This is a genomic window from Sphingobacterium sp. xlx-96 (assembly GCF_011007365.1).
Classification (GTDB): Bacteria; Bacteroidota; Bacteroidia; order Sphingobacteriales; family Sphingobacteriaceae; genus Sphingobacterium; species Sphingobacterium luzhongxinii.
In genome coordinates this window covers 57672-115342 of the sequence record NZ_WFKM01000010.1, presented here as the reverse complement: position 1 = coordinate 115342, position 57671 = coordinate 57672, and the positions used below count along the sequence as shown (strand labels likewise).

Annotated in this window: 49 protein-coding genes (2 of these 49 cut by a window edge); 43 read left to right on the top strand and 6 right to left on the bottom strand. The window is 37.8% G+C overall.

Features of this window, described 5'->3' with window-relative positions:
* The 30 genes from G7B20_RS13275 to G7B20_RS13130 form a co-directional block, all read left to right on the top strand.
* Positions 1-18, top strand: partial view of a DUF4843 domain-containing protein gene (locus G7B20_RS13275; RefSeq protein ID WP_164111898.1) — the 3' portion only. 687 nt of this gene lie to the left of the window's left edge; 18 of the gene's 705 nt are visible here — the last part of the coding sequence; the start codon falls outside the window, past its left edge; the stop codon is at positions 16-18.
* A gap of 11 nt (positions 19-29) precedes the next feature.
* Positions 30-1472 (top strand): PKD-like family lipoprotein, encoded by a 1443-nt coding sequence (locus G7B20_RS13270; protein WP_164111897.1) that lies wholly within the window; start codon positions 30-32, stop codon positions 1470-1472.
* Positions 1473-1492: 20 nt separating this feature from the next.
* Positions 1493-2692, top strand: coding sequence for a thioredoxin family protein (locus G7B20_RS13265; RefSeq protein WP_164111896.1), 1200 nt, complete (start codon positions 1493-1495; stop codon positions 2690-2692).
* A gap of 855 nt (positions 2693-3547) precedes the next feature.
* Entirely contained in the window at positions 3548-4090 is a 543-nt protein-coding gene (locus tag G7B20_RS13260) for an RNA polymerase sigma-70 factor (protein ID WP_164111895.1), read from the top strand.
* Positions 4091-4195: 105 nt separating this feature from the next.
* On the top strand, positions 4196-5413 hold the full coding sequence (locus tag G7B20_RS13255) for a FecR family protein (protein ID WP_164111894.1): 1218 nt from the start codon (positions 4196-4198) through the stop codon (positions 5411-5413).
* Positions 5414-5696: 283 nt separating this feature from the next.
* Positions 5697-9593: a SusC/RagA family TonB-linked outer membrane protein gene (locus tag G7B20_RS13250; protein ID WP_164111893.1), complete on the top strand. Its 3897-nt coding sequence runs from the start codon at positions 5697-5699 to the stop codon at positions 9591-9593.
* Positions 9594-9606: 13 nt separating this feature from the next.
* On the top strand, positions 9607-11040 hold the full coding sequence (locus G7B20_RS13245) for a RagB/SusD family nutrient uptake outer membrane protein (protein WP_164111892.1): 1434 nt from the start codon (positions 9607-9609) through the stop codon (positions 11038-11040).
* Between the two features lie 7 nt (positions 11041-11047).
* Positions 11048-12478 (top strand): BT_3987 domain-containing protein, encoded by a 1431-nt coding sequence (locus tag G7B20_RS13240; RefSeq protein WP_164111891.1) that lies wholly within the window; start codon positions 11048-11050, stop codon positions 12476-12478.
* A gap of 47 nt (positions 12479-12525) precedes the next feature.
* Positions 12526-13863: a TlpA family protein disulfide reductase gene (locus tag G7B20_RS13235; protein ID WP_164111890.1), complete on the top strand. Its 1338-nt coding sequence runs from the start codon at positions 12526-12528 to the stop codon at positions 13861-13863.
* A gap of 4 nt (positions 13864-13867) precedes the next feature.
* On the top strand, positions 13868-15214 hold the full coding sequence (locus G7B20_RS13230) for a TlpA family protein disulfide reductase (RefSeq protein ID WP_164111889.1): 1347 nt from the start codon (positions 13868-13870) through the stop codon (positions 15212-15214).
* Positions 15215-16225: 1011 nt separating this feature from the next.
* Positions 16226-16804, top strand: coding sequence for an RNA polymerase sigma factor (locus tag G7B20_RS13225; RefSeq protein WP_164111888.1), 579 nt, complete (start codon positions 16226-16228; stop codon positions 16802-16804).
* Between the two features lie 148 nt (positions 16805-16952).
* Positions 16953-18113 (top strand): FecR family protein, encoded by a 1161-nt coding sequence (locus tag G7B20_RS13220; protein WP_164111887.1) that lies wholly within the window; start codon positions 16953-16955, stop codon positions 18111-18113.
* Between the two features lie 232 nt (positions 18114-18345).
* On the top strand, positions 18346-21627 hold the full coding sequence (locus G7B20_RS13215) for a SusC/RagA family TonB-linked outer membrane protein (RefSeq protein ID WP_164111886.1): 3282 nt from the start codon (positions 18346-18348) through the stop codon (positions 21625-21627).
* A gap of 38 nt (positions 21628-21665) precedes the next feature.
* Entirely contained in the window at positions 21666-23066 is a 1401-nt protein-coding gene (locus tag G7B20_RS13210) for a RagB/SusD family nutrient uptake outer membrane protein (protein ID WP_164111885.1), read from the top strand.
* A gap of 30 nt (positions 23067-23096) precedes the next feature.
* Positions 23097-23831, top strand: a complete 735-nt coding sequence (locus tag G7B20_RS13205; RefSeq protein WP_164111884.1) for a DUF4843 domain-containing protein — start codon at positions 23097-23099, stop codon at positions 23829-23831.
* 27 nt (positions 23832-23858) lie between these two features.
* Positions 23859-25535 (top strand): PKD-like family lipoprotein, encoded by a 1677-nt coding sequence (locus G7B20_RS13200; protein ID WP_164111883.1) that lies wholly within the window; start codon positions 23859-23861, stop codon positions 25533-25535.
* A gap of 10 nt (positions 25536-25545) precedes the next feature.
* A complete protein-coding gene (locus G7B20_RS13195) occupies positions 25546-26742 on the top strand; it encodes an alpha/beta hydrolase family esterase (RefSeq protein ID WP_164111882.1) in 1197 nt (398 codons plus the stop codon).
* A gap of 148 nt (positions 26743-26890) precedes the next feature.
* Positions 26891-28087 (top strand): thioredoxin family protein, encoded by a 1197-nt coding sequence (locus G7B20_RS13190; protein WP_164111881.1) that lies wholly within the window; start codon positions 26891-26893, stop codon positions 28085-28087.
* 523 nt (positions 28088-28610) lie between these two features.
* Positions 28611-28949, top strand: coding sequence for a transposase family protein (locus G7B20_RS13185; protein WP_164111880.1), 339 nt, complete (start codon positions 28611-28613; stop codon positions 28947-28949).
* 10 nt (positions 28950-28959) lie between these two features.
* Positions 28960-29190 carry a transposase family protein gene (locus G7B20_RS13180; RefSeq protein ID WP_164111879.1) on the top strand — a complete coding sequence of 77 codons (231 nt, stop codon included), beginning with the start codon at positions 28960-28962 and terminating at the stop codon, positions 29188-29190.
* A gap of 545 nt (positions 29191-29735) precedes the next feature.
* Positions 29736-30773 carry a sensor histidine kinase gene (locus G7B20_RS13175; RefSeq protein WP_164111878.1) on the top strand — a complete coding sequence of 346 codons (1038 nt, stop codon included), beginning with the start codon at positions 29736-29738 and terminating at the stop codon, positions 30771-30773.
* 6 nt (positions 30774-30779) lie between these two features.
* Complete coding sequence (locus G7B20_RS13170; RefSeq protein WP_164111877.1) at positions 30780-31532, top strand: LytR/AlgR family response regulator transcription factor; 753 nt, start codon at positions 30780-30782, stop codon at positions 31530-31532.
* A 103-nt stretch (positions 31533-31635) separates the two neighbouring features.
* The gene (locus G7B20_RS13165; protein ID WP_164111876.1) at positions 31636-32142 is read left to right on the top strand and encodes a hypothetical protein; all 507 of its coding nucleotides are present in this window, start codon (positions 31636-31638) and stop codon (positions 32140-32142) included.
* A 10-nt stretch (positions 32143-32152) separates the two neighbouring features.
* Positions 32153-33238, top strand: a complete 1086-nt coding sequence (locus tag G7B20_RS13160; protein ID WP_164111875.1) for an alpha/beta hydrolase — start codon at positions 32153-32155, stop codon at positions 33236-33238.
* Positions 33239-33257: 19 nt separating this feature from the next.
* Positions 33258-33887, top strand: a complete 630-nt coding sequence (locus tag G7B20_RS13155) for a flavodoxin (protein WP_164111874.1) — start codon at positions 33258-33260, stop codon at positions 33885-33887.
* Positions 33888-33931: 44 nt separating this feature from the next.
* Positions 33932-34789: a DUF4440 domain-containing protein gene (locus tag G7B20_RS19510; RefSeq protein ID WP_164111873.1), complete on the top strand. Its 858-nt coding sequence runs from the start codon at positions 33932-33934 to the stop codon at positions 34787-34789.
* Positions 34782-35501: a carboxymuconolactone decarboxylase family protein gene (locus tag G7B20_RS13145; RefSeq protein WP_164111872.1), complete on the top strand. Its 720-nt coding sequence runs from the start codon at positions 34782-34784 to the stop codon at positions 35499-35501. Before G7B20_RS19510 ends, G7B20_RS13145 begins: the two co-directional genes overlap by 8 nt.
* Positions 35502-35540: 39 nt before the next feature.
* Complete coding sequence (locus G7B20_RS13140) at positions 35541-36392, top strand: aldo/keto reductase (protein WP_164111871.1); 852 nt, start codon at positions 35541-35543, stop codon at positions 36390-36392.
* Between the two features lie 64 nt (positions 36393-36456).
* On the top strand, positions 36457-37515 hold the full coding sequence (locus G7B20_RS13135; protein ID WP_164111870.1) for an alpha/beta hydrolase: 1059 nt from the start codon (positions 36457-36459) through the stop codon (positions 37513-37515).
* A gap of 2 nt (positions 37516-37517) precedes the next feature.
* Positions 37518-37994 (top strand): cupin domain-containing protein, encoded by a 477-nt coding sequence (locus G7B20_RS13130; protein WP_164111869.1) that lies wholly within the window; start codon positions 37518-37520, stop codon positions 37992-37994.
* 347 nt (positions 37995-38341) lie between these two features.
* On the opposite strand, the gene G7B20_RS13125 is transcribed toward G7B20_RS13130, so the two are convergent.
* Positions 38342-40468 (bottom strand): catalase, encoded by a 2127-nt coding sequence (locus tag G7B20_RS13125; protein ID WP_164111868.1) that lies wholly within the window; start codon positions 40466-40468, stop codon positions 38342-38344.
* Positions 40469-40966: 498 nt separating this feature from the next.
* On the opposite strand from G7B20_RS13125, the gene G7B20_RS13120 reads away from it, so the two are divergent.
* Both G7B20_RS13120 and G7B20_RS13115 read left to right on the top strand, forming a co-directional pair.
* Complete coding sequence (locus G7B20_RS13120; RefSeq protein ID WP_164111867.1) at positions 40967-41671, top strand: DUF1003 domain-containing protein; 705 nt, start codon at positions 40967-40969, stop codon at positions 41669-41671.
* A 97-nt stretch (positions 41672-41768) separates the two neighbouring features.
* Positions 41769-42317 (top strand): class I SAM-dependent methyltransferase, encoded by a 549-nt coding sequence (locus G7B20_RS13115; protein WP_205600220.1) that lies wholly within the window; start codon positions 41769-41771, stop codon positions 42315-42317.
* Positions 42318-42843: 526 nt separating this feature from the next.
* Here G7B20_RS13115 and G7B20_RS13110 read toward each other — a convergent pair.
* From G7B20_RS13110 to G7B20_RS13090, 5 genes are all read right to left on the bottom strand, one after another.
* Positions 42844-43830 carry an aldo/keto reductase gene (locus G7B20_RS13110; RefSeq protein ID WP_164111866.1) on the bottom strand — a complete coding sequence of 329 codons (987 nt, stop codon included), beginning with the start codon at positions 43828-43830 and terminating at the stop codon, positions 42844-42846.
* An 87-nt stretch (positions 43831-43917) separates the two neighbouring features.
* Entirely contained in the window at positions 43918-44532 is a 615-nt protein-coding gene (locus G7B20_RS13105; RefSeq protein ID WP_164111865.1) for a MarR family winged helix-turn-helix transcriptional regulator, read from the bottom strand.
* Between the two features lie 13 nt (positions 44533-44545).
* Entirely contained in the window at positions 44546-44809 is a 264-nt protein-coding gene (locus G7B20_RS13100; RefSeq protein WP_164111864.1) for a DUF2024 family protein, read from the bottom strand.
* A gap of 82 nt (positions 44810-44891) precedes the next feature.
* A complete protein-coding gene (locus G7B20_RS13095; protein WP_164111863.1) occupies positions 44892-45125 on the bottom strand; it encodes a thioredoxin family protein in 234 nt (77 codons plus the stop codon).
* A gap of 193 nt (positions 45126-45318) precedes the next feature.
* Positions 45319-46104: a DUF4382 domain-containing protein gene (locus G7B20_RS13090; protein ID WP_164111862.1), complete on the bottom strand. Its 786-nt coding sequence runs from the start codon at positions 46102-46104 to the stop codon at positions 45319-45321.
* A 738-nt stretch (positions 46105-46842) separates the two neighbouring features.
* On the opposite strand from G7B20_RS13090, the gene G7B20_RS13085 reads away from it, so the two are divergent.
* The 11 genes from G7B20_RS13085 to G7B20_RS13035 form a co-directional block, all read left to right on the top strand.
* Positions 46843-48135: a TolC family protein gene (locus G7B20_RS13085; RefSeq protein ID WP_164111861.1), complete on the top strand. Its 1293-nt coding sequence runs from the start codon at positions 46843-46845 to the stop codon at positions 48133-48135.
* A 16-nt stretch (positions 48136-48151) separates the two neighbouring features.
* Positions 48152-49051, top strand: coding sequence for an HlyD family secretion protein (locus tag G7B20_RS13080; protein WP_164111860.1), 900 nt, complete (start codon positions 48152-48154; stop codon positions 49049-49051).
* A gap of 5 nt (positions 49052-49056) precedes the next feature.
* On the top strand, positions 49057-49983 hold the full coding sequence (locus G7B20_RS13075) for an ABC transporter ATP-binding protein (RefSeq protein WP_164111859.1): 927 nt from the start codon (positions 49057-49059) through the stop codon (positions 49981-49983).
* A complete protein-coding gene (locus tag G7B20_RS13070; RefSeq protein WP_164111858.1) occupies positions 49973-50719 on the top strand; it encodes an ABC transporter ATP-binding protein in 747 nt (248 codons plus the stop codon). Before G7B20_RS13075 ends, G7B20_RS13070 begins: the two co-directional genes overlap by 11 nt.
* A 3-nt stretch (positions 50720-50722) precedes the next feature.
* Positions 50723-51829: an ABC transporter permease gene (locus tag G7B20_RS13065; protein WP_164111857.1), complete on the top strand. Its 1107-nt coding sequence runs from the start codon at positions 50723-50725 to the stop codon at positions 51827-51829.
* Entirely contained in the window at positions 51826-52947 is a 1122-nt protein-coding gene (locus G7B20_RS13060; protein WP_164111856.1) for an ABC-2 transporter permease, read from the top strand. The genes G7B20_RS13065 and G7B20_RS13060 overlap by 4 nt, the downstream gene beginning before the upstream one ends.
* A gap of 294 nt (positions 52948-53241) precedes the next feature.
* Positions 53242-53676 carry a c-type cytochrome gene (locus G7B20_RS13055; protein ID WP_164111855.1) on the top strand — a complete coding sequence of 145 codons (435 nt, stop codon included), beginning with the start codon at positions 53242-53244 and terminating at the stop codon, positions 53674-53676.
* Positions 53677-53691: 15 nt separating this feature from the next.
* Positions 53692-55029 (top strand): cbb3-type cytochrome c oxidase subunit I, encoded by a 1338-nt coding sequence (locus G7B20_RS13050; RefSeq protein ID WP_164111854.1) that lies wholly within the window; start codon positions 53692-53694, stop codon positions 55027-55029.
* Positions 55030-55052: 23 nt separating this feature from the next.
* Positions 55053-55841: a CbbQ/NirQ/NorQ/GpvN family protein gene (locus G7B20_RS13045; RefSeq protein ID WP_164111853.1), complete on the top strand. Its 789-nt coding sequence runs from the start codon at positions 55053-55055 to the stop codon at positions 55839-55841.
* A 6-nt stretch (positions 55842-55847) separates the two neighbouring features.
* Complete coding sequence (locus G7B20_RS13040; RefSeq protein ID WP_164111852.1) at positions 55848-57617, top strand: nitric oxide reductase activation protein NorD; 1770 nt, start codon at positions 55848-55850, stop codon at positions 57615-57617.
* Between the two features lie 13 nt (positions 57618-57630).
* On the top strand, positions 57631-57671 hold the 5' portion of the coding sequence (locus G7B20_RS13035) for a cytochrome c oxidase subunit 3 (RefSeq protein WP_164111851.1). The gene runs 538 nt beyond the window's last position; only the first 41 of its 579 coding nucleotides appear in the window; its start codon is at positions 57631-57633; the stop codon falls past the right edge of the window.

The window sequence follows — 57671 nt, the reverse complement described above, 5'->3', positions numbered from 1 at the left end:
CCTTGGGCAGCATTTTAAAAATAATATCCATGAAAAAAATAGTAATAATAGTTTTTGCATTTATTAGCCTTTGCGTCCTAGGTTGCATTAAAGATAATTCAGTCCTGAAAGATTATGAAATAGGAGATGTTGTAATTACAGGGTTGGAGAACGGCTATACAATAGGTGTAGGCGATCGGTTGAATATTAACCCGGAATTGCAACTTTCTTCTTTGAAGGAAAGCGATCTTAAATTTATATGGTATGTATACACTACTAGAAGTACTTATATTGCCGATACCATATCATACGAGAGGAATTTATCCACTAATATAGCGCTTATTCCGGGCGAATATACATTAGTCCTAAAAGTTCAAGATAACGCTACTAAAGTGTTTTTTCGGAAAGAAGCTGGATTGGTTGTTACAGACGATTTTACACCGGGTTTTTTAATACTCTCTGAAAAAAATAAAAATGCGAGCTTGCAGTTTTATAATACGAACAACAATAAATTTATTGAGGATATTTACGAAATCGCAAATAATGAACAACAGATCGGTAAAAACCCGATAGACATCGCATTTTATCCAAGAAAATCATCCATGCCTTCCGAAATACTAATACTTTGTAAAGATCAGCAAGGCGGCGTAGTTTTGGATCCCTTGACAATGCAGCGGGCTCGCTTCCTAAAAGAGTCTTTTCTTGTGCCTTGGTCAGGCACCGGAGAGATGTCGATGCAGGCATATATACCGCGGTCTACTCTGGGTCTTCAGGATTATTTAATAATAGATGGACGTGCATATAACCGAGCTGCCAATTCAGGAGAGACGCTGTTTAAACCAGATATGATTGGTGATTATTATTTGAGTCCCTATTATTTTTATCATACGAGTGGAAGAGCGGCATTTTATGATAATAAAAACAAACGGTTTATGTGCCATAATACTACTTCTGGATCTCTAAACTTATTTTTAAAAGATGCAGCAACATTAAATATTATTGATCCTACGAATGTGGGATTGAAAATGCTTTATGGTGGGCATGTGAATGCAGGTAATTTTTTTGGACTATTTGAAGACGATAATTCAAAGAAGTATATATTACGCTATTTGATAAGCGCTCAAAGCCAGATTTTTAGAGCTACGGAAAAATATGCAATTAATGCCCCTGGGATAAATGAAGCGACTGTATTTACATCGGGCTCAGGCCTGCCGAACTATCTCTTTTATTCGGTTCAAAGTAAGATATACGCTTATAACATTTTAACAAAAGTTGGCGGCGAATTATTTTCTCTAGGTTCTGATAAGCGTGTCGATAAATTGATGATGGAAGGTACGCAACTTTTAGTCGGGTATTCTAGCGTCAATAGTGGAGCAAATACCGGCAGCTTTGCACTCTACAATTTTTCTACGACCGGAGGGCTGGCTGTGAGTGAAGTGTTTAAGAAAGAAAATTTCAGTGATAAAGTAGTGGATTTTAGCTACAAGTTTTAAATAATAAATATATTCTAAAAATGAAAAATAGTGGTTTAGGAATAATCTTCCTGATTTTTACAACCCTCTCAAGCTATGCGCAGGGAATAGCTTTTAAAGATTTGGATTACGAGACGGCACTTACTCTTGCAAAAAAGGAAAATAAAAATATTTTCGTAGATGTATATACATCTTGGTGTGGGCCTTGTAAAAAAATGACAGCTGATGTTTTTCCTTTAAAGGAAGTAGGCGATTACTTTAACCCTAACTTTATAAGCCTCAAATTGGATGCAGAGAAGCAAGCTTCACATGGTGTTTTCCAAAAGTTTAAACCTTCAGCTTATCCAACTTATTTTTGGATTGATAGTAACGGCAATTTGTTAGGTGTCGAAACAGGCATGATGTCCCCTAAAGGTTTAATTCAATCCAGTGAGCGTGCTGTTTTATCAAATATTTCTAATGAGTTGGCTGAATATGAAAAGCAATGGAATGCGGGAGATCGGAGCTATGCTTTAACTACGAAATATACCAGGCTTTTGGGGAAAACCGCCCCAGAGAAAGTGATGCCTATAATGGAAGAGTATCTTAAATCTTTAAGCGAAGAGGAAATACAGAAAAAAGAGGTAACATCTATATTAAGTGGATTTATGCGTACCCCTAAAAAAGGTATAGCGCTTGATTATATATTAAAGTATCCAGAGGCAATGGAAAAAAATATGACCTCAGCAACGTATAATACTTCGATGTATAGAATGATAATCCGGACTGGCAATGTTGCATTGAGCCAAAAAAATTTAGAGAGGTATAACAATCATATTGCACTGATGAAGGCTTCAGAATTGCCCAATAAACAAATGTATTTGGATCTGTTGGATGCTGAATACCAACTTAATAATGGACTGTACAGTCAAGGGTTTGATAATGTGGTTCAGATTCTTAATACCTATGGCGAAAAATTTCCTTATTTATACCGGGAATTGTATTACTCATTATTACCATCCGGTTTTTTGAGCAAATACGAAATCACCAAGAAGCAATCTGACGAGTTGATTGCTATGGCTAAAAATGCATTTAAATATGCACCTACTAAAGAAGCGATTACTTTTTTAGCTTCTGCATATGCAAAAGCTGGTGATTATAAGTCGGCATACGAGGTCTCGTCAACCAGCCAGTTTTATGAGGATCCCATTCTTCCAGGGATATTATTTAAACATATGAATTTGAAAACAAGAGTTAAATAGATATTGTTGCCATACCCCTAATGCAGAAAACGTTAGGGGTATTCATTATTTTAATAAGCAACAGACTTGTTGATATCCAGCCATCATTTGATCCCAATATACACAGCCGTTATTAGTTTGGTTGTACTTTGATGAGATGAGAATCTAGAAGGGATGGTTAGAGCTACATTTGAGACAGGAACTTATCCAGAACTTATTATTTCACTAGGCAGAAGATGTTATCTAAGAGTTCAGGGAGAATAAAAGCTCCAAGGTATTGAAATAAGGGTTGTATCGCTAGAGAAAGTCATGAGTAAATCTGCGAAGCTTTCTTACAGTTTGTACGCTAGTGCACTACCTTCCTGGAATAAGATAACTGTCTACTTTCGAGTTTTTTGGTTTGTTCGTGCTGACCTATCCCTCCCTAATCAATAGTTGTGTTTTTTTCGTCTTTGCCTCAAGTTTCCCGATTCTGTAATAGTCGTCATTACCTTATAAAGTTTAGGCATCGTTTTTGGATTTCCTGTTGTCGCTATGTGGTGTCTTGCATGAGCTAAAAACAAAAAGTTTTAAAATTATCAAGATTGGATAAGGAAATGGAGGTGCAAAAAATATTAAACACCAATGAAAAATAGATATGCGTTGCCATTTTTTAATGCTGCGATCCAGAGATATGATATGAAGCAAAATGAGCGATAGAGGAGCGAGCAGTAACCACGGTCTTGGGATCTGATTTCCTAAATGGATCGAGTACAGTAGATGTGGTGATGTATTAAAATATGCGTAAAAATGGCTTGTTGTAAAGACTTATTCAAATAGCATAAATATTTTGTAGTTTTACTCCGAAAAGATTAAAGTACATCAATTGCTAACCGTGTGACCGACGAAAAATTCATACCTGATAACTTTGAAGAGCTTTTTCATAAAAACTATGAAAAGCTTTGTATGATCGCCGTACGGTACGTGCAGGATATAGATCTGGCTCGCGATTTGGTGCAGGAATTTTTTGTTTATGTCTGGAGCAGAAGAATGATTATTCAGCTTCAGTCTACATTTGAAGCTTATGCTGCCCGATCGATACGTAATATTTGTATCACCTATACGAAACGTCAAAAAAAACATGTCCTTTATTACGGTGATTCATTGCCTGATATTGGCTTTGATTTGCAGCAGAGCCAACAAGAACAGTCCGAGAGAGAAAAGATATACCAAGCACTCAACACGGCTATTCAGAAACTTCCAGAACAACGTCGAAAAATATTTCTGATGAGCAATCTAGAAGGATTGACCTACTTAGAAATAGCGCTGCGAAATAACATTTCCGTCAATACCGTTAAAGCGCAGATTAAAAAAGCATATGCTACTTTGCGGAGTGAATTGCCTAAAGGTATACTCGTTTTTATATTTTTAATGCGTTGATTTACTGTGTTTTTATTTTTATTTTATTTTTTTTTAATAAACCGATAACCCTATTTCCTGATTTGTGCTACTTAATAGTACATGACCAAGCATCATTCCCATAAAATGAATAGAGACAATAAATGGATTCAACAGCTTTTGGACGAACCAATGGCCGGAGGTGAGCCTTTAGATCTTAAGAAGACTGATGCGGAGATTGAAGCTGAAGAAGATGCACTATTAAGAGCGTCAGATGTGCGTGTGAAATATGGAGGGATATTTGATTCAATTACTGGATGGCAAGAGTTTAAGGACAAAGTGAATAGTCTTGAACCTCTAGAGACTAAGATTCTTCGCTGGAGAAGAACCTTTCGGTTGGCGGTGGCTTCAATTTTAGTAATTGGATTTACGACAAGTATCTATTTTTATTACTCTAAGTTAGCAACGGGGTGGGACGATAGACTAGTGAATACAGACGTATCTCCTGGAGGTAACCGTGCCACTCTTACATTAGCAAACGGGATAAGTATCGATTTAAGAGAGGGAAAGAATGGGATTGTGATAGGAGGAGATTCGATTTTATATAGTGATGGAAGTACTGTGACGGCGGATGAATCTTTTTCTGGTAAGCAGGCAAGTAGTCAAGTACTGGTGCTCACGACACCCAAGGGGGGGCAATATCAAGTCAGTCTATCCGATGGTACCAAAGTGTGGTTAAATGCCGGTTCGACCTTAAGGTACCCGACGCGCTTTGATGGCAAAAGTCGTAAAGTCCAGTTAGTTGGTGAAGCTTATTTTGAGGTTGCTAAAACTAGGTCAGAAAAGGGGAGTCAATCGTTAGTCCCTTTTGTGGTAGAGAGTGCGGGTCAGGAGGTTACCGTATTGGGGACACATTTTAACGTTAATGCCTATCCAGAGCCGGGAGAGATACGTACAACATTGATTGAGGGCTCTGTGCAAGTATCAGTGGTAGCCGAGGGTTCTAATCCTGGTACTGTTGTTAACAAAGTAATACTGAATCCTAATGAGCAGTCCATAGTTTCTGGTTCATTTTTGAAAGTAGAAGCTGTTGATGCGGAGTATAGCATGGCATGGAAAAATGGTGTTTTTATGTTTAATTATGAAAAAATCGAAGATATTATGACCGAAATTAGCCGTTGGTATGATATCGATGTGGTATACGAGGATAAGGAAATCAAACAAATTACCTTATTTGGGACTATCAGTAAGTTTGAAAATATTTCAAAAGTACTGGACATGTTTGAACGTACTGGCGTAGTGAAATTTCAACTAAAGGATAAGATACTAACCGTCCAATCTACTGTAAGTAAAACAAGAAAGTAGATAATTCCTTTAGTTATATATATACTTAATAAATGACCTAAATATGAAGCTATTAGAAGACGACTCTTGAGAAAGATTAGGATAAGATGAAAAAGGGCCTCGACGCCAATCGAAGCCCTCTAAGTCTGATTTTTTATGATTATAAACCAAAATTATTGAATAAAGCGCCTTGTCTAGTTCGACTAAAACGTACGTGGCGCTAAAAACCAGATAACAAATGTATAAAAAATTTATTGGATTTTTTTGTACGCCTTCAAGCTACATTTATAAATTTATTTTGCTTATGAAGCTCACGGCTATTTTGATTTGTCTTGCTCTTATGCAGGTGAGTGCCAGTACCTTTGGGCAAAAAGTTACCCTGAGAAAAAGTAATATCACATTAGAGAAACTTTTTTGGGAACTGCGAAAGCAAACCGGTTATGATATATTGCTTACAACGTCAAAAGCTAAAAACTCGCAAACGCTGACGGTAGATTTTAAGGATACTCCAATTGATCAAGTCATGGCACAAATTGCCGAGGACAGTTCTTTATCGTATACGATAGGAGAAAAAAACGTCGTTGTTAAAGAAAAGGTAGAGGCGGTTGCGAAGGATATTTTCAATAAGGAGCATATTGCTGTCGCGGCTATCGATGTTCGGGGAAAGATAACGGACAGTCATGGACATCCCATTAGGGGAGCCAGTATAAAACTAAAAGGATCAAAGCGTTCGACAGTAACACGCGAAGGTGGACTTTTCTTATTTAGACAGCTCAAAGAAGGAAGTATCTTGTTGATTTCCTGTATTGGTTTTGAGGAAAGAGAAGTTAAGGCTAAGTCGGATATGGGTACGATTATATTGCACGCTAGTCAGTCCAGCTTGGAGGAGGTTGATATTTTTTTTAAAAAGAAATTGGGAACTCAGGTGGATTTGAAACATAAATTTCATCTCAATCTAGGACAGGTGCTAGAGGGAGGTGTACCTGGACTGACTTTGAAACCAGCGATTACTACTAAGGAGGGGGAAGTAGAGTATTTATCTCCTTTGTGGGAAGGCTCAACGGCAAAGAATTTGCGTGAAGAGTATGAGCGTATAATTAATGGCCCCGGTGCACAAGAGTTTTTAAGTCGTTATCCTACCTATGAAGATTGGGAGAAAAGTACGAATTGGCTAAGTATGTCTAATGCCACAAAGGGAGCATCAAAGACTGTTGATGGTGGCTTGGTGCCAGAATTACAAGGGGCTAGTAACTTTGGTGCTGCAACATCTGGTATGTTGATTGTCATTGATGGATTTCCGCAAGAGAATTTTCCGAGTGACTATCCTATGAATAATGTGGAATCTGTCGAAGTGGTAAGTGATCCTGAAGAATGTCTAAAGTGGGGCCCAAAGGCTGCCGGAGGTATTGTTTTTATCACTACCAAACGGGGACAATCGGGTAAAATTCAGGTAAATTACACATCAAACTTGTATTTTTCTACACCTCCCGATAATAGTGCAGAGAAATTGCAATTGGCTTCTAGTGCTGATATATTAAGTTATTACAAAGAGGTGTATGATCGAGGTTTTGCGAAATATGATCCACGTACGATGCCTGAAAAACCTGGAACACTCCGTCCGGCCGAGTCATTGTTATTTGATTTAGGTAAAAAGAAGTTATCTCAAGAGGAGTTTCAATCAAAATGGGACTCACTCGGGAGAATTTCCAATCGAAGTCAGTTGCGTTCTTTGCAACAAAATATTTTCAACCAAAATCACTCTTTGCAATTATCAGGAGGTAGCTCGGCCTATCAGTTTTCTGTTAATGGATTGTATCGTAAAAATATGACTACAGATTTGGGGTCAAATAATCAAGAGTTTGGGTTAGGAATTCGTAATAACTTGCGGGTTTTGGAGGGTAAACTTAACGCTCGTTGGTTGATTAATCTCTCTAGAAGTTCTAATTATAGAGGTGATCTAAAGACGGCAGATTTAGATCCCTATCAGCTGTTGTTTGATGATGGTGGAGAGTATGTTTATTTTCAACGGGACGCCCAACTTAATGATCAAATGATGAATGTTGGCTATTATAATAACGGACTAAATCTATATGAAGACTTGATATCTAGTTATACAGAGCGAAAGGCTAATAGGATTGATGGTAATTTCGATGCCGATTATCAAGTGTTGAAGGGGTTAAAGTGGTCAACTGCAATAAAGTTTTCAAAGTCTAAATCAGTGGATGAAAGATTAACAGGAGCGCAATCTAGTACAGCTCGTCAATTGTTTAATGAGTATGGTGTGCCTAGCGTGGATGGCTCTGAAGTGACGTTTTATGTGCCGATAGGAGATTTGTATAAAAAAACACAATCAAGTGCATTAGAGTACCGTATCACTACAGGGCTGAAGTTCAATCATTCTTTTGACAATTACCATGATATTGCGGGTAGTTTAGATATGGGAATCGGAAGTGCCGAGTCAAAAAATAATCCGTTTGCTACGATATATGGATATAGTAGAGCCTTGGGAGTTGGTTTACCTTTGTTGGCAACACAGTCGACTGATTTGAAAAATTATAATGCTAATACGCTTGATTTTAATAAGCTTTTTGTACCAGGGATAAATGTAGAACGGTATGATCGTAATATAAATCTGAATGGTAATTTTTTGTATAGTTTCAAGAAAAAGTATGACTTAAACGTACAATACCTGTCCAGTTACATGCCAAAATATGGTTATGTGCCTGCATATGCTGCTACAGTCAGCAAATTAGCTGGAGTTTCATGGCATGTAGGTCGTGAGAATTTCTTCCGTGACCGATTATCTTTTATAGATGAAATGAAGCTTACGGTATCAGCAAATGAGGTCGGTATCCCAAAACTTTCAGCCAGTCAGGTGTCTGGAAATCGTTTTGAACAACCTGTTTGGGGCAATTCTATGATTTTTATCAGCAGCTTTAATTTTGCACAACAAAGTGGGCAAAAGAATAGAAGTATTTCGGGAGGTATTGATACGCGCTTGTTTGAAAATAAATTCGTGATGAGCTTGAAGTATAATAGGAATACATTGGGCAGTAGCGGATGGAACGGCAGAGTATCGTATGATATAGCTAGTTCGTCGTATTTTAACTCCTCTTGGATTAATATGCTTCGAGTCGGTATGGTATTTCAAAGTTTGAATCCATTTCAAGGAATGGGAATAATGTTGGGGGCGAATTCGGTGACAAATGGTGGAGGTGGAAGTGTACCTATTGGTGATGCACAAGGGTTGTTGCCGCCTAGTAAAATTAATAAAGAAGCGACTATGGATCTTGGTTTTATGGCCAATAGATATACTCTTTCGGTTAGGTATTATAATAATACTACAGAAGGTCTGGCTCAAGGACTTCTCCCAACTGATCCGTCAACAGGTTTGCAATCTAGACTCAATTACAGTAAAATATCTAACCAAGGTTTTAATATAGGTTTTAGCGCTGCTCTATTCCGAAATATTGATTTTGAGTGGCGTGTCATGATAAATGGAGCTTACAATGTTAATAAGGCATTGGAAGTTCCAAAAGAAGCTTTCTCTTTGAGACCTAGTTATTTGACAGCAGCTAGGAGTGGTTATACCACGGATAATCTTTGGAGCTTTAATTGGGCAGGTTTAGACACGTTGGGCAACCCGCAATATTTTAGAGAAGATGGTTCTGTGGTATCACGACCTGATGAGATGACTTTGGTTTACAGTGGAAAGACTAGAGCTCCTATTTCAGGAGGCGTTTTCAATAATTGGCAGTATAAGAGCGTATTTGTTGGAGCGAGACTCATGTTTAATTTTGGTCATATTATGAGACGATATACGCCTAGTATGACACCTGATATTGATAAGAGTATATGGATAGCCGACCGATGGAGAAAACCAGGAGACGAGAACCTTACGGATATACCTGCAATAGCCAAACATGATGCAACTCGTTCATTTGGACTTCAAAACGCTAGTCATACGATTATGTCTGCTGACAATATTCGTCTGCGAGAAATTCAACTAGGGTGGGAGGTTCCTCCGTCATTTTTACAATCCACCTTTTTGAAACGTTTGACGGTGTCTGGACAGGTAGAAAATGTGGCTCTGTGGACACGTAACAGCATGGATATAGACCCTGATGCGGTAAGTAACAATGGAACTGTCGGGCTTTCTCGACCAACTAACTTTGTTCTCAGCGTCAATATTGGTTTTTAAAAAAAAATGAATTATGAAGAATCTGTTTAAATTATTTTTTCTATTACCAATTGTTATCTTTTCGGGATGCGAAAAGTTTTTGGATGTTCGACCTAATAATACGGGGGCTATAAACCCGAGAACTGTAACTGACTTTGAGGAGATACTGAATAATGCTCAATTAGCCGAGGGTAATTATTTTCTTGCGGATTTAGTCAGTGATGATGTTCATCTGACTGATGGAATTCGTGATAAAGCGGGTAATAATTCTTATTATCTTAACACGTACATGTGGAATGATAAAGTGTGGGATGCTACGGACGAGGATTTGATGTATAATGATACGTATAAATATATTTTGCAAGTAAATATTGTTCTAGATAATATTATGGCTGCGATAGATGGATCTGAAGAACGTAAAGCAATAGCACAAGCACAAGCCTATATTCATAGAGCTTACTATTACAGTCAGTTGGCAGGTATATATGGGCGAGAATATAATCTGTCTACTGCCGATCAAGACTTATCCGTCCCGTTAATTTTACATCCAGATGCGAATGAATTACCTGAGAGGGCTACCGTTAAACAAGTATATAATCAGATTCTGTCGGACTTAAAAAATGCATTGGAAGCAAAAGAATTACCTGATTTTGGTGTGGATATTTTACATCCAGGAAAAGCGGCTGCATATGCACTATTAGCACGAATACATCTTATGATGGGGCATTTTGATGAAGCTTTATTACATGCCGAATCGGCTTTATCCATTAGAGATACGTTGCTAGATTACCGCTTGTTTTCGTTTGTAAATCCTTCAAAGCCGGCTTTGGGAGTGAAAGGGAAATTGACTACACTCGAAGAACAGAAAACCAATCCCGAGTTATTGTTCGGAAAAGTAACTATGGATACTGAATTTTACAATAAATTCACTGAAAATCTAGAGATAAGTAAAGGTTTGCTGGAACTCTATCAGCCTAAAGATCTTAGGTTGGCATATAACTTTGTATATACGGCAACGAATCAAAAAGCGGTTTATCCATTTTTCTCAAAATCCAATACGTGGTATACACCTTTTAACTACAGTATAGGTGTTCCAGAAATGATGCTCATAAAAGCCGAATGTTTAGCACGGACCGGACGGGAAGACGAAGCAATAGCAGTCATAAACCATCTTCGTAAATACCGTTTTAAAACAGTAGATTTTATGGAGATACAAGTTGGTGTTGAAGACCCCTTGAAGCTCGTTTTTGAAGAAAGAAGACGGGAGTTATACTTGAAAGGGGGACTACGTCTGTTCGATCTCAAAAGATTAAATAGGGAAGGAAAATACGTGACGACAATGGAGCGATTAGGAGGGACTCCCCAAACAGTAATCAAAACCTTACCGGCATTATCACCTCGTTATCTAATGCCATTTGCACCAAAATTGATTGCGAATAATAATTTAATTATCCAGAATAATAGATAAGATAGATATGAAAATAAATAAACTGAAATCATTACGATTATCTTTCTACATATTCGTTGGGGTTCTAATTCTGGGTTGCAAAAAAGAAGGAGATCCCAGTAGCCTGATAGAATATGTGAGTAAGAATATGTCTGCATATAAATATATCCCTACCAATAGTGGGGACAACGTTATTATCAATATGAATATTATTGATTTAGGTGCTCAGGAGGCAGGTTTTCGGGTACTTCTAAAAGAAAAGTATACTAGAGATGTTTTCGTTAGTGCTAGGATAGATAACAATCGGGATTTAATTGATGCCTACGATATGCTATATAATTATAAATCCCCTGTATTCGAGTCCGACTTGTTTGAGATTGTCGAACCAGAACTTATGATAAAAGCGGGCGAGGTTCAATCTTCCGATTCGGTTAAAGTTCGATTAAAAGATGTCTCAAGCTTGCCTGTCGGGCAGATGGTTTTTGTGATACCTATTAAACTGGAGAGTAAGGATAGTGGTGTGCAACTCAAAAGTGAACTCATGTTTATACGATTTAATGTTAGTGCTATAAATTTAACTGCATCATTATCGGGCATAAAGGGGGAGTCTGATATGCAGATTTTTGTGAGCAATGGCGATAGTGAAGTTCTTCCTTTACAGGTAAAGCTTAGCCAAGCCATTAATCGTCCGGCCGATGTGTTGGTAGATGATGAGGGGAGGGACGAGCTGGTCGCTGCTTATAATCTTCAACATAACACGAATTATCTCCCTTTTCCGGCAGAGTCTTACAAGCTGTATAACACGGCAACAGTCAAAGCCAATGAGACGGTATCCGCTACAGGTATTCGAGTTGAAATAGTTAACAGCGCACTGTTTAAGTCTCCCAATTTGTACATGGTACCGATAAAAGTGAATTCAAGCGACCCGAAAAATGTACTTGCCGATCCGGAGAAGGATAGGGTTAACATATTTCTGTTTGTTAGCAACATACTTAAAGGAGCTGTCCACGAATTGGTAGGAGATGTTGTCGATCGTAGTATATGGAAGATTAAAGCAGCTTATTCCGCATCGGCTACTTTCTCAATTGAAAAAATATTAGATGGCAAAAATAGCACCTACTGGCTAGGTGATACGAAGAAAGATTTGGGAGTATTTGAGATCGACATGGGAGGCACAGAAACCATTAAAGGATTCAAAATAACGCCGAGTTATGGACCATTCCAAACTTCCAATGTCTTAGAAATGGATATTTTTTCCAGTGAGGATGGCGTCAATTGGAAACAAGAAGGACGATATTTTGGAAGTCCTACCTCCCCTACAACTAATGTAAACAATCCCGATGTTAAGGTGGTAAAGTTTACTAATGCAGTGACAGCACGATACTTTAAGTGTAAAGTGCTAAAAACAACATTTTCAGCAGGACTAACCAGTATTGCAGAGTTTAATGCGATCAAATAGTTTTATTATTAATAATATACAATCATTTTAACAAAAGACAAATTTCTATGAAATACATACTCACCATACTAATGTCTATGATATTGATGGTCAATGCAAAAACACCCTATTCCACTGTAAAGGGGTCTTATAGGCATGAAACAGCCAAGCAGATAAAGTTATTTACTGTGCTCAACGGGGATATGGTTGAATATGCCTCTACGTCTCTTGGTCCAGATGGTTCGTTTGCATTTACACTTATTCCAAATGATTATGGGTTTTATTATATAGGCGATGAAAAGACTTATTTTAGGGTTTACTTGATACCGGATCAGATACTTTCTGTTAAGATCGATTCCGAATCAAATGATATAGCGTTAGTTGGGACGAGCAACCCTGAAAATATACTTGTCAATCAATGGTTTCATATTTTGAAAAAGATGGACAACATGGCAACCAAATCCAAAGGTATACTCACGACTTATATTGATTTTTATCCTGAATTAGAGAAAGTCGTTATTGATTATGGGAAGTATTTGGATCAGATAAAAACCGCAAATATCAAGTTCAATGAGGAAATGAATTACTTGGCTCAAAGTGATATTCGGTTTTTTGCATTAGCCTTCTTGGCATCCGGGCGGACAAAACATCCTGAGAAAGGAAATATTACTTCATTTCATAAAAAGGTCTTAGATGAAAAACCACTTAATTCCCAAATCTTACGACTTCCGTACGCTTGGGAATATTTAAAAGCTTATTCTTCTGTAAAGAGAACCCATATGTCAAAAAATATCGAAGGAAATTATACCGATTATCTTTTAGAACAAATAGATGGTGATGATTTAAAAAGTAGATATTTATTAAAAGAGTTAGCAAAGCAAAAAACGGCAGATAAATACAATGCATTTATGAAGATGTATGGTAGTTATTTTCAATCAGCAGATCAGAAAAACGCTGCTCAAAATTTTGGAGCTCCCTTGATGTCGACATCAAAAGGTAGCCCGGCGATTAATTTCATTTACCCCGATATTACAGGGAAAATGGTGTCGCTAAGTGATTTTGTGGGGAAGGTTGTGGTGGTAGATGTCTGGGCGACTTGGTGTGGGCCATGCATAGGAGAAATCCCTTCTCTTCAGAAATTAGAGCATGAGTTTGAAGGTAAAGATGTTGTTTTTATGAGTGTATCTGTTGATAATATGAAACATAAATGGGAAGAGTATCTTAAAAAGAACAAACTGACCGGCGTACAGCTGTTGGGTGATCAGGCTATCAGGGACAATTACAAGATTACAGGTATCCCCAGATTCATGCTGTTCGATAAGAAAGGCAATATAGTATCGGTCGATGCCCCCAGGCCTTCCAACCGCTTGCTAGGAATAATGATTAATGAAGAACTAAATAAATAAAAAAATGAAAAAAATATTGTGTATCCTAATTGTGATCTTTGCTTTTGCTAATACTTTCGCTCAAGTCAAGATCAGCGGACAATTACCGGGTAAAGGAGTTTTGGCTGTTATCTCTTTTAGCAAAAATAAGCCTTCCCTAGTAGCCAAATCAAACGTAGTCGAAGGTAAATTTGAATTCGATATAAAAAAGGAGATCGAAGCAGGTTTCTATTACATATATACAGATAATCCTCGTGTAAGATGGTATAATATACTTTACCTAAAGCCAGATGACCAGATAGTTTTAAAATTTGAAGATTACAATTCTTCTATGCGATTTGAGGGACTATTATCGAAAGAGAATAAAGCAATCGACGACTGGTATAAGTTGATTAATACGAGCAGAAGTGCAGTTTTGGATGCTACAAAGTCGTTGAATGAGATATTTCCTATACTTAGCGACACGTATCCAAAAATGCAGGAATACATCACACATTACAATAGGACAGGTAATCAATCGTTTGATGATTTCTTTAGCTATTTTATGGCTTTAGAATCCGAATATTACCTGCTACATGCCACCATTTCGGCACGTGCCAATAAAAAAGGAGAAACTATTAATTTTCCAGCGTTTTATGAGACACTTGGTAATGAAAAACTGTATAACGATATAAAACTGTTAGACATTCCTTGGGGGCTAAGATCTATTAACTCTTATTATGGTGCTATGGCTAGGTTGAAACGTAAAGACCTCCAGAATTCGTACAAAATGCCTATGTTATCATTTGTTAACAATAAAAGCATACAGAGTTATTTCCTGATTGACAGAATAATCGAATCCAAAAGTTATGATGAGGTTAATGGGTTTAAAGAAAGATTTAGTACGTTTCTTCTTCCCCAGCATCACGAACTTCTTGCTGAAAAGTTGCTGAAAATAAAAGGCTCAGGATTGTTTAAAGGTGCTGAAGCGAAAGAAATCGTTGGCGAATTAATAGATGGCAGCACAAAAAAACTATCCAATTACCTAGGTAAGCTTGTATTGGTAGATGTTTGGGCAACCTGGTGTGGACCTTGTAAACAGGAAATGCCTTATTTTGAAACATTGGCCCAAGAGATGAAAGGCAAAGATGTCGTGTTTTTATCTGTATCTATTGATAGAAATAAGTCCAAGTGGGAGGAGTACGTCCGAGATTACAAAGGGCTCAGCACCCAAGTGAGGGATGTGAAGAATCAAATTTCTACCGATTACCAGATCGAAGGTATCCCCCGTTTTATGCTTTTTGACAAACAAGGTAAAATAGTCTCTACATACGCACCTCGACCATCTGACCCAGCATTGAAACTGTTGTTGGAGAAGCAGTTGACAAAATGATGTAGAAAATAGCGGTATTTTTGAGAGCGGAGAATAAATGTATTATTCTCCGCTCTTTTATTGTAACAGTAGGCCGTTACATCTAGAAGATCTTTCCGAAGCATGGTCTTCGCTCGCTACTGAGATCTGAGTTTTTGTCAGTGAAAAAGTTGATATTATTCGTTTTAAACGTAACGTGTCAACAAAATACTTTTTTTAACAGTATGTTCATCTTTCCATAACAAACTATTTTTAGCTTTGGTCATTATTAATCCTAACTGGATGAATCGAAAATTAGATATTCAGTCTGCGGATTCGTCACGTTTAGTCAAGAGAGATTTTGATTCATTGTATGATCCACTTTAAAATATGTCAAAAATACATAGACATTCTGTGTCAGATTCGCTAAGATCAAGAATCCAACTCTATTATTGCCATAATAACATTGCGCCATAACACGATCGGATGTACCGCTCAAATAGCTGGACACGTATACGAGAAAGATTACAAAAAAAATAGAATAATGCCAGTTAATCTTAGGAATGTGTATTTCTTTGGCCTGTTATCCTGACATAATTTAGCAAAAGGAATCGTGGTCAATGCATCCAGTCCAATTAGATAGAGATACCAGCGGATATATTCGGGATGACCTTCAAGATTTAGAAAAGAGTTTAGAGGTCGTTTGGAACGGGATAAAAAGAAGACAAGGCCAATTATTCTAAAGCCATACCAAACGGTTTGACCGGCTAATTTTTGATCTGCTAATTGTTACCAAAAGAAGAGAAATTTCAAAGACGAATTTAAGTAATTAAAACGGACTTTATAAGTATCTTACGCGTATTGTCATCATAGATATAGCAGACAAGAGTATCTACATAGAGTTTTTTGATCATTTGAACAACGTTTTTTTTACAATTGACAAACTGTAAACCGCTAAATTACTAATTTGCAATAGCGTCAAAATTCGTGGTAAATACTTGTTTGTAAATCGATTTTTTAATTCTTAATTTTGATAACTCAATTATTTAACCAATGCCAGATTATTCAACACTTTCGGATATGGACCTAGTTGCCCTAGTCAAAGAAGGCAACCAATCGAGCTTTACCGAGATTTTTGAGCGGTACAAATTTGTATTACACTACCACGCTTGCAAAAAAATGGGTAATCGAGAAGATACAAAAGATATTATCCAAGAGGTTTTTGTGAATTTTTGGGAAAAGCGGAAGACCATAACCTGTAACAGTAATCTTTCTGGCTATCTGTATACCTCTTTAAGGAATAGTATACTAAATCATTTTGCACATCAAAAAGTACGGACTAAGTATGTAGATTCGATGATAGAATTTGCTGATGTAAGCACGGTTTTTACGGATCATCTGGTAAGAGAAAGACAATTTTCTGAAATCATAGAGGCTGAAATCGCTGCACTTCCCGATAAGATGAGACTCGTATTTGAGATGAGCAGAAAGTTAAATCTTAGTCATCAGGAAATTGCTGCAGAGTTGGGAATAACGGAGTCTACCGTAAATAGACAAATTTCCAATGCATTAAAGATCCTACGTACTAAACTGGGACTATTTACATATCTTCTATTTCTTATCCAAAGCTAGCTTTTAACCAAAGCCCTATACTTTCTTTTTTAATTTAAATAGCATATTTACAGCTTTTTATAATATTTTTTGTTTTTCATCTACATGTTAGGTCATTGCTTCTTGTCTTGTATACAGTATCGGGTACAAATACCGATCGCCAATAATTATGAAAAGAGAAGAAATAGACCTAATACTGGATAAATATAAGGAAGGTACATGTACGCCTGAAGAAATTGCCTTTATTGAAAGTTGGTACATGGCGTATCGGGATGGAGATTTGCAGGAGTCAATGTCTTTAGCAGAGAGTACGGAAGATCTCGATTTAGTATGGGCTGATATACAAGAGAAATTATTCATGGAGCAATCCGTAAGGCCCAATCGTCAGCTGCTCTCCTGGAGTAGGATTGCTGTAGCGGCATCTGTTTTTGTGTGCGTCAGTATAGGGCTTTACTTTTACCTAGCTGTTAAAAAAGAACTCTCATCTAGCAATGTCCAAGAAATAGTAGCAGATGATATTGCGCCTGTAGGTAATGGTGCATTACTAACACTAGCCGATGGAACTGTTATCAACTTAAATGAGAACCAAGAAGGAATTATCATCGGTTCAGATTCTATTGTTTATACCGATGGCACGGGAGTGCTAGCACATTCGGATGCGATCTCTTCAGCGCAACAAAAGGAACAAATACTCACGCTAAGCACACCAAGGGGGGGGCAATACCAAATTACATTGCCCGATGGTACTAAGGTGTGGCTTAATGCCGCAACGACTATTAAATACCCTTCCCGCTTTACGCAACAGGAACGACGTGTAGAATTGGATGGCGAAGCTTATTTTGAAGTAGCTAAAAAGGAAAAGCAAATGTTTGTGGTAAGTAGTCACGAGCAAGAGATCAAAGTCCTTGGGACACAATTCAATGTAAGCGCATATAGGGAGGATCAGCTCGTGAAGACTACTTTATTGGAAGGGTCGGTTCGGGTTCGCAATAATTATACAAATCAATCTATAAAGCTTTCTCCAGGACAACAAAGTGTAATTTTGTCAAATGATAGTAAGATTGATCTTGAAATTGCAGATGTGGAAGAGGTCACAGCTTGGAAGAATGGTTATTTCAAGTTTAATAATGAATCAATAGAAAGTATTATGCGCAAAGTTGCTCGTTGGTATGACATTGAAATACAATATCAAGATCTAATCGATGCCGAGCAAGTATTTAGTGGAAGAGTTTCAAAAGGTGAGACTTTATCTAGTGTGTTAGAATCATTAGAGTTAACTGGGGGTGTGCATTTTAAAATTGAAGGAAGGAGGATCACTGTTATGAGATAAGCTTACTTCTATGTGTAATAGACAGTCAAGTAAAAAATAACCGAAGATGCGGGAACATCTCCGGTTAAAGCTTTAACTGTTCTAATCTAACCAATATCGATAATCAATTATTTCACAACGATTAAACATTAACAAAAATATGAAATTAGATGATTTTATCAAGTGTGGGCATTTTGCTTATATACTTGGTGCATCATTATGTACTGATAGAGTACTTAAATGGAAAATTTTTATGCGTCTTAGTTTAACTGCGATTATAGTGACTTTTTTCTTTGCTCATGTAAGTGCTACAGGAATCGCGCAGCAGGTTACTTTTAGTAAGAAGAACACTTCTTTAAAGGAGGTATTCGACCAGATTGCTAAACAAACCGGTTACAATATTTTATACCAATCATCGAAATTAGAAGATTCTGAGAAATTAGATGCTAACTTCAAAATGGAGTCATTAGAAAGCGTCTTGAATCAGGTTCTTGCTAAGCAAAATCTAGCGTATACATTTAAAAATAAAACCATTGTAATAAAACCTCAAACAACTTCGTTGCCTGCAAATACGCGTATTATACAGGATGAAATTATTATTCGTGGAAAAGTTGTAGATGAACAGGGGAAGGGAATGTCCGGAGCGACTGTAGTTTTAAAAGGTCATAAACGTGTAGCCCGTACGGACACTAAAGGAAGCTTTATAATTAAAGTACCTAATGCAAATCAAATTTTGGAAATCTCTTATTTAGGTTATTTAAAGCAAGAAGTAAAGGCAAAAGCTGATTTGATAATTAAGTTAGAGCCCCAAACTTCAAACTTAGAAGATGTGGAAGTTACGGTTGGCTATTTTGCCAAAAAGAGAGAATCTTTTACAGGATCAGAATTGACTTTGAATGGTGATGAAATAAGACAGGTAGGTATGGGCAATATATTACAAACATTATCTGCATTGGATCCGGCTATCCATATGAAAGAAAGTTTGGAGTTCGGATCTGACCCAAATCGAATTCCAGATTTAACTATAAGAGGTGAAAATGGATTTGATCTAAGGGGGACAGCTGATGATGGAAAGTCTAATCCTAATGCCCCACTATTCATTTTAGATGGTGTTGATGTTAGTGCAGAGAGAATATACGATTTAGATTTGAATAGGATTGATAATGTAACTATTTTAAAGGATGCGGCAGCTACAGCTTTGTATGGTTCTCGGGGTGCAAATGGTGTAATTTTAATTAGAACGGTACGACCAAAACCAGGGGAAATCCGTACAACTTTTAACTCCAACTTTATTGTATCTACACCCGATTTGCGAGATTATAATCTAATGAACGCAAGTGAAAAACTTCATTATGAAAAATTAGCAGGAAAATGGACTGATAAATTGGGAAACTATGAAGGTCAAATGTTATTGGATATGCAATACAATGAGATCAATAAAGAAATATTGAGAGGAGTCGATACTTATTGGTTATCTAAGCCTCTTCGCACATCAATTAATCAACGTTACAATTTATACCTTGAAGGTGGAGATAAAAGTTTTCGGTATGGCATTAATCTAAGAAAGGAAAATGATCGTGGAGTAATGATCGGGTCAGGTCGTGGTAAAACAGGAATTGGTGTTGTATTTAATTATGATATTGGCAATAATTTCTTAATGCGGAATGATCTAGTCGTCGAAGAAGTTAAGGGCGATAACTCACCTTATGGTTCATTTTCTAATTTTACCAACCAAAATCCTTATGACCGGATTTATGATGGCAATGGCGATTATATTTTAATGTTGAGTAATGGTAATTATAATCCTATGATTAATGCTAGTTTACCTCAAAAAGATTATAATAAATACATTTCCATCCAAGATAATTTTAGTGTGGACTGGAGAATTATACCTTCATTACGTATGCAGGGCAGAATTAGTCTTTCTAAGCAATTGGACAAAAATGAATTTTATAGATCGCCTAATTCATCCGAATACGCAACGGAGACAGTGCCTGAAAAAAAAGGAAAGTATACCACTTTAAATAGCGAGTCGGTTGATATAGATGGGAACTTAACGATAGCTTATAACAAAGTCATTCATAAAAATGTATTTAATATAGGCATAGGAACAAATTTGCTGACCCATTCCAAAGAAGGTGAGGGATTTACAGCAACAGGCTTTTTGAATGACGATATGACTTTTGTAGAATTCGCCGCACAATATCAAGAAAATTCTAAACCTAAAGGTGTTTTTGATAAATCGACAATGGTTGGATTTTTTGGAAATGCAAACTATGGCTATGACAATCGCTATTTTTTAGATGCTTCTTATCGGACCGATGGTTCTAGTAAATTCGGTAGAGATTCTAGGTTTGCACCCTTTTGGGCTTTAGGATTTGCATGGAATGTACATAATGAGGAATTCTGGAAATCTGCGGAAAGTACTTTAAAAGTTAGAGGTTCAGCCGGAAGTACTGGCTCTTTAAATTTTTCTTCAAGCCAAGCATTAACTACCTATAGTTACGGACAGAATAGCGGTTACAATGGAAATTTAGGAGCTATCTTAATGGGGTTTGGTAATTCTTCATTAAAATGGCAAAATACACTATCTTATAACGTAGGGGTAGATTTAGGTTTATTCCAAAACTTCATGCAATTAAATCTTGATGGATATATGAAGTTAACAGAAAACTTATTGCTTCCTATCGATGTCGCACCTTCTACAGGGTTTAGTAGTTATATCGAAAATATGGGGCAAATGAAGAATATTGGGATCGATTTTCGTCTACGATTTAATTTGATTAGGGATCGAGCCAAAGACTTGAATTGGAATATTACGTTTGCTGCAATTAATAATAGAAATAGAATTCAAAAGTTGTCAAATGCATTAGAAGCTATGAATGCAGAAGCAAATAAACTTGCAAATACAACGAGTTCAAGTCCATTAAGAACTTATGAAGTTGGTCGTTCACAAAGTGCTTTGATGGTCGTTCGTTCTGCAGGAATAGATCCTGCAACAGGCAACGAGGTCTTTATCAAAAGATCGGGAGAATATACATTCGACTATGATTATAAAGATAAAGTAGTTGTAGGAGATACTAAACCGACAGTAGAAGGTAATTTTACTTCTAATTTGACCTACAAAGGGTGGAACCTTTTTACCTTGTTCCAATACCGAGTGGGCGGAAAAATTTTCAATTCAACGCTGAAAAGCAAAGTTGAAGGAGCCAACCCACTTTACAATGCCGATAGGAGAGTGTTATATGATCGATGGATTGAACCTGGCAATACGGCAAAATATAAGCGAATAGATGATACATCGGATTCCTACCAAACTACTCGTTTTGTACAAGAATATAATTCGTTCACCTTAGGAGCGCTTTCTTTGACGTATGATGTACAATCAGTATGGAAGACTAAGCTACGTGCAGAAAGAATTAAAATCATGTTCTCCACTACCGACTTATTCCGTATTTCTACAGTAAAGGCAGAACGAGGAACAGCCTATCCCTTCGCACAAACATATACTGCTGGAATTAATGTGACTTTCTAAAATTTATAGAAATGAGAATAATAATAAAAAATCTACAAATGAAATTTAAACTAGTTCTAATTGGTGTAATGATCTTTGTAATTTCCTCTTGTACTAAATTTTTGGAGGTAGATCTGATCAATCAAGTTGATGAACATAAATTGTTTTCAAAGGAGCAAGGTTATGTAGACGCCTTGTCAGGGGTTTATAGTCAAATTTCAGAACCAAATCTGTATGGACAAAAACTAAGTTTTGAGTTAATAGATGTTCTGGCTCAATATTATGATTATAATACAATTGCAGAAAATTACAAAGAACTTAGAGATTATAATTATAAAAACGCATCTGTAAAACGGGATATCGATGGAATCTGGTCTAAGATGTATGCGGCTATTGCTGCAACTAATAATATTTTAAGATGGGAGCAGAAAAATGGTGATGTCATGCGACCTCATATTCGGAAGCAGGTAGTTGGTGAGGCTTTAGCATTACGGGCATTCTTACATTTTGACTTGTTAAGAATGTTTACTGAAGATGTGAAATTCAATCATAATGCTGAGGGAATTCCTTATAACAAAGAATTTGGTGTCGCTTTGCCTCCTGTATATACGGCAGCAGAGTGTTTAAAATTAGTTCTTCTGGATTTAGAATTGGCAGGATCTCATTTAGAGGAAGATCCTATAAATGAAGTTGTTCCTTTTCAGATGTTGGATAAAAATGCTGCCGACAAATATGTTGCAAGAATAAATAAGTTTGCTGTTAAGGCCTTAATGGCGCGAGTTTATATGACTATTGGGGACAAGCTTAATGCCGTTAAATTTGCCAAAGAAGTAATTGAATCACAGAAATTCCGGTTGCTGGATTATGAAACAAGTATAGATGTACCTGATGCAGAAAGAGATTTTCTTTTTTCGGATGAACATATTTTCTCTTTAAGAAATAAAGACATACCAGAGATGTCCAAAGCTTTGCATTTTAATATTATTGGAGGAGGTGTTGTTAATCAAGCTAAACTCCCCTTTGGTGCGCCCGCCGTCATTTATTCGGCTAATAGTGATGATGCTCGTTATCAGTTTTGGTTTGATATATCCAATTTCGCTAAATATACCAGAGGAGATGCCAAACTGTTCTACCCCAAAATTCCCTTAATTAAACTTAGTGAGATGTACCTTATTGTTTCAGAAGCTTTGTATAGTACGGATCTGAACGCTTGCTTGAATTATATAAATACCCTACGTAGATCTAGAATTCGAAACGCATCCGATTGGCATTTTATAAGTAGAGATGTACTATTTGAAGAGTTGATTCGCGAATATCCAGGAGAGGGGCAGTTGTTTTATGCTTATAAACGCTTGAATAAAGATATTAAAAATAATTCCGGAATAACTGATATTCCAGCTAGTAAGCAAATCTTTGTTTTCCCGATTCCAGAAAAGGAAATCGAAACGGGGCATAGATAGATTATATCAATCATTAAATATAAAGATGTAATGAAAAAAATATTATTATATACTCTGACTCTCTTCCTGCTTGCATCATGTGCAAAAGAAGCAGGATTAAATTACAGTGATAAGGATCGTGTATATTTCGCATATAATTATAAATTCCTTAATCAGATTCGTGAATTTGATAAGACCATATTTTCTTTCGGAATGGCAGAAGAAGATGTTAAAGAAGACACGGTTAGTATAGCTGTGAAGTTATTGGGTCAACCAGCAGATCATGATCGGTTTTATAAGATTTCTGTTTTGGCAGACTCCACTACAGCAATAGAAGGAGTACATTATAAATCAATATCATCCACACAAAAGTTTAAGGCGAATCTTTTTGTGGATACCCTTAAAATAGTTGTTTTAAGAGAAGCATTAAGCAGTAGTCATATCACCCAAGAAAAAAAGATAATTTCTCTATATATTGAAGAAAGCGAAGATTTGGGTATAGGGGTTAACAAAGGAGCTCGTACGAAAGTGGAAATCAATAATTACCTTTCCGAGCCTAAATGGTGGAAGTCCTATGAAGGGATTGGTTTGTATTATTATCATCCCGAAAAATGGAAGGTATTAATGCGCTTTAATGAAGCTTTTAAGGTTGTTGATTCGGACAGACCCATGAGTCAAAATCTTACTGCTCCTTATTTTTCTGCATTAAGATCTTATTTGATGGCAAATCCCACTTACGATAAAGAGACCAAAGAACGAGTACTTATTGATAGGCTTGCTCCATAAAAATGTTCAATTAAAAGATAACAAATTATGAATAGAATATTATTTATTAGCTCCTTATTTTTATCCTTCTTTATTGTAGTTTCTTGCTACAAGGATCAGGGCAATTATGATTATGTTGAAATCAATGAGCTGAAAGTAGAAGGGTTATTAAATCATTATGAACGTGATCAAGACGACTCTTTATCAATCGTAATTGATTTAAAAGGAACGCAATATTCCGACACCAATCGGTTTACTTATGAATGGGAGATCGCTCGAAAAATAATAAGTGAAAATAAAGATTTACATACCAAAGTCGACATGAAAGTAGGGGATCACCTAGGCCGATTTATTGTAACGGATAAAAATAATGGATCCAAGGAACACTTTAGATTTAATCTACGCGTCAGCACTTCCACTGCAGGAGATATGTTGGTTGTATTAAGTAACTATAACGGAGAGGCTGAATTGTCTTATAAACGGTTAGATCAAGAAGGAGAATTTGTAGTTAATTATTATAAAAATCGCTTTGAGGAGTCTTTAGGAAAAGGTCCCAAAGGCATTGTTGTTAACTATAATTATTTTAAAGATAAGGAGCCCTTTTCGGACGTGGCAACCCTTGGGGGGATGCATATATTATCAGAAGATGGCCTAAAAGTTATCGATAAAAATACCTTAGGTCCCAAAGAAGGTTTGGATGTAATAACTGGCGCTTCCTTTGCATCCATATTGCCACCCTATCCTGTCCCAGATGTTTCTAATTTTAAACCAGAGTTCGTTCGCTACCAACCTGATTTATGGATCTATACACCTCATGGTGGCATTAACCAAGTTGGTAGTATGTTTTTAATTTCTGCTGGGAATTTATATTATAACAATACGACTAGTTATAGAAATACAGTTTATGTCAATCAGAAGGTTTCGGATGGATACCTTTCCCCAGCCATGTGTTATGCCTATGTTAAGAATTCTGTGTCCGATGTAAACAGGCCTTCCAATACTAAAGGATTTGATCTGTCGTCTTACATATTGTTTTTTGATAGTAAAAATGGGAAGTTTTTGTATTCAAATGCTGGTAGGACGCCCGTACCTATTTTAAATACTTCGAGAGAAGAGTATTTGGATAAGTTTCCAGGTTATTCCATGATCTATGCTACACATACTTCCACTCCGAATAAATGTGTTGCAGTTTTGCATAATGGTTCTCAAGCCAAACTTGTTTACTTAACTGTTCCGGGAGATGCAACTCAGGCTAATACCACTCCATTTTCGATCGATGGAGTCGTAGATGTATCAAACGATATTGTTAATAAAGATAGTAAGTTTCATAGTATGAGATATTCGCCATATATAATTTTTAGTTCAGGAAGTAAACTCTACCGTTACAATGTTCTCAGTATATTAAGTAAGGCTATCCCCACAGAAATTATAGCCAATTTGAGTACAATGGGATATGATGCAGATGCTACTATTCCGACCTTCACTGTTTCCAGAACAGAGAGGTATTTGATAATGGGAGTCTCGCGCTATAAAAACGACCAATCTGGAACAGGAGAGCCTAAGGGTGATGTCATCCAAATGAAGCTTAATAGCTCTATAATAGGATTGACTTTTGATAAGAAATTTGAATCAGTGAGTGGTAACCCAGTTGATATCCAGATAAAGTATCAAACATTCAACCGCGATGGACTTGATGCTAACGGTGATTTAGTTGATAAAATATAAGTTTAAGGAGATGAAAAGAAATATAATAGTTGCATTGGCATTGATGATTTCGCTATCCTCTTGCACTGCTGATAAGAGTATTTATGCACCACAGCAAAAAGAAGAGGTGACACCAATAATACCTTTCGAACCAGATGGAAATGATCAAAACACGGGATCAAATCTGAAGCCTGGAATAAATAAAGTAAATTTAGAGGTGATTCTAGATAATGGAGACACTACATGGCGGGAATTTAAATATTATTTACCCATTTCTATAAATCCAAGTAAGCCTATATCTTTAATTTTTAATTTTCATGGAAATATAAGCTATGCGACAGGTGCGGTACCGCCCGATCCTATTTTTAATGTATCAGCTTTACATCCTCTGAATGCTATGGCTAATACAAATAATGTAATTACAGTATGGCCAGCGGGTACAGCTGAGCCGGGATCTGTAGGCTGGCAAGTTTCAGATAAGCATATTCCATTTGTTAATTCAATGGTAGAATTTTTTAAAGTAGCAACGCCCAAGATTGACACAAATAGAATTTATGCATGTGGTCATTCCAGTGGTGCTATCTTTTCTTTTGTATTAGCTAGTCAAATGTCTGATGTTTTTGCAGCAGTTTGTCCAGTAGCGGGTCAATTGCGATTGGCTGCTAATACTCCATTGCCACCAAGGACGGTGCCTATACGAGCTTTTAATGGAGACAGAGATGCAACTGTACAATATCAAGCAGCATATGATAATTTCAGGTCATGGGTTACAAGGATGGGGGGGTATCAAGTTAGAGATATTGTGGTTGGACAAGCTATTACGGCAGGTGATTATATCTGTACGCCTCATAGCGCACTGGATGGAAATGGAGACTTAGAGCTTTATGCACTTAAGGGGGTGGATCATAATGTGAATTGGGCGAATATTATTCCGTTGATGTGGGAGTTTATGGATCAACATCCTTTAGATAAATCCGTGGGTTTATATATTGCGGCAGGAGTAGAAACAGTCAGGTATGAAATAGGTAAAAAAGTTTCTACTACATTATATACCTCTAGGGGTGTTACGGTACGTATAGTTTCTTCTCCAGCGGGTTTTACTTCGGAATTGGTGGATAACAAACTGGAAATTACTGCCGGTTCAAATGCTGTCGATGGTAAGATTGTACTGGAGGGTAGTCTAGATGGTAAGAAGAAAAATGTAGAAATTACGCTAACTAAAAAATAGAAGATAAATTAAGAGTGCCTGGAAATGAATGATTCAATAGGAGTTTGTTCTAGTTCAGGTACTTTTTATATAAAACGCATTTGAAACTATTGCGACTAATCACTATTCATGTTTTAAATGAATAATTTATTTTAAAAAGATTATACAAATGAAAAAGTTAAGCATCCTAATCCTCTTTTTTACAATTTTTAAAGTTAGCGCTCAAGAAGAGATTGAGTTTATTAGTACGGAGAATTGGAAGAAAATAACTGAAAGAGCGGCACTAGAAGATAAATTAATTTTTGTGGATTGTTATACATCTTGGTGTGCACCATGCAAATGGATGGAAAAAAATGTTTTTACAGATTCGTCTGTAGCAACCTTTTATAATGATAAATTTATAAATGTAAAGATCGATATGGAAAAAGGAGAAGGTGTTATACTTCGTAAACAATACAATGTTCAATCTTTTCCTACCTTCTTATTTGTAAATAGTAAAGGAGAGGTGATACATAGAACAGGTTCAAAGATGTCTGTTGAAGATTTCTTAAGAGAAGGAATGACAGCTGCAGACCCTAAGAAAAATGTTTCCTATCTCAAGCAGAAATATGAGAAAGGACAAAGAGATATAAACTTTTTATTAGACTTTTATTTAGCAGTACAAAAGTCGGATCGATCAATGGCACAAAAATTAGGCCTTGATATTATTAAGCACATTTCAGAACAAGAATTAAACACTGAATTAGGTTGGCGTGTCATAAAAAATCTTGCTTTAACAGAAAACGACAAGTTAGGCAAGCATTTTTTAGCTAATCAAGAAAAATACACTTTATGGAGTAGTAAAGAAGATCGTCATGGGGTTGAAGAACGTTTAATTACCAGTACAATGAATAATTATATTTCGTTACAGGATGAATCAGCTTTTTTTAACAAACTACCTTACTTCAAAAAATCTTCTTATGCTGAGACTAGGAAACAAGGGGTGATGCTTGAATCCGATTTCTATTTGAGTCTAGGTAAATTTCAGGAATTTAAAAAGCTAACCAGTTCGGCAATGAAAAATGAATTAAAAAATGATGCTGATAAGTTAAGTTTCCTGGCAAGAAGAATAGCTCGCGGATCATACCAAAAGATCGACACTAACCCCATGATAATGCAACAAGCTTATATAATGGCCAAGCAAGCTAGTTTATTAGAACCTGAAGAATATTCAATCCAAGGTACTTATGCGAATGTTTGTTTAGAACTTAAAAAGAAAGATGAAGGCCTAAAAGCGGCTAAGAAAGCAAGAGAATTAGCCAATGCAGAAACATCTAAAATTCAAAGAATTGCAGATGATCTAATAAGAGCTCTAGAAGCTTTGTAATTAATTTTTAGCCGATAATTTTGAAAGGATTTCGGTGGCCAATACCAAATGTTGATTTTCATGGTCAACTTCGGTTTTCTGTACCAGCCTGAATTCGTCATACGTAGTCTGAAGAATTTTAAGAACGTTTATACGACCAATTTTGAGTGTAGCTTTTATGCCCGAATCCAAATGTGGGTAAGCTGTGTAAAATAGCCTAAAAGCAAAGCTTCAGGTTAGTTTCCGAAAGGCCCTTAATTTTGACAGATTTTGCCAGTTCGGGCATCAATCGGTCACCATACTTAGCCTGGTCTTCACATTCTGTTCGAATTCTACAATTTATAGACCGATCAACCAGTTACGTAGGGTAAGCGACTGGTTTATTGCTTTTACAGCTGGTACGACCGTTATCTCGTAAAAGGCTATGAGGGTCTAGCGAAAAAAAAACGGGGATTCTGGACAACAATGGAACAGCATTCCCGAGCAGATTAAAGAATTCGTTGTCGAGGTTGCCCTGGATAAGATTGATTTATAGGCGCGTGAGTTGGCTTGTCACATTACAGACGAACATCAGTTTTTTATTTCTGAATCCTCTGTCTACAGAATCCTTAAAAACAAGGGGCTGATAAGCGCTCCATGCCATATTTTGATCAGTGCATCCGATGAATTCAAGGATAAGACCAGTTTTGTGCATGAAATGTCGCAGACAGATTTCACCTATTTCAGGATAAAAGGCTGGGGAGATTATTATTTAAGCAGCATATTGGACGACTACAGCCCCTACATTGTACATTGGGAGCTCTGTCCATCAATGAAACATAAGGACGTGATACGCAATGTAGACACAGCGATTGAAAAAGGCGAAGTTAAAGACAAAGGTTAAGCCTAAATTATTGTCAGATAATGGATCGTGCTATATCTCTAAGGATCTTGGCAGGTATCTGACCGAAGAACTGGAAATGAAGCAGATCCATGGCAGCCCCGCTCATCCACAGACCCAGGTAAAAATTGAAAGATACAACAGAACAATGAAAAATGTGGTCAAATTGAACAATTACTATTCACCAGAAGAGCTAAAAGAAGCCCTCCAAGAGTTTGGAACGTTATCACGAGGCCTTAAATAACCTAACTCCTGCTGACGTATATTATGGTCGTGGAGAACTGATATTAAAACAGAGAGAACGATTGAAAAAAATCGCCATTAGTAACAGATAAGCACAATATCTAAAACAAAAATTAATAGATTTATAAATAAGAAACACGCCTTAACAGTTTGTCCTGATTTGTTTGAAGAATCCATGTAAAGAAGTGAAATCTTAAAAGTTTTAACCTCATAACCTTCATAACTGCGACTCTGGCTGCATCGGGACAAGCAAGCGATAAGAAGGAACAGAGGGACGAGTACCTAGGTTTATCTAACTTATTTGAAAATAGAGTTCAGTTATAAGAAAAATAACTGAACTCTGTAGTTTTTATTTACATACTTAGTGGGACAATCCCCTGTAAAGATACATAGCCGTTACTAAATCACTTCGGAACGGCTTTTTAGTATCTGATATTTTTTGTTTGTTTTAGAAAGGTGAGAAAGCGTTTTTCGCTTTAAAGATGCATTTATTCGTTTTAATCCAGGATTTTTTATTTTGAGGACACAAATTTGTAATTTTATTACATGCGAGATACCTCAGTAGACAATACCTACAACGTATTGAGTAGATTCAAGACCTGGCAGTTACTAGCTTTAGGGCTATTGTCGGCACTTTTTGTAATCTATCCCGATATTACTTGGTTGCCCTATGAATTAAAAGAGCTAGTCGGATCAGCGAAGTCCGAGCGGATCATCTTATTGCTGATCCGGTACAGTTTACTTTCTACATTAATCTTTTTATTGGTGGGGTATAACTTAAAATCACTGCATAGCATATCACTTCGCAAACGATTCTTTATCAATTTAATGATTACTCTTATAACATTTGCCATTTACGGAGGCATTTGTTATCTGCTTCTGGTCAGAGTCCGTCATTATGGCAGCCTCGTACTTTTTCAGTTTTTCATTGTGGCCGTATTGAGTACGTTGGTTGGTCACATTGCTATGCTGTATCTGGACCAAAGGAAGAAAAACAAAGAAATCCAAGAATTGCGTGTTCAAAATTTGCAAAGCAGCTACGACGCATTGACCAATCAGATCAACCCCCATTTCTTCTTTAATTCGCTCAATGGTTTAGCGTCCCTCATTCGCAAGAAGGAGGATCGTGTGACATTGACCTATTTAGATAAGTTGTCTGATGTATTCCGCTACATTCTGCAAAGTCATAAGAAAGGTCTTGTTACACTAGCTGAAGAATTAGCCTTTGTCAGTTCTTTTCAATACATGATGGAAGTGCGCTTTTCGGACAAGCTACAGTATAGTATCGAAATTGAAAAGAGTAAACTTACGCTAAAGCTTCCTGTACTTTCCGTTCTCCCTTTGCTAGACAATATTGTAGTCCACAATGTGGTAGACAGCGATCACAAAATGTTGGTCAAGATATGGTTGAACGAACAAGATGAACTGTGTATTTCTAATCCCATCTATTCAAAGTTGGTCCGTCCTACGACCAATGGGACAGGACTCGACAATTTGGAGAGCCGTTTCAAGTTATTGTTAGGGCAATCGATACGTGTACAAGATGATGGACAGTTATTTACAGTCATATTACCTTTAAAATAAAAAGCTATGAAAATCCTGATTGTCGAAGACGAAACTGCAGCATATGAAACCCTGTTCGAGATACTAAAGGAAATAGATTCTACTATTGAGATAATCGGAAATACGGAAAGTGTATCGCAGACCATTAAATGGTTGAACGATAATCAGACACCTGATCTCATATTGATGGATATTCATCTTTCGGATGGTTCTTCCTTTTTGATATTCGATTATATTACCGTAGAGGTGCCTATTATATTTACAACTGCATATGATGAGTACGCTATCGAAGCATTCAAGGTCAATAGTATAGACTATCTATTAAAGCCTATAAAGAACCATGAGTTGCAACGTGCATTGGACAAGTTTAAGAAGTTTTCGCAACCCGATATTCTTGCCTATATATCACAAATAAGCAATTTGAGCCCTACAAAAAGTTATAGCGAACGGCTCCTGATTCCTGTAAAAGATAAATTGTTGCCAATTCTGCTAGCAGAAATTTCCTATTTCTATACCACAGACAAAAATACTGTAATACAGCTGCAAGGGGGGGCACAATATCCCTACAGCAAGACTTTGGATCAGATCTTTCAGACGCTCGACCCAGCACTATTCTACCGTGCTAATAAGCAGTTTATCATCTCGCGGTATGCGATCAAGGATATCACTATTTGGTTTGATAGTCGTCTATTGGTTACTTTGAGTACAGATGTACCTGAGCCTATCTATATCAGCAAAAATAAAGCGGCAGCCTTTAAGGACTGGATGATAACTGGTTAAGATTTTCGCCTTTAGCCACAAATTTTTCGCTTTGGTCGGCGTATATATAAATAGAGTTACTATTATTTCGAAGTTTGTCTTAGTTTAAAAAAGATAAATAGATATGAAAAAGTACATTTATACAGTAGCATCGATAGTCGTATTGACGATAATAGCTGGTTTTACAGGCCGTCACTTAAAGGATAGGCACTGTACAAAAGCCGCAATGTTTACTGATTTAGCAGAAGCTCCAATTGATTCCAAAAAGCTTCAAGGGCAAGGTGTATTTCAAGGACTGACAACAGATTCATTATATACAGACATTCGAGTGTCGAACTATCAATTAGCTGCAGGTAGTTATTTTAATTGGCAGTCATTACCAGGAGGTAGAGTTTTAATAGTAACGGAAGGGGAAGGATACTATCAATCTAAAGGCAAGGAAGCTATAGCCATACGCAAAGGCGATCGTATAGAGACTATCCCAGGACTATACCATTGGGTTGGAGCTGCGCCTGATTCCCAACTTACATTTATTAGTGTGACTTCGCAAAAGTCTAATGATTTGATTAACTGGCATGAAGCTGTTTCAGCGGAAGAATATAAACAAGTAGCATCTATTGTAAACAAATAATTTAATTTTCATGAAAAATCGGACAAGAAAATATCTTTTTTTATTGATCGGTATTTGTGGTTTCATTAAACCTCTTACAGCACAACAGAAAACAGGAATATTGCTTATTGCTGAACAAGGAAGCTTTATGGTTGGCGGCACGCAGATGGTTGTTCCTGGAAGATTTTCAGTAGAAAATGCGTTGGCTTCGACTGGACAGACCTTTCATGGCGACCATGCTTATGTGTTCTATCAAAAACCTGTAAAGGCTCGTAAACTTCCACTAGTTTTCCTGCATGGTGCGGGACAGTCCAAGAAGACATGGGAGACTACAGCAGATGGTCGAGAGGGTTTCCAAAATATATTTTTACGTCGCAACTATGCCGTTTATTTGCTGGATCAACCGAGACGAGGTGAAGCTGGTAAAAGTATGGTTGAAGGGACTGTAAAACCGACTGGCGATGAGCAGTTTTGGTTCACGCAGTTTAGACTAGGTAACTATCCAGACTATTTTCCAAATGTTCAATTTCCGAAAGAGTCGCAATCTCTCGAGCAGTTTTATAGACAGATGACTCCTAATACAGGAGCTTTTGATACAAAAGTCGTAAGCGATGCGATCTCTTCCTTATTTGATAAAATAGGCGAAGGGATATTGGTTACGCACTCGCAAGGTGGCGGTCCCGGTTGGATGACAACCATCCAAAACGATAAGGTAAAAGGTATTGTCGCTTATGAGCCTTACAGCGGTTTTGTGTTTCCAAAAGGGGAGCTTCCTGCTGCAATTCCGTCTAGTGGGTTGTTTGGAGAATTGAAAGGAGTAGAAATTTCGTTAGAAGATTTTAAAAAACTAACTAAGCTTCCAATTGTTGTTTATTACGGTGATAATATTGCTAAAGAGCCAAGTAAGGTTTGGAATATGGATCATTGGCGCTCAGGTTTAGAGATGGCTAGATTATGGGCTGCTACTATTAATAAACATGGTGGAGACGCTCAGGTGGTACACCTTCCCGAAGTCGGTATCAAAGGTAATACACACTTTCCTTTTTCAGATCTCAATAATATCCAAGTGGCCGATGAATTATCGAAATGGCTAAAGGAAAAAGGTTTAAGTAAGTAATCAAAAAATAAAGAGCAGGATGAAAATTATTCAAAACTATAGCCTTTGGATAGGCGTCATATTTTTGATGCTCACCTCTTGTTCCAGAGCTTCAGAGTTACCTGTAGGAAAAGGCGAGCTTATTAATGATAAGAAACTATTGATTGTATACTTGTCAAGAACAAAAAACACTAAAGCTGTCGCTGAGATGATCAATAAAAAGGTTGGTAGTGACCTAGTTGAGTTGGAGTTACAAACACCTTATCCAGTAGATTATAAAACGACGGTAGATCAGGTCGTAAGTGAAAATGCAAGAGGCTTTTTACCTCCTTTGAAAACGAAAATTGACAGTATTAAAAAATACGATATCATTTTCATTGGATTTCCGACCTGGGGCATGCAACTGCCCCCTCCGATGAAAAGCTTTTTGAATCAATATGATTTAAGCGGCAAAACAGTCATTCCATTTAATACCAATGCGGGGTATGGAATTGGGAGTAGTTTTGAAACGGTGAAGCAGTTGTGTTCAAATAGTAAAGTATTGAACGGTTTTTCTACTAAAGGAGGGATCGAACGAGACGGTGTTTTTTATGTGATGGAAGGTGATAGAGAAGTTCAGGTGAAGCAAGAAATAGACAAATGGTTGATTCGTATAGGGGTGGTCAAATAGGGTAGACAGCATTAATTGGAAAAATATTAAAAGCAGTAGATATCATGAAGAAATTAATCTATTTAACAGTATTGCTATTAACCGTTAGTACGGTAAATGTAATGGCGCAAGATCAGTCCATTTTTACATTGGGTGAAAAGGCTAAAAATGTAAATCATACAGGCGATGTATGGTTACGCGAATTAAATGCTGCCGATAAAGATATTAATTCGCAAATATCACTCGCTGTTTTTGCGCCCAATGCGAAGCTGAATTGGCATACGCATTCTGCTGGCCAAATATTATTAATTACAGATGGAGCAGGCTATTATCAGGAAAAAGGTAAAGCTGCACAATTGGTAAAGAAAGGTGATGTCGTTAAGTGTCTTCCAGGTGTGGAGCATTGGCATGGTTCTACACCGACTACAGGTGTTACTTATGTAGCTGTTTCTCCTAAGAGTAGCACGACTTGGTTACAGTCAGTAGATGAACAAACCTATTTAAACTTAGAAAGAACAAAAGATAATGCGATGAATGATGAAGAACAGCTAAAAGCCCTTTCAGCATCGAAATGGACTTGGATGGCCGATAAAAATACAGACGAACTGAATAAGCTATTTCATGAGAAATCTATGTTTGTTCATATGGGCGGATCATGGGGCAAGCAACGTGAGCTCGATGTAATTAAGAGCGGTGGGATATGGTATAAGAAAGCAGAGGTGTATTCGGTGACGCTCAATGTAATTGGTAATACGGCTATTTTGCTTAATGATATAGATCTAGAAGCAGTCGTCGGAGGCAATACCGTTATGAATCCTTTTATGGTGACAGAAGTATATGTCAAGGAAAATGGTGAATGGAAAATGGGATCACTTACATTTTCAAAGTTAGCAAGATCAGTTAAGATGAATAATAATGATTAAAGGAATACAATTATTACTGTTTACACTATTTATTACTACAACTCTAACAAATGCACAGGTACTGGATAGGTTGAGTAAACAGCAGCAGTCTATCGTGCAAATAGCTGCATTGACGGGTAAAGGTTCTTTGCCTAACTTAGCTATTCAATTGCATGCAGGCTTAGATGCCGGATTGACTATCAATCAGATCAAAGAAGTTATTATTCATACCTATGCTTATGCTGGTTTCCCGCGTAGTATCCGTGGATTACAAACCTTCATGACTGTTCTAGATGACCGAGAAGCTAGAGGAATAAAAGATAAGTTAGGAGCAGAGGCATCGCCTATATGTTATGATGCTAGTAAATACGACAGAGGTAAAGCAGTTTTAGACTCCCTATTAGGTGCAACTCAAAATGGACCACAGACAGGCTATTCGGCATTTGCTCCTACAATAGAGATTTTTCTCAAAGAGCATCTTTTTGCAGATATTTTTGAACGTGATGTACTGACCTATGCCGAAAGAGAATTGGTAACTATTGCAGTATTGAGCAGCATTGGCGGTGTTGAGCCAATGCTCCGATCGCATTTTGGTATCTGTTTGAATGTAGGTTTATCAGGCAAACAGTTGAAGCAATTTATAACAGTTATAGAATCTACAGTTGGCAAAAAGGAATCTGAAGATGCGAAGATAGTTTTGGACGAAGTGCTTAAGAGCCGTCAGAAGAAATAAGAAAAATATAATGTTCAACAGCATTAAATCATAAAAAAAATGGAGAAAGTAACATTAAATAACGGAGTAGAAATGCCGATTTTGGGTTTTGGCGTTTTTCAGATAACAAACCTGGAGGAGTGCGAGCAAAGCGTCTTAACAGCAATAGAATCAGGGTATCGTCTTGTAGACACGGCTACATCTTATCAAAACGAAACGGCAGTTGGTAAAGCAATCAAAAGAAGTGCAGTACCGAGGGAAGAGTTGTTTATTACGACCAAACTTTGGATTGAAGATACAGGCTACGAAAAAACAAAGGAAGCAATTGAAAGATCCCTCAATAAGTTACAATTAGATTATTTGGATCTGTATTTAATTCATCAACCTTATGGTGATATTCACGGCTCTTGGCGCGCGATGGAAGAACTATACAAAGCAGGGAAAATCCGAGCTATCGGTATTAGCAATTTTCATCCAGATCGAGTTGTAGATTTAATGGCTTTTAATGAAATTGTACCAGCGGTAAATCAGATCGAAACACACCCATTCTATCAGCAGATTGAAACGCAAAAATTCTTAACGGAAAACAATATCCAAATACAGTCTTGGGCTTCCTTTGCAGAAGGTAAGAACGACCTTTTTAATAACGAATTATTGACTTCCATTGGCAAGAAGTATAATAAGAGCGTAGCGCAGGTTGTACTGCGTTGGCTTACCCAAAGAGGGGTGGCTGTAATTCCAAAATCAGTAAATAGAGGAAGAATGATTGAAAATATAGACGTTTTTGATTTTGAATTGACTGCAGAGGATATGCTTACTATTCAATCGCTAGACACGAAAGAAAGTCTATTTTTCAGCCATCGCGATCCCGAAATTGTTAAATGGTTGACAAGCCGCAGACTTCCTAAATAGCATTTATAAGGAATATACCAAGCTCAGGTTTGACAAATACTATTCATCCTAAAATAATACAACAATGAACAAGTTAGCATCAATCATCGCATTGACAACACTTTCCTTTATGAATATAGTAAACGCACAAACTATACAAAAGCGATATGAACAAAATCCTTTCACATTGGTGTATGACGGTGCTATTACCAAAAATGAAAAAGGTAAAGTAAATATCCAACCCGTAACCTATAAATTAAACGGGAACGACATCGCTGCAAATGTATATTTGCCTGCCAACTATGCCCCACAAAAGAAGTATGTTGCTATAACTGTAGCGCACCCCAATGGCGGTATCAAAGAGCAGACAGCAGGTTTGTATGCGCAACGATTGGCAGAAGCTGGGTTCATCGCTATAGCAGCTGATGCTACTTTTCAAGGAGCAAGCGGAGGAGAACCTCGTCATACGGACAAACCTTTCTTCCGTGTTGAAGATATTCGTGGCATGGCCGATTATATCAGCCAATTTCCTGGCGTCGATACCGAGCGTATAGGAGCTTTGGGTATATGTGGTGGTGGCGGTTATACGTTAAAAGCTGCGCAGTCAGATAAAAGGTTAAAAGCCGTGGCGACATTGAGTATGTTTAACTCGGGCGAAGTACGTCGTAATGGTTTTCAGAACTCACAAATAAATACGGTGGCGCAACGAATGAAACAGGCTTCCGATGCGCGTAAACAAGAGGCTGCGGGCGGAGAAGTGCTTTTTTCTGGTGTCGCTAGTATCACGAACGAAGAGATCGCTAAGACCAGTACCGATCTGTATCGCGAGGGCTACGAATACTACTACAGATCACATGCACATCCGAATTCTACCTTTCTGTATACGACCAGTAGTCTCATGGAATTGATGACTTGGGACGCTACGGATCAAATAGAGCTTTTAGATCAACCTTTGTTAATGATATCTGGAAGTAAGTCAGATACCAAATACATGACCGACGAGGCATTTCCTAAAGCGATAAATGCGAAAAGTAAAGAGATGTTTCTAATCGATGGGGCTACCCATATACAAACATATTGGAAACCTGAGTATGTAGCGCAAGCGGTTGATAAACTAGTAGAATTTTACCATAAAAACTTATAATAATGAAGCTTCCTTTTAATTATTTATTCTTTGCTTTACCCGTTTTATTTACGGCTTGTTGTAATGTACAGACTTCAGCATTGAAAACGAATGAAGAGCCTGTTTTTGCTAGAGGAGAAAAAGTAGTGAGCGAAAATTTTGTGGGAACAGTTTGGCTTCACTATTTAGCGGAGAGTGATACGACCTTTAATGTCAATATCGGATCGGTGACTTTTGCTCCTGGTGCTAGAACCAATTGGCATTACCACAAAGGAGGGCAGATATTATTGGTTACCGAGGGTAAAGGTTTATACCAAGAGAAGGGGAAGCCTGTAGAGATTATTGAAAAAGGACAGGTTGTCAAGTGTCCTCCTCATATAGAACATTGGCACGGCGCTACGACTACCGACACCATGACGCATGTAGCTATAGGGACAAATACCAATATAGGTGGTGCTGTATGGTTGAAACAGGTTACTGATGAGGAGTATCTCCAATAGTTTAATTTTTGTATTTTTCTCCCGAATTGTCAATTGGAGAAGGATCCGAGTGGTTTAAAATCATCTTGGCAATTTCGTTTTTCCGTATAGATACGATACTTTTTTTCTCCCGTATTTTTGAGAAAATCTCACACTAGGGATAGGAGGGTATACCTAGTGATTATATATTGGATTTGACCTTTTGTAAGGGTGCAGGCAAAACTACTGCTAGCTATACCGTATTGCCCGAAATTTTTAATTGTGGATAGGAATTTTTAACGGCCATATTAATGAAAGTAGGAATAGTCATGTACACAAAAAATAAAGTAGCTATCTTCTAATGTACACAACCAAAGCTCCTAAAAAAATCAGACAGCTACTTTACGATCATCTTCACGTTCCCATACACGATGACCTTTCAAGATAGTTATGAAACGATCTGTAATTTCACCTTCTGATTCCAGTATAACTCCTTTGTCTATTTTTTTTGTAGTAATCAATGTCAATTTCATTAATTCTTCTGCTCGCTTTGCAAAAGCTATAGCTTTACAGTGTCTAAAACCTTCATTTATAAATTGTACATAATCCTGTTCTTGTGCCAACACGTTTATAGAGTCCCCCTCCGGTGTATAGAAAGCGTCAAAACATACCGAAGCGTCAGTGAGATAGGTATGTTGTATTTCTTCTTGGCCACCTTCTTTATAGGTCAGTGTACCGACGTTTGTACTCACCAATACCACTTCTGCCCCTTCTTTTTCCAGAGGTAATTTTAATTTATCTATACTTTTTTTACTGACGCCATCAGCCACTAAAAAAGCAATCTTCCTCGTGGCGATTGTTCCTTGGCCGGGCTTGGTGGCCATACTAAGTGCATTAGACGTAGTAACTTCTGGTTTTTGAGCTTTAACGGGGTATTCTGGATGGTTCGCTTTAGCAAATTGTAAGGTCAATTCGTCTAAAGTCTTAGAAGGCTCTAAGCCGATATTCCTACCCACGGCACTTGCTAGTTCCGGCTCTACTTGATATAGTATCGCTAGTTCCCTTTGTCTCACACCGACATCTTTCACCTTAGAAAGTTCAAAGCTAAATGCACTGACGATATGTTTCTGTTCAGGCGGAGTTTGAGAATTATAGAAAAGCCTAGCTTGCGTAAAGTGATCAGCAAACGAAGAGCTCCTTCCTCTGATTTTTTTCGCATCTATCTTCTCATTATGCGATTCAAATCCCTTATCACCTTTGAGCATTGCATGGTATGGACATCCTCCGCCAAGACTGTTTGGGAAATAGGATACTTTACCTTTTAGTATATCCTGTCTACCAAAACCATCTTTTTGGTTGTTGAATTTTCCTTCTACGGGTCTATTTATTGGTAACTCATGAAAGTTGGGGCCGCCCAATCGATAGTTTTGTGTATCTGCATACGAAAACACGCGCCCTTGCAATAACGGATCATTACTGAAATCTATTCCCGGTACCAGACGACCTGGATCAAAGGCAACCTGTTCTGTCTCGGCAAAGAAATTTTCAGGATTCCTGTTTAGTGTCATCGTACCGATTAGTTTTACCGGAACTAGTTCTTCAGGAATTAATTTGGTCGGATCCAGTATATCAAAAGAGTATTTTAATTCATCTTCTTCAGGGATAAGTTGTACACCTAAGTCCCATTGAGGGTAGTTTCCTTTTTCTACAGCTTCCCATAAATCTCTGCGATGGAAATCCGCATCATAACCCGATATCTTTTGAGCTTCCTGCCAGGCCACCTGATGGACGCCTAGCCTAGGTTTCCAGTGAAATTTTACGAACGTGGCTTTGCCTTTATCGTTCACGAATTTGAATGTATGTACCCCAAATCCCTCCATCATACGTAAAGAGCGGGGAATGGCCCTATCAGACATTACCCATAGGGACATGTGTGCGGCTTCAGGCATCAAGGATATAAAGTCCCAAAAAGTGTCGTGAGCAGAAGCCGCTTGTGGCATTTCATTGTTGGGTTCCGGCTTTACGGCGTGTACGACATCCGGAAAATTCATTGCATCTTGAATGAAAAATACGGGTATATTATTGCCAACAAGATCGTAATTACCTTCATCTGTGTAAAATTTGACCGAAAATCCCCTCACATCCCGCGCTAAATCTGTAGAACCTTTGAAACCAGCTACTGTCGAAAAACGCACAAATACAGGAGTTGTGGTCCCTTTTTTTAAAAACTGAGCCTTGGTATAAGCTGACATATCTGCTGTAGCTTCGAAAATTCCATGTGCACCTGATCCCCTTGCATGTACTACGCGTTCTGGAATTCGTTCTCTGTCAAAGTGGGCAAGTTTGTCCTGATAGATAAAATCTTCTAATAGCGACGGCCCCCTTTCTCCGGCTTTTAGGGTATTGTTGTTATCATGGATAAGGACCCCATCATTAGTTGTCATATGCTTGCCACTATTATCGATGACATTTCTAGCGATGATTTCCGTTTTTTTGTTTGAGTTTTTATTTTTCATATTACAACGTGTATATGTTGATAGATAGTTTGTTGAATATTATATTATTTGGTATTACAATTTATATCGCACACTAAGAAGCGTTCAGTTTATAACAGTTTATTGTTTTTTCGATTTGTTGCGTGTATTTTTGACTACAATCAGTGTTGTATAAATAACAAATATTAGAAGAAAAAGTTTTCGAGTGCTAATACGCTAATTGGCAGTATCACTAAGCCCTTTTTCTTAGTATATTTTAATCTTACTTATATAAACTTGTAGTCATTTTTCTGGCCAGTACTATGATATAATTAATGTTTTATAGCATCCTGAAGTCAATTTTTCGAAACCAGAGAAACAAGCAGGAAAAAGAACCCATTAAATCCTTGTTGTCTAAATCCTTGAAGATATGTGCTTATAATTTCTTATTTTTAGTAAAATTAGTTCACCCCATTTCGGGTACATGTTTTATTACTGGAAAGAAAATTAAGAATAAATCAGCCTAACAAAAAATAACCTATGGAAACTATCAGTTATATCAGCAAACAGGAAATCGGAAATGGCGAAGAAGTACAATGTAAAGATATAAGAGAAGGTGTGTTTAGCTTGTTATTATTGGACCACCCCGAATTATCCAAAGAAGATTATATATCTATTGACGAATTGAACCATTACAGACGACTTTATGTTACTTCACTTATTAGTCAGGAGAAAGGAGAACTTGCAGTCATAGATATTGATGTAATGAATGCGATCAGAAATAACTCTATTCTCTCAGAAGATATACAGGAGGAGCTGGAGTCACAGCTAACTATCGGTCAAAAACTAGCTGATCGAGTGGCTGGTTTCGGAGGCAGCTGGATATTTATCATTGCTTTTTTTTTATTTATCGTTTTATGGATGATTGTTAATATTGTCATTCTAAAAAGCCAACCTTTCGATCCTTTTCCTTTTATCCTCCTCAATCTACTTCTCTCATGTTTGGCGGCAATTCAAGCTCCGATCATCATGATGAGTCAAAATAGGCAAGAACAAAAAGATCGGGTAAGAGGCGAACACGATTATAAGATCAATTTGAAAGCAGAATTGGAAATAAAATTGCTGAGCGAAAAAATAGACCATCTGCTCATTCATCAAAACAAAAAGCTTTTGGAAATCCAAGAAGTGCAAACCGACTATTTGGAGGATCTGCTTAAAGAGCTGAAGAAAAACTTAAGTAAATAAGTAGAACTCAACAGATAGGCAACTGTGAAAATACCCGTATAACTCCATCTTTTCCATCTCTCCGATTGGATTCTCGTGATCATAAACGAGTACAGCTTTGCTTTTTTTATTATGTTTAATTAAGGTTTTGCGTATTTTAATCGTTTTATCAATTGTGTGCTGTGGTAACCATCAAGTGCTGAACCTGCAATGGTTCCAGCCTTTTCTAAAAAATAAGTTATCAGAAAGGCTGACTGGCATTGTAAATGCGCTTCCCATGAACGATGAAACAAGAATTTTGGAAATCGGATGTGGATCTGGAGCAATGGCGAGGGAAATATCCAGACAATTAAAGAATGGGCATATACTTGCTATCGATCGCTCTGCGAAAGCCATTAGCCAAGCCATTTCACTTTCAAGAAATGAACTAGAAAGTGGCAAACTCACGTTCAGGCAAATTGCCATGGAAGATTTTGATATGAATGCTGATGAACAGCCTTTTGATATTGCTATTGCTGTGAGGGTCGGAGCTTTAGATGGTAGGCATCCTAACATTGAAAAGCAGACGTTACGTAAAATTGCTGAATCCCTGACTAAATCGGGAAAGCTCTTCATCGACGGAGGAAATCCTTTAAAAGAAATTTTTCTCGATGAATACAGACTGTAAACTAAAATTAACCTTACCCACAATGAAAAGCATTAAACCCGTGGGTGATTATTTAACATAGGTTCCTTGGCTACTTTCTTTATTTACGACTTTATAACTAAAGCAAAGTAAAGAAACGATCCACTTTGGCAAAGGTTTTGAACTGCAAAAAAAATCATCGTTAGACCTAGTTTGCAGTACGATAACGGATCATTATTAAACTAGTTTAACAAACTGTATCAATTATGGTGTGGTGGTGTAATTATCTTAAACCATTGTTTGTATATCAATAGATCTATAAATATTAATTAGGCAATCCAGTCGAAATGAATATGATAGAGAATAGCGGCTTTAGAAGACTTATTGGTGTTTGGGTGAGCACTGGCGATATAAAATCAGATCAGGACAACCAAATATTAATCGGCATTGACAGTTACGAATTGATACTTGACCTAAATTATATTGTGCATAACGCAGAAGTAAAATACGCAGACGTGTTTGAATTATTTCCGATATCTCAGCCGTCAATATGTGTGAGAAGGTTCGCTTATTCTGTTTTTAAAATATCATCGATTTTCGTTAGTAGCTCCCCATCAAAATGGGTGTTTTGAAGGCTTTTTAAAGAGTCTAACAACTGTTCTCTATTTCGAGCGCCTACTAATACGGACGTAACTCTTTCATCTTTTAAAATCCAGGAAAGCGCCATTTGACCCAGCGATTGTCCACGGGAGGCTGCTATTTCATTTAGCTTCTTAAGCTTCTCAATTAAATCAGGTGTAATATTTGATGATTTGAGAAAATGTTCGCGTGAAGCTCTGGAATTATTGGGTATCCCATTAAGGTATTTATTGGTCAGAAGACCCTGTGCAAGTGGCGAAAATGCGATGCAGCCAACGCCTTCATCCTGTAATACATCAAGTAGACCTTCTTCTGGTGTCCGTACTAACATGGAGTATTTGGGTTGGTGTATTAGACACGGGGTACCGAAAGAATTCAACAAGTCTATTGCTTTTTTTGCTAGATCGGGAGGGTAGTTGGATAGACCAACATATAAAGCTTTTCCTTGCCGCACTATGAGATCAAGGGCAGCCATTGTTTCTTCTAACGGTGTTAATGGATCGGGTCTATGGTGATAAAATATGTCTACATACTCTAAATCCAGTCGTTTAAGACTTTGGTCTAAACTAGAAACTAAATATTTTTTACTTCCCCAATCGCCGTAAGGACCGCCCCACATAGTATACCCTGCTTTAGTAGAAATCAGAAGTTCGTCCCGATAGCCGCTGAAATTGTCTTTTAATATTCTTCCGAAATTACGTTCCGCAGAACCCGGAGGGGGGCCATAATTGTTGGCTAAGTCAAAGTGGGTTATTCCGTTATCAAAGGCAGTTATCAAAGTCTCTTTAAAGATCGAACTGTCATCTACATCTCCAAAATTTTGCCATAGCCCCAATGACAGTGCCGGTAAGAAAAGACCACTGTGCCCACAGCGGCGATAGGGGGTTGTTGAATATCTTTCTGTGCTAAATTCCATTTTATGTATGTTTACTACCGCAAGATACAAAAAGAAGGATCGTAAATTTATTTTTTTAAGGAGTGAGTTAGCCAGCATTTTAATTTCTTAGCCGGCTTTTGCTTGATGTTCGGGACAATCGATGCGCAGTTCAGTTGTATGAAGTACTTGATTTAATAAATTACAGAAATGGATGGCGCCATCTGCTCTCGACTCGTAGTGCGAACAGTTTATACACATGCGTTGTACACTAATTACTCCTGTCTGATTGAGGTGCGTTATAATGCCCAGGAGACTAGCGAGCAAGTTCTCTTTGTCAATAGCGCTAAGTTTGTCGATGGGAGTTCGAATCTCTTTCGTGAACAGGGAAGTGTTCTCGGCGATATTTTTACCTTTCTCGGTGAGATTGATGGAATAAGTCCTGCTGTCCTGTCCCTTGAAATCTTTTATGATGAGTTGCTTTTGCTCCAGTGTTTTGACCGTATCGCTTATGGTCGCTTTGGTCAGGTTGAATTCTTCGGCTAGATAACTTACTTTTCTTTTTTCACTACTGTGATGGAGGAGGAAAATCAATAGCTGTATCTGTATAGGGGACAAAGGAAATTCTTTGCTTTGCTGCCACAATAAAACACGAAAAGATTGGGCTATTCTTTCTAGTGAAGCTATAATTTTGCCCTCTACATTATTATTCTGTTCTTCCGGATCAAAATCAGATCTACCCATAGATTGTATATGTCTAATTACAGTTTTCCATCTCATGGATGAAAAAGCCTTTATTGTTTATTTCATTTTCCCATTCCGGTTGTACACGCTCTATGTGACAAAATTGGCATTCATGTGAGGTCAAAGGTTGGCCTCCCTGATTTTTGTATTTTAAATATGTCTTCCCATAGGTATAAATTACGGAAGCGTCATTGATATGTGACGGTACTATAATATCAAAGTGCATAATTGTTCCATCTTTTTTTGTGACATAGGTATCCCAAACTGCTACTTGCATTGTTTATTTGTTTATTATGATTGATTCTGTTTAATAATTAATGCCCCACAAAGGTAGTTATACTACCTAAATGGGGCAAATTTTAACCTTTTACATCGGCAAGGGAAGCGCCAAAGTTGATATGCAGTACATTTCCTTGGGACGTAACTAAAGCAGGAACGGATTTTACACCGGCTTGCTCGGCCTCCTCAATGCGATTCCTAGTCTCGCCTAAATGCACGACCTCTACGTTGTCTGCTCCAATAAGATTGATAATGTCATGCTCTGCGCTAACGCATATGGGGCATCCAGCGTGATAGAAAATTGATTTTGACATGTTCGTATAGTTTATTTATCCTACGGTAATATTACCTTCAACAAATATAGTTAGGATACCTAACTTTATCAATGGAAGGATGTGATAAAATGGACTGGTATACTGTTGTTTTTAGATTCTGGACTGGTTGAAAAAAGGCTACCTGTATTACGGTAGCCTTATAAGATAGGGGGGTATTCTAAAAATTACGAAGTTATTTAGCGACTAAATTGATTGTACCAAGGTCTTTAACCACCCCTTTCTCGATTACCACACTTTCGATGGTATATGGGGCGTACGTAGGCACAGTAGGTTCTATAAGTATTTTATAGTTTCCTTGTGGAATACCCGGAAAGAAAAAGTTGCCAACTTCATTTGGAATAGTTCCTATGGTATCTGTACCTGTTATTGCATAGATTTTTGGATAAGCGGCCACAGGTAGTACGATTCCTTTGGCTGTGCCTGATACAGCTACAGGGATGGCTCTGATTACCGGTTTTAGAAGGTATTTTCCATTACCTGTTTCGACAATAGATTTTGATGCGTCAAAGTCAAGTAGGAGGGTATAGGCGACATCTGGAAGGAGCTCTTCCTGTATTTTTATTTTTACGCCTGAAGATTGCCCGCTCGGTGTGGTTAACGGATACGTTTTGCCATCGACAACGATGGTGTTGCCGGTATCTTCTAATTTTAGTCTAATTTCTTGAATAAACCCCGATGGTACATCGTGACTCGCCAGTACTGTGTCTTTGCCAAGTCGATACTGAAGAATGTCGAAAGGAAGACCATCAATATCGATTTCCTCTTTTCCACCACTGGTTCTTATTTCAATCTCATCGATATTAAGATGTATTGCATCGTAATTTGCAGGAGCATCTGTTATCTTGACTGTTAGAGGAGTTCTACCTGTTGAAGGGCCGTTCTCAGAGCTGCAAGCAGACAAGAAACCTAACGCTAGGATGCCAAGGCCTAATTTGTAAATGTTAAAAGCAGTTTTCATATGTATTTAATTTTATTTTCTTGATTTTCATTTGTCATCCGCCAGCTGGTAGTTCCGAACCGATAGTAACGAGCTTATGATATAATTTTCTAGTAGTGGGCATGCTTTGCGGACATTCGTATTTGGATAGTTCTGCTATGCGGCTATTTTTTATTTTAATCTTTTAATTGTTCAAACAAAACTAATGCCACACATATGTTACTTAAGCTAATTCTGCAAAATTAGATGTGTTCGGAACAAGGCTCTGCAGTTGATAGTGGCATGTATAATTTCAACTTAGAATGAGAAAGAAACTTAACAAACGTGTTGCAGAATATTTCCAGTTGTCAATAATGATAGACTTAAATGAATGAAAATCTTACAACGATTGCTGAAAATTATATCAACCTGTTGATATAAAATCCTGATTTGCCTATTTTTATAAGGAGCTAGAGCAAGAGCAGAGCCGAAGGTTTTAAAGCAAATGCATTTACAAAAGATGTAAGAGAACTTTTCCCTCGTCCGTAAGATAAAGAGAAAAGAGTTGAATTAGAGCCTGTAGACCTTTTAATTTACCTTTTAGACATGACCTTTTTTTGTAAGGGGCTTAGCCTAGCCTGTTTTCGGACCCGGTAAATTTCAATGTCCTAATGGAGTAAAGAAAGCCTTGATTGCAATATGGGCAATAGGTATTTTGGATACATAGTGTGTTTTTTGCCTGTCAATTAATCAAAAGGTTAAAACAAAACAATTAATGCGATGATTAAAAAGAGAAAAAAAGCAATATTTCGAAATGCGTTGACAGCTATCAGTTGCTTCTTATTAACAAACAGTTTTGGCATTGCTCAAAATGCGAAGTCGCTTACTTTGAATGGCTGTTATCAACTTGCGCAAAGCAACTATCCGTTGGTTCGGCAATATGCCCTTATTGCTAAGACAAAAGAGTATTCGATTACCAATGCTTCAAAAGGATTGTTACCACAAATTCAAATTTTAGGACAAGGTAGTTATCAATCAGACGTTACTCAAATCCCCATTTCACTGCCCGGTATTGATATTCCTATGATTAGTAAAGACCAGTACAAACTGTATGGAGAGATTTCTCAACCCATTACAGACTTCTTTACAGTCCAGCACCAAAGGGAATTTATAAATGCTAATACGGTTGCGGAACAACAAAAAGTCGAAGTTGAGCTCTACAAGTTGAAAGAACGTATCAACCAATTGTATTTCGGTATTCTTCTGATTGACGCACAGTTGGTCCAAACCGAAATCCTTAAAAAGGACATTGTTTCTGGTGTAGAAAAAAGCAAAGTTGCGATAGCAAATGGTATAGCTTTAAAAAGTAGTGCCGATATACTGAAAGCGGAATTGCTGAAAGCCGAGCAACGCTGTATCGAACAGAAAGCTACACGCAAAGGTTACACAGATATGCTTTCACTTTTCATAAACCAGACCGTCGATGAAAATATTGTGCTGGAAAAGCCTTACCCGCCTTCGTTGGTTACAGAAATCAATCGTCCCGAACTAAAATTATTTGACGTACAAAAGAAAATTTTTGATGTTCAGAACAAGCTTATCGATGATCGAACTCTGCCACGTTTCGGTGTTTTCGTAAACGGTGGTTATGGTAGGCCTGGATTGAATATGCTGAACAATGATTTTGATTTGTATTATATTGGCGGTGTACGCCTCTCGTGGAATGTAACTAATTTTTATACACAAAAACAAGATAAGAAATTGATTTCGCTCAATCAAAATTCATTGGATGTACAAAAGGAAACATTCTTGTTCAATACGAACTTAACTCTCAAACAGCAGAATAATGAAATCGCAAAACTGCAAGAGTTGATACAGACCGACTACGATATCATCCGTTTGAGAGAAAATGTAAAACTATCTGCTCAAAAACAATTGGAGTACGGTACGTCAACGACTAACGATTACCTCACGTATATCAACGCAGAAGACCAGGCAAAGCAAAATTTGATTTTACATGAAATACAGCTTTTAATGGCCCGGTACAATTTCAAAACAACAGCAGGCAATTAACAAAACAATAGATACAATGAAACATCTTCTAATATCAATCATCATAGCAGGTAATTTATTAACAACGGTTTCCTGTAATAATAAGCAGGAAACGTTTGATGCTTCTGGTTCCTTTGAAGCAGAGGAAACCATTATATCAGCTGAAGCACAGGGTGTATTGAAAACTTTTGATATACAGGAAGGGCAAGCCTTGCAAGCCGGACAAAACATAGGATATATAGACAGTATTCAGTTGTATCTGAAGAAAAAGCAACTGGAAACACAGGTCACAGCATTGTTGGGTAAAAAGCCAAATATTCCGGTACAACTATCCGCGTTGCAGGAACAATTACGGACCGCCGAAAGAGAAAAAAACCGGATAGAAAATCTGGTAAAGGGGGATGCCGCAACGCCAAAACAATTGGATGACATCAAAGCACAAGTAGAGGTATTGAAGAAACAAATCGAAGCCCAAAAATCATCGTTGAGCATATTAAGTGATGGTATTAGCAAAGACGTTGTTCCTTTGCAGGTACAGATTGAACAATTGGAAGATCAATTGAGCAAATGCAAACTTATCAATCCGATCAATGGAACCGTGCTGACAAAGTATGCTGAAGCTAATGAGATGGCAAGCATAGGTAAGCCGTTGTACAAAATTGCCGACCTCTCCAATGTTATGCTTAGGGCATATGTTACCGGAAATCAGTTGCCGCAAATCAAGCTCAATCAGCAAGTAAACGTGTTGACTGATGACGGAAAAGCTGGATATCGCCAAGTCGAAGGAATTGTAACCTGGATTAGTGACAAAGCTGAGTTTACACCAAAAACCATTCAAACCAAAGACGAACGCGCAAATATGGTTTATGCCATTAAAGTGAAAGTAAAGAATGATGGTTTATTCAAAATCGGAATGTATGGCGAAATTAAGTTCTAATAATTATGACAGACGTTGTTCTTAATGGTATTTCTAAGTCCTACAACAAAGGAGCGGTCCAAGCTGTAAAAGGTATTTCTTTTGAAGTTGGAAAAGGCGAACTGTTTGGTTTGATTGGTCCTGACGGAGCCGGCAAGACCAGTATTTTCCGCATACTCACCACTTTGCTGTTACCTGATGCGGGAACAGCTTCCATAAGCGGTTTAGATGTGGTTAATGATTATAAAATCATCCGTAAGAGAGTAGGATATATGCCAGGAAAATTCTCTTTGTACCAAGATTTGTCTGTTGAAGAAAACCTCAACTTTTTTGCAACGGTATTCAACACCCGAATCGAGGAAAACTATCATCTTATCAAAGATATTTACGCGCAGTTAGAACCTTTCAAAAACCGCAGAGCCGGAAAATTATCCGGAGGAATGAAACAGAAATTGGCTTTGTGCTGTGCTTTAATCCATCGTCCTACCGTATTGTTTCTAGACGAACCTACCACAGGAGTTGATGTGGTTTCGAGAAAGGAATTTTGGGAAATGCTGAAACAGCTCAAAAAACAAGATATTACCATTTTGGTTTCCACACCCTATATGGATGAAGCTATACTCTGTGAACGCATTGCCCTGATACAGAACGGTAGCATCTTGTCCATTGATAAGCCTGAAAACGTTATCCAACAATATGCCGAAAAGTTATTTGCCGTAAGGTCGGACAATATGGGAAAATTGTTGGATGATTTAAGGAAAATTGAAATTATTAAAAGCTGTAACGCTTTTGGAGCTTATCATCACATAACTTTTTCAAACGATGAAAATGAGCAACAACATGAACTTGTCTATCTTTTGAAGGATCGACAACATACTAGTATTGAGCTAAAGCCAATCAAACCAACTATTGAAGATTGCTTTATTAAACTGATGAATGGAAATGACCGATGAAATTGTAATCCATACCGACAAGCTTACAAAATGTTTTGGCGATTTCATCGCTGCAAACGAAATAACTTTTGATGTGTGCAGAGGAGAAATATTCGGTTTTCTCGGCGCGAATGGAGCAGGAAAAACAACTGCCATGCGGATGCTGTGCGGATTGTCAAAACCCACTTCGGGAACGGCTACCATTGCAGGGTTTGATATTTATAAACAGACCGAAGCAATCAAAAAGAACATTGGTTATATGAGCCAAAAGTTTTCTTTGTACGAAGATTTGACGGTCCTTGAAAATATCCACTTTTTTGGGGGTATTTACGGATTATCTGATAGACAACTGAAAGTCAAAAGTGAGGAACTTATTACAAAATTAGGAATGGGAGGTGAAGCAAAAAAAATGGTAGGCTCATTGCCTTTAGGGTGGAAGCAAAAGCTATCTTTTTCAGTAGCTATTCTCCATGAACCCAAGATTGTTTTTTTGGACGAACCTACCGGAGGCGTGGACCCGGTTACAAGACGGCAGTTTTGGGATTTGATCTATCAGGCAGCTGATAATGACATTACTGTATTTGTAACAACGCATTATATGGATGAAGCTGAATACTGCAACCGTATTTCGATGATGGTAGACGGCGAAATCAAAGCGCTGGATACACCTGCTAATCTGAAACAACAATATACTGTAGCTTCAATGGATGAGGTATTTTATGAACTGGCAAGAGGAGCTAAAAGAAAATCAGACTAAATAATGAAACAGTTCATCACATTCGTAAAAAAGGAATTTCTACATGTTTTTCGCGACCGGAAGACTCTGTTGATGCTGTTTGGTCTGCCCATTGTGCAGATTATACTTTTTGGTTTTGCCCTTACCAATGAAATCAAAAATGCAAAAATCGCTATCTGCGATTATGCAAAAGATAATGCTTCTCAACAAATTATTGGAAAATTTGAAGTAAGTCGGCAATTTGAAATTGAGCAATCGCTGTTAAGCCATCAACAAATCGAAAAAGCTTTCAAACAAGGGGAAATAAAAATGGCAATTGTTTTCCCCGCCAATTTCAACAAGGATTTACTGCACCAAAACAAAGCACAGGTACAATTGATTACCGATGCTTCCGATCCGAATACAGCTACTACATTAAGTAGTTACGCCTCTCAAGTTATTATGGATTATCAGAATGAAATCTTACAATTGCAACAACTGCCCTACCATATAAATACAGAAGTGCGAATGATTTACAACCCCGAACTAAGGGCATCGGTAAATTTTGTTCCCGGTATTATGGCCCTCATTTTACTGTTAATTTGTGTGTTGATGACCTCCGTTTCCATCGTGAAGGAAAAGGAAACAGGAACGATGGAAGTTTTATTGGTATCGCCGTTTAATCCCTTTTTGGTCATTATTTCGAAAGCCATACCGTATTTTGTTTTATCTCTTATAAACCTGACAGTCATATTGTTATTGAGTGTTTTTGTGTTGGGAATGCCGGTGAACGGCAGTATAATATTGCTATACGGAGTGAGTATGCTTTTTATCATTACTGCACTTTGTTTAGGTTTACTGATTTCCAATGTAACCGCTTCTCAACAATCTGCAATGTTGATTTCGCTTATGGGCATGTTAGTGCCGTCTATACTGTTTACAGGGTTCATGTTTCCGTTAGAGAATATGCCTTATCCTTTACAGCTTGTATCACATATTATTCCTGCAAAATGGTATTACATCATTATCAAATCCATTATGGTAAAAGGGCTGGGATTTGCGGCTATATGGAAAGAGACACTTATCCTGTCGGGAATGACCTTTGTTTTGCTTTTAATTAATATCAAAAAATTTAAAATCAGATTGGTATGAGAACACTACGATTTTTATTGCAGAAAGAGTTTCGGCAGATATTCCGTAACAAAGGATTATTGCCGTTACTGTTCGTAGTACCCATAATACAACTGTTGATACTTCCCTTGGCGGCCGATTACGAAGTAAAGAACATTAATATTGCCATCGTTGATCACGATCATTCCACATATTCACACCAACTAGTAGCTAAAATTGGCGCATCCAGTTATTTCAAATTAACAGATTATACCAACGGGTTCGCTGAGGCATTTAAGCAAATGGAAAATGACGAAGCTGATCTGATTTTGGAAATACCGCAGGATTTTGAACGTAATCTGATACGGCAAGACGAACAACAATTGTTTTTAGCGGTCAATGCCATTAATGGTGTGAAAGCCAATCTTGGTGGTACCTACCTCAATCGGATTATTGCCGATTATAATATAGATATTCGTTTGAAATGGATCCAGTTACCAAGATTGACTCCCGTACCAACTATTGCAGTGACGACTTCAAATTGGTTTAACTCCTCAATGAATTACCACTTTTATATGGTTCCGGGGATTTTGGTCTTGTTGGTTACAATGATTGGCGCTTATATGTGTGCCTTGAATATCGTAAAGGAAAAAGAAGTCGGTACAATCGAACAAATCAATGTAGCACCTATCAAAAAATATCAGTTTATTTTGGGCAAACTTATCCCATTTTGGGTTATCGGTTTAGTCGTGTTTAGTGGTGGACTTTTCGGTGTCGGTTGGCTGATTTACGGTATAGTTCCGGCGGGCAATCTACTGTTGTTATATACCTATTTAGCCATTTACCTGATTGCGGTATTGGGCTTGGGTTTGCTGATTTCTACCTATTCCGAAACACAGCAACAGGCTATGTCCGTAGCGTTTTTCTTTATGATGATTTTTATCCTTATGAGTGGACTATTTACACCCATTGATAGTATGCCACGTTGGGCCTATAACATCGCACAAATCAGCCCGATAACATACTTCATAGAAGTTATGCGGATGATTGTACTAAAGGGAAGCGGTTTTGCTAACATTCAATACCATTTCTTGATAATGATTGGATTTGCGGTTTTCCTTAATGGTTGGGCGATTTTGAACCATAAAAAGACCAGTTAAACTTAACATATACCATTGAACATTTTTTTGTATAGACGATCGTTACGAAAAATAATGTGGGGGATTTGTTGGTCTTTCTTTTTAGTACCGTAGTCTCTGCTATTTTATAGATTATATAAGCATCCAGACCAGAACCGGCAAAAGGCAAATAGTTTGCATACGCTTTACATATTTCGTAACAAAAAATTAAAAATATTGCAGGATATGAGTAAGGTCATAAAGAAGGAAATCCTTTGTCTTTACTTTTGTTGGACGAAACAAACAGATTTTCTACGTTTTCCAAACTTATGACTCATGTTATCTAAATCACAAGCAAGAACATTTTTTCTAGGAGGTACTGTCGTGACATTTTTGGTCTTTATCGGGCTATCAATTTATTCGCTTCAACCTTCCAATGACCAAACCCATCACGAGAATATAACACCTCAAGTGGTAAAAGGCAAAGAGCTCTGGGAAGCCAATAATTGCATGGGATGCCATACTATATTGGGAGAAGGGGGCTACTACGCTCCTGAGTTGACGAAGGTGATAGACCGCCGCGGCGAAGAATATGTAAAGGCTGTACTCAATTCGCCTATACCATGGGGGCCGCGTGGCCGCAAGATGGTCAAATATGATATGAGCCCCGAAGAGGTGCAAGCCATGGTGGAATACCTCAAATGGATCGGTAATATTGATCTCAATGGTTTCGATCGCGTGGTATCACCACTTGCAAAAGATAAAAAATAATCTAAAAATAATATTATGAAGTATAAGTCTCAAAAAGTTGCATACTGGTTTTTTGGATTATGTATGCTGTTATTTGCCCTTCAGATCGTCTATGGTTTTATTATGGGTTTTGCCCGCATTGGCATGGATGGATTGCACGATTTTATTCCTTTTAATACAGCGCGCGCAGTCCATACTAATTTGTTAGTAGTCTGGTTACTCACAGGTTTTATGGGGGCAGCATATTATATTATTCCAGAAGAAGCACAACGTGAGCTCGTGAGTGTCAAGCTAGCTTATGTACAGCTTATTTCATTGGCTTTGGTGGGGGTTTTAGCCGTGGTCGGATATCACTTTAACCACTGGGAAGGACGTAAGTTTCTGGAGATACCGCGTGAGCTGGATTACCTTGTCGTTGTAAATGTACTGCTGTTTTTAGGGCTCATCTTGACCACACTTTACAAAGGTAAACGTAGGACTACAACGGCCGTTGTATTGACCATGGGCCTCGTGTTTGCTGCGTTGCTCTACCTGCCTGGGATGATTTGGTTTGATAGCCAGGTGACAGACTCTTTTTTCAGATGGTGGGTAGTGCATCTTTGGGTTGAAGGTGTATGGGAGCTTATTATGGGCGGTATTCTATCGTATTTACTTATCAAACTTACTGGTGTAGATCGCGAGGTTATCGAAAAATGGTTGTATGTTATAGTCGGGTTAACCTTCTTGTCGGGATTACTGGGTACGGGACACCACTACTATTATATTGGGGTAAACAAGATTTGGCTGGTTGTTGGTGGTGTCTTCTCTGCCTTGGAGCCGTTGGCATTTTTGGGGATGGCTCTCTTTGCGGTGTACATGTATCGCAAGGGAGAACGATCACATCCTAATAAAGTAGCGTTGTTTTGGACCATAGGGGCATCCATTGTTTCTTTTATTGGAGCAGGATTGTTAGGATTTGCGCATACACTGCCGCAGACTAATATTTATACTCATGGGACATTGGTTACTGCTATGCATGGACATTATGCTTTCTGGGGTGCTTATGCTATGATCGTATTGGCAATCATCAGTTATGCGCTTCCAAATATCACAGGTAGAAAGCGGTATGACACCACTAGGGGGCATATGGCCTTTTGGTTGTCGAATATCGGTATGTTGGGGATGACCGTTGCTTTTGGTGTGGCCGGTGTCGCTCAGGTATATATGGAGCGCAAGCTGAAAATGGAATTCATGGAGGTACAGAATGAGATCAGTATACACTTTGTTGTCCTTTTACTTTGCGCCACGTTGTTTGCCACTGGGATAATACTGTATATCATTGAATTTTTAAAATTCGGACGACCTACGGATGAAGCACTTGAAGTGGAAGAGTAACGTGAAGATTTGATTTTTTTGATATGATAATAGCTGAAGATAAAATAGTATACTATAAACCTATAGGCCAAGAGGTCGCGGTATTTAATCAGATCAGTGAGCTTAAGCTTCCGTTACTGATCAAAGGGCCTACTGGTTCAGGTAAATCTCGATTTGTCGAGTATATGGCTAGTGAGATGGACAGACAGCTCATTACAGTGAGCTGCCATGAGGAGACTTCGTCAACGGATCTAATAGGTAGGTTTATTATCAAAGGCGCCGAAACCATATGGGTAGATGGGCCTCTATCTGTTGCGGTAAAAAATGGTTGTATCCTATATCTGGACGAGATAGCTGAGGCTCGTCCAGATGTTATTGTGGCTATACACTCGCTAACAGATCATCGGCGTGAGCTTTTTATTGACAAGCTCGGTCAGACGATAAAGGCACATTCCGATTTTCTGTTGATCGCTTCATTTAACCCCGGCTATCAACAGGGATTTAAGGAACTGAAGCCCTCTACTCGACAGCGCTTCGTAGCCTTATCGTTCGGTTATGCCCAGCCTAGGGTAGAAGCGGAAATACTCATTACCGAATCGGGGGTACAGCTCGAGATAGCTCAAAAGCTAATAGCTATCGGAAACAAAATCCGTAATCTTACAGAATTGGGATTGACCGAGACGGTGTCTACACGGTTATTGGTAGATGCTGCCAAGCTTATTCATAATGGACTGCCCAAGCGATTGGCAGTACATGTTGCTGTAATAGAACCGCTCACAGACGAGGCGGATACATTGACCGCACTCAAAGATCTCTGTGATCTAATGATATAGTAGGATATGGGATTGGAGCTGGACGAAATTTTATATTCTTGGATGTTGAGGGTGGTGAAAAGACGACGACTCAATGATAAGGAAATCCTAAGCCGACAGGTGAAGCTTGTCGATATTAAGCCCCGTCTTACGTTACTGGCGAGAGCAATCTGTGGGGAGCCGATAGATATTTTTCCAGCCGAACGGGAAGGAGGATACAAGAATCAAAATTTTTTTTTACCGATCGAATGTGCGTTATTCCCATCGAAAACGTTAAACCTACAGTTTTACTTGTTTAGGGTAGTCTATCTTGGATTGCAACGAAAGCTGGGATATAATTGGAAAGATAATAAGGCTACCGACAACCAGTTGTCTATTTTAACAGCACGTGAGACAGCGAGCAAGGTATTACAAATGTTATTTACAGATTATCCAGGTTTGCGTTCGTGGTATGATGAGGCTGTGGTAATCCTCCAAAATAACACAAAAAAAGGAGAAGCAGACTTGTCTTGGCTGTATGGACGATGGATGACAGACACTGCGGAAATATCGGCTATTGACAAATTGACAAATTTTGATAACACTCTGCAGCCCAAAACTAGTAAAATTGAGGTACAGACTACCCTGCATGCGAAGGCGGTGGAAGAGATCGAATCGCTAACGATTGACAAACAGCAACAGGAAGATTATGTATTGATGCACAGCTTTGAAAAGATTGAGACGGCCGAGGAGTTTAACGGTAATTGGCGAGATTTTGATAGCAAAGATGAACTCAAAAATCATCAGGAAGCGCTAGAGGAAATGAGGATGCGATTTACGGTGAGGGTAGACGATACGGTACATTCAGTGTATCAGGCAGATTTTGTGGAGAACACCTCGGTCGCTGAAAGCGTAGAGATGGAAGAAAAAGGGTATTATATCTCCTACGATGAATGGGATTACAAAAAGCGGACTTACATTCCTGATTTCTGTAAAGTGTATCCTCGATGTCAAAGACGAATAAATCAACAATATTATTCTAATACGCGGACAAAATATAAGACAATTTTGAATGGTCTACGAAAGATATTGGCCAACGTAAATAACAAGCAGCAGCAACAACGACGACAACTCCAGGGAGAAATGTTTGATCTGGATGCACTGACAGACTTATACACGGATATACACTCTGGGATCTCGCCCGATGAAAGGGTATATCTATCCAATAGAAAAAAAAAGAAGGATATTGCAATACTGGTGTTGCTAGATATAAGTCTGTCAAGTGATGGTTATGTGGCAGGTAACCGCGTAATTGATGTGGAAAAGGAAGCTTCAATTTTGTTCGGAGAGATACTTGACGAGTTTGATATCACTTTCGCAATAGATGGGTTCTACTCGAAGACACGTAATTTTTCCACCTATCTGACAGTAAAAGATTTTGATGAAAACTGGCAACGGGCCAAATATAAAGTTGGTGCTGTCGAGCCTAGTGGGTATACACGTATAGGACCAGCGTTACGTCATGCTGGAGCCAGGATGAATGCTATCGATTCAAAAAATAAGTGGATTATCCTATTATCGGACGGCAAACCAAATGATTATGATAGGTACGAAGGGAAGTATGGAATACAGGACATTAAGCAGGCGCTGCGCGAGCTCAACGAATGTAAAATAAATACCTACGCCTTGGCTATCGAGGCGCAGGCACGATACTACCTACCCCAAATGTTTGGACAGAACCATTATCAGATATTGACATCGCCTGAGGAGCTGCTTAAAGCGCTAGCGAAGCTATATGAGAAGATAAGACGTGGATGACAATTTGAATAAAATGGAACATACAAAGGAGAAGTCTATTTTTTACCCACCAGG

What these genes read in the sequence shown, in the direction of transcription:
- G7B20_RS13125 (WP_164111868.1), bottom strand. Translation starts at nt 40,468, where the DNA reads ATGAAAAATAAAAACTCAAACAAAAAAACGGAAATCATCGCTAGAAAT.
- G7B20_RS13100 (WP_164111864.1), bottom strand. Translation starts at nt 44,809, where the DNA reads ATGCAAGTAGCAGTTTGGGATACCTATGTCACAAAAAAAGATGGAACA.
- G7B20_RS13105 (WP_164111865.1), bottom strand. Translation starts at nt 44,532, where the DNA reads ATGGGTAGATCTGATTTTGATCCGGAAGAACAGAATAATAATGTAGAG.
- G7B20_RS13070 (WP_164111858.1), top strand. Translation starts at nt 49,973, where the DNA reads ATGACCGATGAAATTGTAATCCATACCGACAAGCTTACAAAATGTTTT.
- G7B20_RS13065 (WP_164111857.1), top strand. Translation starts at nt 50,723, where the DNA reads ATGAAACAGTTCATCACATTCGTAAAAAAGGAATTTCTACATGTTTTT.
- G7B20_RS13085 (WP_164111861.1), top strand. Translation starts at nt 46,843, where the DNA reads ATGATTAAAAAGAGAAAAAAAGCAATATTTCGAAATGCGTTGACAGCT.
- G7B20_RS13155 (WP_164111874.1), top strand. Translation starts at nt 33,258, where the DNA reads ATGAAAATTATTCAAAACTATAGCCTTTGGATAGGCGTCATATTTTTG.
- G7B20_RS13045 (WP_164111853.1), top strand. Translation starts at nt 55,053, where the DNA reads ATGATAATAGCTGAAGATAAAATAGTATACTATAAACCTATAGGCCAA.
- G7B20_RS13140 (WP_164111871.1), top strand. Translation starts at nt 35,541, where the DNA reads ATGGAGAAAGTAACATTAAATAACGGAGTAGAAATGCCGATTTTGGGT.
- G7B20_RS13230 (WP_164111889.1), top strand. Translation starts at nt 13,868, where the DNA reads ATGAAAAAAATATTGTGTATCCTAATTGTGATCTTTGCTTTTGCTAAT.
- G7B20_RS13145 (WP_164111872.1), top strand. Translation starts at nt 34,782, where the DNA reads ATGATTAAAGGAATACAATTATTACTGTTTACACTATTTATTACTACA.
- G7B20_RS13205 (WP_164111884.1), top strand. Translation starts at nt 23,097, where the DNA reads ATGAAAAAAATATTATTATATACTCTGACTCTCTTCCTGCTTGCATCA.
- G7B20_RS13190 (WP_164111881.1), top strand. Translation starts at nt 26,891, where the DNA reads ATGAAAAAGTTAAGCATCCTAATCCTCTTTTTTACAATTTTTAAAGTT.
- G7B20_RS13050 (WP_164111854.1), top strand. Translation starts at nt 53,692, where the DNA reads ATGAAGTATAAGTCTCAAAAAGTTGCATACTGGTTTTTTGGATTATGT.
- G7B20_RS13040 (WP_164111852.1), top strand. Translation starts at nt 55,848, where the DNA reads ATGGGATTGGAGCTGGACGAAATTTTATATTCTTGGATGTTGAGGGTG.
- G7B20_RS13110 (WP_164111866.1), bottom strand. Translation starts at nt 43,830, where the DNA reads ATGGAATTTAGCACAGAAAGATATTCAACAACCCCCTATCGCCGCTGT.
- G7B20_RS13250 (WP_164111893.1), top strand. Translation starts at nt 5,697, where the DNA reads ATGAAGCTCACGGCTATTTTGATTTGTCTTGCTCTTATGCAGGTGAGT.
- G7B20_RS13195 (WP_164111882.1), top strand. Translation starts at nt 25,546, where the DNA reads ATGAAAAGAAATATAATAGTTGCATTGGCATTGATGATTTCGCTATCC.
- G7B20_RS13240 (WP_164111891.1), top strand. Translation starts at nt 11,048, where the DNA reads ATGAAAATAAATAAACTGAAATCATTACGATTATCTTTCTACATATTC.
- G7B20_RS13245 (WP_164111892.1), top strand. Translation starts at nt 9,607, where the DNA reads ATGAAGAATCTGTTTAAATTATTTTTTCTATTACCAATTGTTATCTTT.
- G7B20_RS13175 (WP_164111878.1), top strand. Translation starts at nt 29,736, where the DNA reads ATGCGAGATACCTCAGTAGACAATACCTACAACGTATTGAGTAGATTC.
- G7B20_RS13080 (WP_164111860.1), top strand. Translation starts at nt 48,152, where the DNA reads ATGAAACATCTTCTAATATCAATCATCATAGCAGGTAATTTATTAACA.
- G7B20_RS13220 (WP_164111887.1), top strand. Translation starts at nt 16,953, where the DNA reads ATGAAAAGAGAAGAAATAGACCTAATACTGGATAAATATAAGGAAGGT.
- G7B20_RS13130 (WP_164111869.1), top strand. Translation starts at nt 37,518, where the DNA reads ATGAAGCTTCCTTTTAATTATTTATTCTTTGCTTTACCCGTTTTATTT.
- G7B20_RS13135 (WP_164111870.1), top strand. Translation starts at nt 36,457, where the DNA reads ATGAACAAGTTAGCATCAATCATCGCATTGACAACACTTTCCTTTATG.
- G7B20_RS13255 (WP_164111894.1), top strand. Translation starts at nt 4,196, where the DNA reads ATGAATAGAGACAATAAATGGATTCAACAGCTTTTGGACGAACCAATG.
- G7B20_RS13060 (WP_164111856.1), top strand. Translation starts at nt 51,826, where the DNA reads ATGAGAACACTACGATTTTTATTGCAGAAAGAGTTTCGGCAGATATTC.
- G7B20_RS13210 (WP_164111885.1), top strand. Translation starts at nt 21,666, where the DNA reads ATGAAATTTAAACTAGTTCTAATTGGTGTAATGATCTTTGTAATTTCC.
- G7B20_RS13265 (WP_164111896.1), top strand. Translation starts at nt 1,493, where the DNA reads ATGAAAAATAGTGGTTTAGGAATAATCTTCCTGATTTTTACAACCCTC.
- G7B20_RS13090 (WP_164111862.1), bottom strand. Translation starts at nt 46,104, where the DNA reads ATGAAAACTGCTTTTAACATTTACAAATTAGGCCTTGGCATCCTAGCG.
- G7B20_RS13215 (WP_164111886.1), top strand. Translation starts at nt 18,346, where the DNA reads ATGCGTCTTAGTTTAACTGCGATTATAGTGACTTTTTTCTTTGCTCAT.
- G7B20_RS13095 (WP_164111863.1), bottom strand. Translation starts at nt 45,125, where the DNA reads ATGTCAAAATCAATTTTCTATCACGCTGGATGCCCCATATGCGTTAGC.
- G7B20_RS13225 (WP_164111888.1), top strand. Translation starts at nt 16,226, where the DNA reads ATGCCAGATTATTCAACACTTTCGGATATGGACCTAGTTGCCCTAGTC.
- G7B20_RS19510 (WP_164111873.1), top strand. Translation starts at nt 33,932, where the DNA reads ATGAAGAAATTAATCTATTTAACAGTATTGCTATTAACCGTTAGTACG.
- G7B20_RS13165 (WP_164111876.1), top strand. Translation starts at nt 31,636, where the DNA reads ATGAAAAAGTACATTTATACAGTAGCATCGATAGTCGTATTGACGATA.
- G7B20_RS13055 (WP_164111855.1), top strand. Translation starts at nt 53,242, where the DNA reads ATGTTATCTAAATCACAAGCAAGAACATTTTTTCTAGGAGGTACTGTC.
- G7B20_RS13160 (WP_164111875.1), top strand. Translation starts at nt 32,153, where the DNA reads ATGAAAAATCGGACAAGAAAATATCTTTTTTTATTGATCGGTATTTGT.
- G7B20_RS13270 (WP_164111897.1), top strand. Translation starts at nt 30, where the DNA reads ATGAAAAAAATAGTAATAATAGTTTTTGCATTTATTAGCCTTTGCGTC.
- G7B20_RS13075 (WP_164111859.1), top strand. Translation starts at nt 49,057, where the DNA reads ATGACAGACGTTGTTCTTAATGGTATTTCTAAGTCCTACAACAAAGGA.
- G7B20_RS13170 (WP_164111877.1), top strand. Translation starts at nt 30,780, where the DNA reads ATGAAAATCCTGATTGTCGAAGACGAAACTGCAGCATATGAAACCCTG.
- G7B20_RS13200 (WP_164111883.1), top strand. Translation starts at nt 23,859, where the DNA reads ATGAATAGAATATTATTTATTAGCTCCTTATTTTTATCCTTCTTTATT.
- G7B20_RS13120 (WP_164111867.1), top strand. Translation starts at nt 40,967, where the DNA reads ATGGAAACTATCAGTTATATCAGCAAACAGGAAATCGGAAATGGCGAA.
- G7B20_RS13235 (WP_164111890.1), top strand. Translation starts at nt 12,526, where the DNA reads ATGAAATACATACTCACCATACTAATGTCTATGATATTGATGGTCAAT.